Below are 56810 nucleotides of genomic sequence, written 5' to 3'. Positions count from 1 at the left end.
TGCAGCACGCTGGTCTTGACGCAGTAGTCGGTGGCGAGGCCTCCCACCAGCACTGTGCTGACGCCCCGTGCTTGCAGGAATTCGATAAGCCCGGTGCTGCGGCGCTCGGCCAGGTCGTGGAAGCAGGCGCCGTACGGATGCAGATCCGGCTCGACCCCCTTCCAGACGAAGAAGTCATAGTCGATGGGGGCGGGCAGGCCATCGAGCAGTTCGAAGCCTTGGGTGCCGGGCACGCAATGAGCCGGCCAGGTAAGATCGGCGTTGGGCAGATCCAGGGGTTGCAGCATGGCGGCGGGGCTTGTCACGACCCAGGCGGCGTTCGCGGGGTGGGCATCCTTGCTGCCGACTCGCAGGGTGGCGAGGGCGGCCTGCGCGTTGAGGGCCGCCACTATGTCAGCCCCGCCCGCGACGGGCAGTTCGTTCGGGCAGAGAGGGGTAAAGCCCTTCTGCGCATCTATATCCAGGCTGGCGATGGTTCCCATGGGTGGCTCCTGCACATAATATTCTTGTGATATTATCTACCAAACATTATTAGAAGGCGAGCAGGTCGACCAGGATGCCGAGAATGAGTCTGGATATGGTGGTGCTGCGGTTGAACGAGGAGCGGCTTGAACTGCTGCTCGAGACCCGGGATCGCCCCCCCTTTATCCACTGCTGGCAGTTGCCCGCCCTGCGCATCGACGAGACCCGGGACCGGGATCTGGATGCCGCACGCCATCGTCTGCTGGCGGAGTGGGGGCTGGGTCATTGCTACAGCGAACAGGTCTGTACCCTCGGCAATCTGGAGCGGGATCCCCGTGGCTGGTCCACCACCCTGGTCTATCTCTGTCTGGTGGAACCCAGAGCGGAGGCAGTACGAGGTCATTGGCACCCGCTCTCGGCCTTGTCTGGCCTCGACCTCGCCTTCGATCACGACCAACTGATCGCCAGAGGGCTGGAGCGGTTGCGCATCAAGAGCCGCTACAGCACCCTGCCGCTGCAACTGTTGGGGCCCGAATTCACCCTCTCCGAGGTGCAACGGGCCTTCGAGATCGTCCTGCAGACGCCGATGAACACGGCGGCGTTTCGCAAGCGGATCCATCGCGCCGACATCCTGGTGGATACCGGTCGCAAGCGCACCGGCAAGCAGCGTCCCGCCATCCTCTATCGGTTGGAAAACCCCTGCTGCGTGATGTTCGATCAGGTGATGAATGGAGCGGAAGCATGAGTACGAATCCCGTTCGTGTGCTGGTAAGCGCCTGCCTGCTGGGTCAGCCGGTGCGTTACGATGGTCAGAGCAAGGGGATCGTCAGCGACTGGCTGAATGAACTGGGCGCCGAGGGGCGGGTGCTGGCCTTCTGCCCCGAGGTGGCGGGCGGTCTGCCGACCCCGCGTCCACCCGCCGAGCGGCAGGGGGAGAGGGTCGTGACCGAGGGCGGGCTGGATGTGACGGCGGAGTTCGATCGGGGTGCCTTGCTGGCGCTCGAGCTCTGCCAGCGGCAGGGCATCCGCTTCGCCTTGCTGAAAGAGGGAAGCCCCTCCTGCGGCAGTGGTCGCATCTACAATGGCCGCTTCGAGGGGGTTTCCGTGGCGGGGGAGGGCAAGACCACGGCCCTGCTGCGCCGCCACGGCATTGCCGTGTTCAGCGAGGATCAGCTGCCCGAGCTGGCGTCGGTGCTCTCCTTGGCGGTCAACGCCACGGGCGCCTGAGCCTGCTGCCAGCCTTCCAGCACCTCGTCCTTCTCCTGCCAGCGCTGGTTCAGCCACGCCTGGAAGCCGCGCTTGAACTGCTTGTCGTTGAAGTAATCCCCTACCAGCTGCCCGTCCACCGGCAGCTCCTCGATGCGTACCCGGATGCGCTTCATCCGCCCCATCAAAAAGTCCTTGAACGGGGCCTCTGCGTTGTCCGGATAACTGATGGTGACGTTGATCAGACTGTCGAACTGCTCTCCCATGGCCGCCAGGGTGAAGGCCAGCCCCGCCGCCTTGGGTGGCATCAGGTGCTGGTAACGGGAACGGGTCGCCTCTCGTTTTTCCTCGGTGAAGCGGGTCCCCTCAACGAAGTTAATGACGGTGGTGGGGATGTGGCGAAACTTCTCGCAGGCGTGGCGGGTGGTCTCGATATCCTTGCCGCGAAGGTGCGGGTTGCGCAGCAGGAATTCCCGTGAGTAGCGGCGCATAAAGGGCATGTCCAGTCCCCAGCAGGCCAACCCCAGCAGCGGTATGTAGATGAGCTCGTGCTTCATGAAGAACTTGGGCACCGGCAGCCGATCACGGAACAGGTGACCCAGCACCACTATGTCGGTCCAGCTCATGTGGTTGCTGATGATGAGGTACCAGCCATCCTTGCGCAGTCGGGTGTCATCTTCCACCTGCCAGTCGATGCGGGTGGTGAGGCTTATCACCAGGGCGTTGCAAGCCAGCCACAGCCTCATGAAGCCATTGTTGAGCCGGCTGCAGGCGCGGCCAAAGGCCGGGATCGGCAGCAGCAGTTTGACCAGCGACACCAGCAGGATCAGGCTGGCACACAAGGCGGTGAACAAAATGGTCATGCTGGTGCTGATGAACAGCACCAGGGGACCCGGGAGCAGGCTTGGCATGGGTGTCGTTTACTGCGTCTTGTCCGCCAGCAGCTGACCCAGGGTCTGGTCCTTCTCACACCAGATCCCGTTCAGCCACTGTTGAAACTCTTGTTGGAACTCGGGGTCATTGAAGTAATCCCCCACCAGATTGCGTTCGATCGGCAGAAAGCGGACCCGAACCTTGATCTCCTTGACCCGACCGCACATGAAGTCCCAATAGCTGGGGATGCCACCCGGATAGGCGATGGTCACATCCACCAACTTGTGCAGTTGATCCCCCATGGCCGCCAGGGTGAAGGCGATGCCGCCAGCCCTCGGGTGCAGGAGATGGCGATAGGGCGCGCCCTGTTTGTCGTGCTTGTGGGCGGTGAAGCGGGTGCCCTCCACAAAGTTCATCACACTCACTGGAATGTGGCGGAACTTGGCACAGGCCTTCCGTGTGGTTTCTATGTCTTTTCCCTTCAAATAGGGTCGCTTTTCCAGAAGTTTACGGGAATAGCGCCGCATGAAGGGGAAGTCCAGCGCCCACCAGGCCAGACCGAGAAAAGGTACCCAAATCAGTTCTTTCTTGAGGAAAAACTTCAGGAAGGGGATTTTCTGATTAAAAATCCGCTGCAGTACCAGTATGTCGACCCAGGATTGATGGTTGGCAATCACCATATACCACTCATTCCGGCGCCCTTTGTCCACTCCGACCACCTCGAAAGGGGTTCTGATGATGGTTTTCTGGATCAGGTTGTTGAAACCTATCCAGCAGCTGGCGCAGCCGTCCAGCAGGACGTTGCAGAGGGTGCGCCAGCCCTTGAGGGGCAGCAACAGCTTGATGAGACCGAGCAGCAGGATGGGGACAAACCAGAACAGGGTGTTGAAAAAATAGAGCAGGGTCGAGAGGCAGCCGCGCAGCCGCTCTATCAGCTTGTTGTGCATGAATCGGATCCGTTTTCGTGTCTGTGGGTGGTAACCAAGTGGTCAGATCTGTGGCCATAATATCAGCCGATCCGGCGCTAGACCATGGATGCACCGCACTGACGCCGGGCTCTCCTCCCCATCATGTCGCGTTCACTGGCCGCTGCGCAGCCGTGACAACAGCCGATCCATGGCGCGATAACCGAGCGCCTCGATGAGATGCTCCTTGCCGATGGTCGGTTGCCCCGCCAGATCGGCGATGGTTCGCGACACCCGCAGGATACGGTGCCAGGCCCGGATGCTGAGCCCCAGCCTCTGGATGGCGTTCTCCAAAAATTCGGCATCTTGCGGTGATAAGCGGCAAATATCTTCTATTTCTCGACTATCAAGCAGGTTGTTGAGTTTGCCATTGCGGCTGAGCATGCGCTCCCGCGCGCCCAGCACCCGCTCACGGATCTGCCGGCTCGACTCCCCTCGCTCCGCCTTGCCTGTCAAGCTGCCCTTGGGCAGCAGCGGCACCTCCACCGTCAGATCGAAGCGATCGAGGAAGGGGCCCGAGAGCTTGCCGAGGTAGCGCAGTATCTGATCCGGGCTGGAGCGGGTCTGGCCGTCCCCGTAGTGGCCGCAGGGGCTGGGGTTCATGGCGGCCACCAGCTGGAAGCGGGCGGGGAAGTCCACCTGACGGGCGGCCCGGCTGATGGTGATGTGGCCCGTCTCCAGCGGTTCTCGCAGGGAGTCGAGCACCTTGCGTTCGAACTCGGGGAGCTCGTCGAGAAACAGCACTCCGTTGTGGGCCAGGGATATTTCCCCTGGCCTCGGGTGGCTGCCGCCCCCCACTAAAGCCACAGCTGAGGCACTGTGGTGGGGCGTGCGATAGGGCCTGTGATGCCAGTGACCGGCGCGGGGGGTGAGGCCGCCGATGGAGTGGATGGCGGCGGTCTGCTGCGCCTCCTGTTCGCTCAGCGGCGGCAGTATGCCGGGCAAGCGGCTCGCCAGCATGCTCTTGCCGGTACCGGGTGGACCTATGAACAGCAGGTTGTGGCTGCCGGCGGCGGCGATCTCCAGCGCCCGCTTGGCCTGGGACTGGCCGATCACATCCTGCAGATCCGGCACATCGGGCAGGGTGTCCGTGGTTTGGGGCTCCGGCAGGGGCAGCTCGTACTGGCCCGCCAGCCAGGCGGTGACGGCCAGCAGCTGGTGGGCGGTACGCACTTCTGCGTCCTGAATGAGGGAAGCCTCGGGGCCGTTCTCCCGAGGTACCAGCAGGGTACGCCCGGCGTCGCGGCAGGCGAGCACGGCGGGCAGCACGCCGAGCACGGGGCGGATCTCGCCGGTCAGGGCCAGCTCCCCTAAAAATTCGTGATCGAGCAGGTATTTTGCAGGTATCTGCTTGGAGGCGGCGAGAATGCCGATGGCGATGGCCAGATCGAAACGGCCCCCCTCCTTGGGCAGATCGGCAGGGGCCAGATTGACCGTGATGTGCTTGGAGGGGAACTCGAAGTTGCCGTTGAGCAGGGCGCTGCGCACCCTGTCCCGCGACTCCTTCACCGAGGTTTCCGGCAGGCCCACCATGTTGAAGGCGGGCAGTCCGTTGGATAAATGGACTTCCACCGTGACTTGCGGTGCCGCAATTCCCAGGCTGGCACGGCTATAAACCACAGCTAATGACATAAATCCCGTCCTTGGTTTGATGTATGTGCTGGTTAACCGTTTTTTTATTAGTTTTTTGTTCCAGAGAGCAGCTTGCAGATCAGTCAAAATCAGAGTCTTGTCAGGTAAAAAATGCTTGCTCAATAAAAATCACCGTGCTAGTTCTAATAGCCATTCGCGGTGCAAACCGCCCCCATTTCACAGGATTTCCGGTTGTAACTATGAACATGGCCTCCCGTTTCGTCAGCATTATTGTGGTCCTAGTGGTGATTATTATCTCACCGCTCGGGGCTCGTTTAGCTGCACGGAACAAGGGATAGACCCACCACCGGACAGAACGAAACAAGCGACCCCCGAGCCTCACGGCCCGGGGGTTTTTTTTCGACCCAAGGACAGGATTTTCACATGAACGGCGCGCAGTTTTTGGTACAGGCTCTCAAGAAACAGGGTGTGACCCAGGTGTTTGGTTACCCGGGCGGGGCCATCATGCCGGTCTATGACGCCCTGTATGATGGTGGCCTGGCCCATCAGCTCTGCCGTCACGAGCAGGGTGCTGCCATGGCAGCCGTGGGTTATGCCCGCGCTTCCGGCCAGGTGGGGGTCTGCATCGCCACCTCGGGCCCAGGAGCCACCAACCTGGTGACCGGGCTGGCGGAGGCGCTGCTCGATTCCGTGCCGCTGGTCGCCATCAGCGGCCAGGTCGCCTGCGCCGCCGTCGGCACCGATGCGTTTCAGGAGGTCGATGTACTCGGTATGTCCCTCTCCTGCACCAAGCACTCCTTCATGGTGACCGACCCCGCCGATCTGGGTCGGGTGCTGGCGGAAGCCTTCGCCATCGCCACCGAAGGGCGCCCAGGTCCTGTGCTCATCGACTTTCCCAAGGATGTGCAGCTCGCCGCCGTGCCAACCCAGAGCCCGCTGTTTGCGGTGGAGGAGCCAGAGCCCCTCAATCCGGCCGAGCTGACGCTGGCCCGCACCCTGCTGGCCGCTGCCGAGCGTCCCGTGCTCTACGTCGGGGGCGGAGTGGGCATGGCCAATGCGGAGCCGCAATTGCGGGACTTTGCCGCCGCCACCGGCATGCCGGCGGTCACCACCCTCAAGGGGATTGGCGCGCTCGACCCCGACAGTCCCGTCTACCTCGGCATGCTTGGCATGCACGGCACCAAGGCCGCGAACTACGCGGTACAGCAGTGTGATCTGCTGCTGGTGGTGGGCGCCCGTTTCGATGATCGGGTGACCGGCAAACTGGACGAGTTTGCCCCCCACGCCAAAGTCATCCATCTGGACGTGGACGCCGCCGAGTTCGGCAAGCGCCGCGCCGCCGAGGTGGGGATCACCACTGATCTCAAGCGGGTGTTGCCCGCCCTAACCATAGCGCTGGCGATCGATCCCTGGCGTGAGCACTGCGCCGCCATGGCCCGCGAATATGCGTTTCGCTACGACCATCCCGGCCAGCCCATCTATGCCCCGGCCCTGCTCAAGCAGCTCTCCGAGCGCTTGCCCGAGACCAGCGTGGTGGCCTGCGACGTGGGTCAGCACCAGATGTGGGTGGCCCAGCACATGCGCTTCACCAGTCCGCGCAATCACCTCTCCAGCGCCGGTCTCGGCACCATGGGCTTCGGCCTGCCCGCCGCCATCGGCGCCAAGATGTCGCGCCCGCAGGACGAAGTGGTGCTGGTGAGCGGTGACGGCTCCTTCATGATGAACGTGCAGGAGCTCGGCACCATACGCCGCGCCCAGCTCAAGGTGAAGATGGTGCTGATCGACAACCAGCGCCTCGGCATGGTGCGCCAGTGGCAGGAGCTGTTCTTCGACGGCCGCTACAGCGAGACCATTCTCTCCGACAACCCGGATTTTATCGCCCTGGCCGCCGCGTTCGGCATCCCGGGCGAGACCATCACATGCAAGGAGCAGATAGCCGGTGCACTCGACCGCCTGCTGGCAAGCGAGAGTGCCTACCTGCTGCATGTGGCCATTTCAGAGGAAGAAAACGTCTGGCCCCTGGTTCCGCCGGGAGTCGCCAACCACAAGATGATGGAGCAACGCCCATGAAGCAGCACAGCTTTCACCAACCCGGATTTGCGCAGCACACACTGCATATCCACGCCCAGCCGAGACCCGAAGTGATGGAGCGGGTGCTGCGGGTGGTGCGTCACCGTGGCTTCGCTCTCTGCGCTCTGAATATGGAGCAGGATTGCCAACAGCTGCGGATCACGGTTACTGTCGAGTCGGAGCGTCCCATCCAGCAGTTGTGGAGCCAGCTGGTCAAGCTGGTGGATGTCTCCCGGGTCGATGCACTGGAACAGCAACCCCGGATCAGCGCTTAAGGAGCCAAGCCAATGTCACAGTCTTCCCAATCCGCCACTCACCCCCAATACATCTGGTTCAACGGCAAACTGGTGCCCTGGCAGGATGCTCAGGTGCACGTCATGAGCCACGCCCTGCACTACGGCTCCTCGGTGTTCGAAGGGGTGCGCGCCTATGACACCCCCAAGGGCACCTGCATCTTCCGCCTGCAGGAGCACACTCGCCGCCTGTTCGACTCCGCGAAAATCTACTGGATGGACGTCCCCTACAGCGAGTCCGAAGTGAATGAAGCCTGCCGCACCGTGGTGCGCGAGAACGGCCTGAAAAGCGGCTACCTGCGTCCGCTGGCCTTTGTCGGCAACGTGGGGCTGGGGCTGCATCCACCGCAGGATGCCAAGGCCGACCTCATGGTCGCGGCCCTGCCCTGGGGAGCCTATCTGGGGGAAGAGGGGCTGAAAAACGGGGTGGATGTGTGCGTCACCTCCTGGAACCGGCTTGCCCCCAACACCATACCTACAGGCGCCAAGGCGGGCGGCAACTACCTGTCGTCCCAGCTGATCAGTCGCGAGGCCAAGCGCAACGGCTTCGCCGAGGGGCTGGCGCTGGACGTGAACGGTTATCTGAGCGAAGGGGCGGGGGAGAACCTGTTCCTGGTGAAGAACGGCGTGCTGTTCACCCCGCCCGCTACCGCCGCCATCCTGCCCGGCATCACCCGCGATACCATAATGACGCTTGCGCGTGACTTGGGGTATGAGGTGCGCGAGCAGGCGCTGCCGCGCGAGGCGCTCTACGTGGCGGACGAGATCTTCATGACGGGGACCGCCGCCGAGGTGACCCCGGTGCGCTCCGTCGATCGGATGAAGGTGGGTTCTGGCAGCCGTGGCCCTGTGACCGAGCAGCTGCAGAACGCCTTCTTCGGCCTGTTCAACGGCAAGACCGAGGACAAGTGGGGCTGGCTGACGCCGGTCAATGACTGATGAGAGAGGGGAGGCGTCACGCCTCCCCGAGTCGCTTCCGATGAAGGCTCCCTCGTGGTGCCTTCATCAGGATCGATTCCCGATCCGCGAATCATACATTCATGTTGAAAGACAATGCGCCCCAGGGGCATTCAGGGAGTAGAAACAATGCCGAAGTTGAGATCCGCCACCACCACCCACGGACGTAACATGGCCGGGGCCCGCGCCCTCTGGCGTGCCACCGGCATGACAGATCAGGATTTCGGCAAGCCCATCATTGCCGTGGTCAACTCCTTCACCCAGTTCGTGCCCGGTCACGTGCACCTCAAGGATCTGGGCCAGCTGGTGGCCCGGGAGATCGAGGCCGCCGGCGGCGTCGCCAAGGAGTTCAACACCATAGCGGTGGATGACGGCATCGCCATGGGCCACGGCGGCATGCTCTATTCCCTGCCGTCCCGGGAGCTGATCGCCGACTCGGTGGAGTACATGGTCAACGCCCACTGCGCCGACGCCATGGTCTGTATCTCCAACTGTGACAAGATCACCCCGGGGATGCTGATGGCCGCCCTGCGCATCAACATTCCGGTGATCTTCGTCTCCGGCGGTCCCATGGAGGCGGGCAAGACCAAGCTCTCCGATCAGATCATCAAGCTGGATCTGGTGGACGCCATGATCCAGGGCGCCGACCCCAAGGTTTCCGATGCCCAGAGCGATCAGATAGAGCGCAGCGCCTGCCCCACCTGCGGCTCCTGCTCCGGCATGTTCACCGCCAACTCCATGAACTGTCTGACCGAGGCGCTCGGCCTCTCCCAGCCGGGCAACGGCTCCATGCTGGCGACCCACGCCGATCGGGAGCAGCTGTTCAAGCTGGCAGGTCAGCGCATCGTCGCTTTGGCCAATCGCTACTACCAGCAGGATGACGAGAGCGCCCTGCCGCGCAACATCGCCACCAAGGCGGCGTTCGAGAACGCCATGGCCCTGGACATCGCCATGGGTGGCTCCACCAATACGGTGCTGCACCTGCTGGCGGCGGCCCAGGAGGCCGGGGTGGACTTCACCATGGCCGATATCGACCGCATGTCCCGCAAGGTGCCCCAGCTGTGCAAGGTGGCCCCGTCCACCCAGAAGTACCATATGGAAGACGTGCACCGCGCTGGCGGCGTGGTCGCCATCCTGGGTCAGCTGGAAAGAGCCGGCCTGGTGCACGGCGATACCCGCAACGTGCTTGGCACCTCCCTGAACGAGTTGCTGGAGGCCTATGACGTCAGCCGCTGTGACGACAAGGCGGTGCACGACTTCTACCGCGCCGGCCCCGCCGGTATTCGCACCACCAAGGCATTCAGCCAGGATTGCCGCTGGCCAGAGCTGGATCTGGACAGAGCAGAAGGCTGCATCCGCTCCCTGGACAACGCCTACAGCCTGGAAGGGGGGCTGGCGGTGCTCTCCGGCAACCTGGCCCTCAACGGTGCCATCGTCAAGACCGCCGGGGTGGATGACGAGAACCTCTGCTTCCGCGGCCCGGCCCGGGTGTTCGAGAGCCAGGACACTGCGGTCGCCGGCATCCTGGACGGCACAGTGAAAGCGGGTGAAGTTGTGGTGATCCGCTACGAAGGCCCCAAGGGCGGCCCCGGCATGCAGGAGATGCTCTACCCCACCACCTATCTCAAGTCCATGGGGCTCGGCAAGGCGTGCGCCCTGATCACCGACGGTCGCTTCTCCGGCGGCACCTCTGGCCTCTCCATCGGTCACGTCTCCCCCGAGGCGGCGTCCGGCGGCACCATAGGGCTGGTGGAGGATGGGGACATCATCAACATCGACATCCCGGCCCGCAGCATGGTGCTGGAAGTGGCTGACAGCGTGCTGGCCGCTCGCCGCGCCGCCGTCGAGGCCCGTGGCTGGAAGCCGCTCAATCGCCAGCGTCAGGTCTCCTACGCCCTGCGTGCCTACGCCATGCTCGCCACCAGTGCCGACAAGGGCGCGGTGCGCGATTTAAGCAAGCTGGAGGAGTAAGCCATGGTCTCTGCGGCGGATTATCTACGCAAGGTGCTGCTCTCACCCGTCTACGAGGCGGCGCGGGTGACGCCCTTGCAGACCCTTAAAAAATTATCCGAGCGACTCGGCAACCACGTGGCGCTCAAGCGGGAAGATCTGCAGCCGGTGCACTCCTTCAAGCTGCGGGGTGCCTATCACAAGATCGCCACCCTGAGCGCCGAGCAGAAGTCCCATGGCGTGGTGGCGGCCTCGGCCGGCAACCATGCCCAGGGTGTCGCGCTGTCGGCGGCCAAGCTCGGCATCAAGGCGATCATAGTGATGCCCAAGACCACGCCGGACATCAAGATCGACGCGGTGCGACGGCTGGGCGGCAACGTCATGCTGTTTGGCAACAGCTTCGACGAGGCCTACGGCGAGAGCCGCCGCCTCGCCGAACTGGAGGGCTACACCCTGATCCCGCCGTTCGACGATGTCGAGGTGATCGCGGGTCAGGGCACCATCGGCAAGGAGCTGCTGGAGCAGGATACCCACCTCACCCACGTCTTCGTACCTGTGGGTGGCGGCGGTCTGGCCGCCGGGGTGGCGGTCTACATCAAGCAACTGCTGCCGGATGTGAAGGTGATCGGGGTGGAGGCGGAAGGCTCAGCCTGCCTCAAGGCCGCCATGGAGGCTGGTGAGCCGGTCAACCTGGAGCGGGTCTCCCTGTTTGCCGACGGGGTGGCGGTCAAGCGCATCGGCGAGGAGACCTTCCGCCTCTGCAACCAGTATCTGGACGAGGTGGTGACCGTCTCCAACGACCAGATCTGTGCGGCGCTGAAAGACATCTTCGACGACTGCCGCGCCATCGCCGAGCCCTCCGGTGCCCTGTCCCTGGCTGGCCTCAAGGCCTATAGCGAACGGGAGCAGGTGAAGGGGGGGCGGATGGCTGCCATCCTGTCCGGCGCCAACGTCAACTTCCACAGCCTTCGCTACGTGTCGGAGCGCTGCGAGATCGGCGAGAAGCGTGAGGGCATGCTGGCGGTGACCATACCCGAGCGCAAGGGGGCCTTCCTCGACTTCTGTCGCCAGCTTGGGCCCCGCATGGTGACCGAGTTCAACTACCGCTACGCGGATGCGGTCCAGGCCTCCCTGTTCGTCTCGGTGCGCCTCACCGGCGGCGACGAGGAGCTCGGCCAGATCATCGACCAACTCGGTGGCAACGGTTACCCCGTGGTCAACATGACCGAGAGCGAGCTGGCCAAGAATCACGTGCGTTACATGATTGGCGGCCGTCCGGCGCGGCCCCTCGGCGAGCGGCTTTACAGCTTCAAGTTCCCGGAGCAGCCGGGTGCCCTGATGCGCTTCCTCGAGACCCTGGGCTGTCGCTGGAACATCAGCCTGTTCCACTACCGCAACCACGGCGCCGACTATGGCCGGGTGCTCTGCGCCTTCGAGCTGCCGGACGAAGACGTGGCCGCCTTCCACGACTACCTGCACGAGATTGGCTACGGCTGGAAAGAGGTGAGCGACGATCCCGCCTATCGCCTGTTCCTGGCGAGCCAGGGCAGTCAGTGACGGCGGCTTGACCATCCCGCCCCGAGATGAAAACGAAGAGCCTGGCTCTTCGTTTTTTTATGGGCGCTCCAGGGTGCGCATCTACCGATAATGTCGCCAATATCACACTCCTGAGTCCCTGGTCGTTTGAGGCTGGTTGCAGATGGGATAATCTGAGTATGGGGCTTGGGTTCGGGGCCCCGTCAGGGAAGAGAGGCGCATCCGCGTCATAACAATTCATTGCAGGGGCTCATCCATGAACAGATCTATGCTCGCCGTCCTGATCGGCGCGTTGATGGCAACGGGGACGGTGCAGGCCGCCGCCCAGGACAATACCTGGTATGTCGGTGGCAAGGCTGGCTGGTCCAATTTTTACGGGGTGGATTACGACGATCAGGTCAAGGATCTGCTCGATGCCTTTGATCCTGGCCAGGACCATAGCGACCTCGGTCTGGGGGCCTTCGCCGGCTATCAGGTAAACCGCAACGTGGCCGTCGAGCTCGGCTATGACTGGCTCGGCAAGTATCAGGTCGATCAGCGCTTCAGCAGTAACGGGGTCGAGGCAGGACTGGATGGGGAGGCCAAGGCCCAGATGATCCAGGCCACCATGAAGATCGGCTTCCCGGCGACCGAGGCCCTGGATATCTACGGTCGGCTGGGGGGCGCCTATGCCTGGACCGACAGCTCCATCAGTGCCTGGGCCAACGATGGCACCAGCAACCTCTCGGCATCGGGCGGGGGCAAGTATCACGGTGCCGCCTTTGTGGGGGCATTGGGCATCGAATATGCCATCGACAAGGATTGGGCTGCCCGCCTCGAATACCAGTACACCACGCCGCTCGGCAAGGACTCGCTGGATGAATCCGGCATAGAGCTGGACAACGGCCTGCTGTCTGTCGGCATGCTCTACCGCTTCGGCCAGATCGGCGACGAACCGGTGGTGCCCACACCGGCCCCCGAGCCCGCCCCGGCCCCTGTGCTGGTGGAGAAACAGTTCAGTCTGGATTCGGATGTGCTGTTCGAATTCAACAAGGCGACCCTGAAGCCCGAGGCCAGCCAGGCACTGGATAACCTGTTTGCCCAGATTCTGGCCGCCAATCCGAAGGATGGGGTGGCGACCGTGATCGGCCACACCGACCGCATCGGCTCCGATGCGTACAACCAGTCCCTGTCCGAGCAGCGTGCCCGCAGCGTGGCGGACTATCTCATCGCCAAGGGACTGTTTGCCGACAAGGTGCGCGCCGAGGGGCGTGGTGAATCTTCCCCGGTGACGGGGGGCAGTTGCCCGGATGGTGCCAAGGCGCAGATGATCGCCTGTCTGGCTCCGGATCGCCGGGTCGAGGTGCGGCTGACCGGGGTCTCCCAGGCCGCCGAATAAGCCGGAACAGTCATGAGATAAACACAACGAGGGGGCCTTGGCCCCCTCGTTGTGTTCTGGTTCCCCCCTCATCCCCAACCCTTCTGCCGCGAGGGTGAAGGGGGAAAGACCCTAGGTTTGATTAGCCGCAAGGTGGCGTAATCAGACGCGCGATAAGAAAAACGCGGCTGGCGGCTGGTGAGGGAGACGGTTTAATTCAACTCCGTGGGGTCGATGTCCAGGCTCCAGCGCACCCGCTTGGTCTCCGGCCAGCCGTCCAGCTCCTTCACCGCCCAATCCAACAGTTGTGCCAGGGGTGCCCGGTTCGGGCCCTGCACCAGCAGCTGCATGCGAAACTTGCCCGCCTTGCGCTCCATGAAGCCGCTGATGGGCCCCAGCACCTGGACCTGGGGATAACGGGCGCTGCGCAGTGTCTCGGCGAGGCGGGTGAGGAACAGCTGCACCTCGTCACGGCCGTTGGCCTCGGCCCGGAACAGTCCCTGGTAGCTGAATGGCGGCAGCCCCAGCAGACGGCGCTCCTTGAGCGCGGTGTCGGCGAAGTGGCCGTAACCGTTCTGGGTCAGATCCTGCAGCAGGGCGTGCTCGGGGTGATGGCTCTGCAACACCACCAGCCCGGGCTTGCTGGCGCGCCCGGCCCGGCCCGCCACCTGGGTGTAGAGCTGGGCCTGCTTCTCGGCGGCGCGAAAATCGGCGGAAAACAGGGCGCCATCCACATCCAGCAGACCCACCAGCGTCACATCCGGGAAGTGGTGGCCCTTGGCCAGCATCTGGGTACCGATCAGGATCTTGTACTTGCCCGCCTTGATGTCGCCGAGGTGGGTCTCCAGCTCCCCCTTGCGGCGGGTGTTGTCCCGATCGATGCGCACCACAGGGTATTGAGGGAAAACCGTGGTGAGCAGCTGTTCCAGCTGCTCGGTGCCCACCCCCGAGCCAATCAGCTCGTTGCAGCCGCATTCCGGGCAGTGGTGGGGCAAGGGGCGCACGCTGTCGCAGTGGTGGCAGTGCAGCCGTCGCCCGGCCTGATGCCAGGTGTACCAGGCATCGCAGCGCTCGCAGGCAGCGCTCCAGCCGCATTGGTGGCAGATGAGGGCGGGTGCATAGCCACGGCGGTTGAGAAACAGCATCACCTGATTGCCCGCCGCCAGGTGCTCCGCCATCAGCTGCTCCAGCTGGGGGGAGAGCCCGGCCTGCAGCCGCACGCTCTTGATGTCGAGGATCACTTGGCGGGCGGTCTGGGCGTTGCCGGCACGCCGCGTCAGGCTGAGGTGGTGATACTTGCCAGTTTTGGCATTGTGCAGGGTCTCAAGCGACGGGGTGGCGGAGCCGAGCAGTATGGGGATGCCGGCGCGATGGGCCCGCATCACCGCGAGATCCCGGGCGTGGTAGCGAAAACCGTCCTGCTGCTTGAAGGAGCCGTCGTGTTCCTCGTCGATGATGATGATGCCGAGGTTCTGAAACGGGGTGAACACTGCGGAGCGGGTGCCGATCAGGATGGCGGCGCCACCGTCGCGGCAGGCGAGCCAGGCATCGAGCCGCTCCCTGTCGTTCATGGCGGAGTTCATCGCCACCACCGGCACCTTGAAGCGGCGCCGGAAGCGGTTGATGGTCTGGGGGGTGAGGCCGATCTCCGGCACCATCACCAGGGCCTGCTTGCCCGCCTTGAGCAATGGCTCGAGGATGCTCAGGTAAACCTCGGTCTTGCCGGAGCCAGTGATGCCGTCCAGCAGAAAGGCACCAAACTTGTCGCTCTGGCTGGTGACGGCGGCCACCGCCAGCGCCTGCTCGCTGTTGAGGCGCAACCCCTCACCGGCGTCAAAATGGGTTACCCAGTCGCCGTCATGGCTCGGCTCCAGGCTGCGCTTCTCGAGCAGTCCCTTCTTCTCCAGGGCGGTGAGTACGGCGCTCTGGATCTCCTCCTGTTTGAGCGCAGACGGCGTCTGGGGCCCCTTGCGCAGCAGGGCGAGTGCCTGCTGCTGCTTGGCCGCCCGCTTGAGCTCGTTGAGATCGATAGCCATCCCGGCTTCTGTTACAAACCAGAACTCCAACTCCCGGTAGGCGGCGGGCTCTCCCTTGCGCACCAGCACCGGCAGGGCGTGGGGTAGCACTTCACCCAGCGGATGCTGGTAGTAGCTGGCGCTCCAGGCCATCAGCGCCAGAATATCCGGCCCCAGCACGGGGGAGCTATCAAGCACCCGCTTGATGGGCTTGAGCTTGTTGCGCGGCACCTGACTCTCGGTCGGGTGATCCACCACCAGGCCGACCAGGGTCTGGGGACCGAACGGGATCTCTACCCGGCAACCGGGGGCAGGCAAGGGCAAAGGGGAGAGATAGTCGAAGTGCCGGCGCAACGGCACCGGGACAGCGACACGAACCAGATCAAGCGTTTGCGATGAATCCACCAAAAGGTTGCCTATTTTTTCTGCGAAGCCACTTGCCTGAACTCAGGCATTTCCTATATTATTCGCAGCCTTTGAAACTGTGTTCAACAATCGTGTGGTGTCCGACAAGAGATCGGATGGCGACACGGCCTATAATCGAGGTTGTCCATGAAAGCTGGTATCCATCCTGACTACGTAGCCATCACCGCCAAGTGCTCTTGCGGTAACGTGATCAACACCTTCTCTACCCTGGGTAAAGATCTGAACCTGGACGTGTGCTCCGAGTGCCACCCGTTCTATACCGGCAAGCAGAAAGAAGTTTCTAGCGGCGGCCGCGTAGACAAGTTCAACAAGCGTTTCGGTGGTCTGACTGCCAAGAAGTAATCTTACTTCTGAAGAATTCTGAAAAAGGCGCCCATCGGGCGCCTTTTTTGCTTGTTGGCGTTCTGTATTGCCTCGCTTTGCCCTATGGTGGGTGCGAGTCCATGGGGGATGGCAAGGAGTGTCGGAATGCGGAACTGTCTGGTGATGGGTGCGGCGGGTTACATAGGTTCCTATCTGGTACCCCACCTGCAAGGGTTGGGCTACAGGGTGATCGCCGGTGCGCGCCGCCCCTGCCGCCTGCCGGAGGGGGTGGAGTTCCGTCTCGCCGACAGCCTCAAGCCCATCACCCTGCTGCCGGCCCTTGCCGGGGTGGACACCGTCTTCTATCTGGTGCACGCCATGGGGGCAGGCGCCGGTTTTCACCGGTTGGAGCAGCAGGGGGTGAAGAATTTCGCCGCCGCCGCCCGCGCCGCCGGGGTGCGCCGCATCATCTATCTGGGGGCCATACAGCCGATCCCCTGCAACAGCCGCCACCTCAACTCCCGTCGCCATTGCGGGGAGCTGTTTCGAGAGGCGGGTGTACCCACGGTGGAGCTGCGAGCCGGCATCATCATAGGCCCGGGCTCGGCGGCGTTCGAGGTGATGCGGGATCTGGTGTTCAACCTGCCGATGATGGTGACGCCGAAGTGGGTGCGCTCCCGCACGCCCCCCATCGCCCTCTCCAACCTGTTGCACTATCTGGGCGGACTGGTGGAGGCCGACGGGGTGGATGGCCGCATCTTCAATGCGGCGGGCCCCGAGCTGCTCAGCTACCAGCAGCAGTTGCAGAAGTTTGCCGCCCACATCGGCAAACGCTGCCCCATCATCCCCATCCCCTTCCTGAGCCCCCGACTCTCCGCCTGGTGGCTGCAGTTTGCCACCTCGGTGCCCCAACCCATTGCCAAGGCGTTGGTGGGTGGCCTCAAGCACGACATCCCGGCCGATGACGGTCCGCTGCGGGCCCTGCTGCCCCAGCACCTGCTCAGCTTCGACGAAGCGCTGACGGAGAGCCTGGCGCTGGAGCAGAAGCTCGGCGCCGAGCAGCAGGGCCAGAAGACGCCGCTCGGCCTGCGTTGGCGTCATCCCGAGTACGGTTTCTACGACCGTACCGCCAGCGGTGAGGCCGAGTGCCTCGCCTCTCCCGAGGTGGTGTGGCATGTGCTGCAGCAGCTGGGGGGCGAGCAGCGCTACTTCTACATGAACGAGCTGTGGGTGGTGCGCGAATGGATGGATCACCTGATAGGGGGCCCGGCGCTCACCCGGGGCCGCACCAATCCGGATCGTTTCGTGAAGGGGGACATGCTGGACTCCTGGCAGATCCTCGGGGTGGACGAGGGGCGCAGGCTGGATCTGCTGTTCAACATGAAGGCCCCCGGTGTCGGGCGGCTGGAGTTCAACATCCAGCCCCAGGAGTCCGGCCTGACCCGGCTGCGGGTGACCGCCCACTGGCACCCTCAGGGTGCCTGGGGGCTGGCCTACTGGCTCGCCATGCTGCCCTTCCACCTCTTCATCTTCCAGGGGATGACGGAGGCCATCGCCCGTCAGGCGGAGCAGAGGGCCGGTATACCCGTGATGGATTGAAACCATATCTATAACTAAATGGGTATTCATTGTCGGTGATACGTGCTGATGATTGGCTCATCGGTGGATAACGGCAATACTTTCTACTGTGAAAGCCCGATGGTTTTCTTTATGATCCCGAGCCCTCGCCTGTGGCGAGCCAATGCACCACCACATTCACTTCCGTATCGGGGTCCCCCATGTCCGATCTGCGTCATGATCTTCGTCAACAAGCGCTCGATTACCACGCCCAACCCATTCCCGGCAAGATAGCCATCGCCCTTACCAAACCCGCCGAGACCGCCCGCGATCTGGCGCTGGCCTACAGCCCGGGCGTCGCCTCGCCGGTGCGCGAGATCGCCGCCAATCCCGATGATGCCTACCGCTACACCGGCAAGGGCAACCTGGTGGCCGTCATCTCCAACGGCACCGCCATCCTCGGTCTTGGCAATCTGGGGCCGCTGGCCTCCAAGCCGGTGATGGAGGGCAAGGCCCTGCTGTTCAAGCGCTTCGCCGGCATCGACGCCATCGACATCGAGGTGAAACACGAGACCAGTGCGCAGTTCATCGACACTGTCGCGGCCATCGCCGATACCTTCGGTGGCATCAATCTGGAAGACATCAAGGCCCCCGAGTGCTTCGAGATCGAACAGGCGCTGATCGAGCGCTGCGACATCCCGGTGTTCCACGATGATCAGCACGGCACCGCCATCGTCACCGCCGCCGGTCTGCTCAACGCGCTGGAAGTGCAGGGCAAGCGCATCGAACAGAGCCGCATCGTCTGCATGGGCGCCGGGGCCGCCGCCACCGCCTGCATGGACCTGCTGATCAAGTGTGGCGCCGCGCCACACAACATCTTCATGCTGGACCGTCAGGGGGTGATCCACAGCGGTCGCACCGATCTCAACCAGTACAAGCAGCGCTTCGCCAACGAGACTCCGCTGCGTACCCTGATGGATGCCATCGACGGGGCGGACGTGTTTGTCGGCGTCTCGGGCCCGGACGTGCTGCCTGCCGAGGCGGTGGCGCTGATGGCCCCCAACCCGGTGATCTTCGCCTGCTCCAACCCGGATCCCGAGATCAAGCCGGCCCTGGCGCACTCGGTACGTAGCGATCTCATCATGGGCACGGGTCGCTCGGACTATCCGAACCAGATCAACAACGTCATCTGCTTCCCCTTCATCTTCCGCGGCGCCCTGGATGCGCGCGCCAGCCGCATCAACGACGCCATGAAGGTAGCGGCGGTGGAGGCCATTCGTGGCCTGGTCAAGGAGCCGGTCCCGGCCGAGGTGCTGACCGCCGCCGGGGTGAGTGAGCTCACCTTCGGCAAGGATTACGTCATTCCCAAGCCGATGGATGCCCGTCTGCTGCCCCGCGTGGCCCGCGCCGTGGCGCTGGCGGCGGTGGCCTCCGGCGTGGCGCGCATCGCACTGCCGGCAGATTACATGCAAGATTGAGCCGCCTGAGCACGACAAAAGGGGCCCCATGATGGGGCCCCTCTTCATTGGGAGCTTGTGCGCCTGTTACTTGGTCTTGGGGGCCACTTTCACGGCCGGTGCTGCATGGGTCGCCTTGTGATGCTTTTTCACCACCTTGGTCTGGGTCGCGTGGGGGGCGGCAGCCTTGGTCGGGGTGGCAGCCATGGTGAAGCCGGAGGTCAGGGCGAAGACAGCGGCCAGGCTCAGGGGGATCAGCTTTTTCATATTCCAGTTCCTCGTTCGGGTTGATGACATGGAGCGGCTCTCCATGACGTCATCCTAGGGCTGTTCGACCTGTGGTTCAGTGAGCGACTGGTGACGGTTTGTATCCAAATGTACGGGCAGTCTGAGGCAGAAGCGGGCACCGCTACTGCTCGGGAGCAGCTGTACCTCGCCGCCGTGGTGGCGGGCGATGCTGCGCACTATGGCGAGACCGAGCCCGGTGCCGCCGGTGCGTCGGTCGCGGCTCTGATCCAGCCGCACGAAGGGCTCGAAGATCTGGGGCGCCAGCGTGGGATCGATACCGGGGCCGTCGTCGGCCACCTCCAGCAGGTAGTGATCCTGCTGCCGACTCATGGCGAGGCTCACCCGGCTGGTGGCGTGGCGCAGGGCGTTGCCGATGAGGTTTTCCAGCGCTCTGTCCAGCAGGCGGATGTCGCCGCTCCAGGGCAAGGCCATGGCCGGGCGTACGAAATCGAGCCGGGTCTGTGGCCGCAGCGCCTGCCAGTCCGGGAGGCGGCTACCGGCCCAACTGGCCAGTTCCAGCTCGCTGCACTGCAGCGGCAGCTCAGGGCGATCCAGCCTGGCGTAGGTGAGCATCTCCTCGATGAGGGCGTCCAGGGCGCCGAGATCCCGCTCCAGCCCCTGCTGCTCCTCGGTGGTGGGAGGCTCGGCCAGCATGGCGAGCCGGTAGCGCAGCCGCACCAGGGGGGTGCGCAGCTCGTGTGCGATGGCGTCGGTCAGCTGCTTGCGGCTGGCCAGCATGGCCTGCAACTGCTCCGTCATCTGATCGAAGGTGCGGCCCACCCGGCCCAGGCTGCTGCCGGGGGGCAGGCCGGTGCGGCTGGAGAGATCCCCATCGCCGACCCGGCGGGCTGTCTGTTCGAGTTGCTGCAGGCCGCGCCAGTGGGGACGCAGCCAGAGCAGGATGGGGAGACCGAGGGAGAGGCCGATGAGCAGCAGCAGGCCCACATCCACCCAGTGCAGCTCGTGCAGGTAGGATAGGTAGGGCACGGGGCCGACGATCAGCACCTGATCGGTGCCGGGGATGCGCTGCAGGAAGGTGTCATCTTCCTCGACGATGACGATGTTGCCCGCCTCGAGAAAGGCCTGATCCTCCCTGGCCAGCGGCTGGTTGGCGAGGGCCCCGATCCGCAGCGGTAGGGTGAGCTGGCGGCTCTGCTCCGCCATGCGGGCGGGCCAGTGCGCCGGCGGCAGCCGGGCCAGCTCACCGGTGAGCAGGCCGAGGGAGCCTTGCATCATCCGCTCCAGATAGCGATCCCCCGCCCGCTCGGCACTGACCTGATAGACCAGACCGATGAGCAGGATGGCGAGGCAGAAGCAGCCGATCAGCAGCAGGTAGAACTGGATAAACAGGCGTCGCATGGAGGTTCTCCTCTTGCCTGGGTTGCGTCTTGGCGTTGTTTTGTTATCCCCTCATCCCCAACCCTTCTCCCGCAAGGGGAGCAGGGAGCAGAGAGCATCAAAGTCATTCGGTAACTGTTTATTCCCAGGCCTGGGGCACCAGCAGATAACCCTTCTGGCGCACCGTCTTGATCCGGGTCGGGTTGTTGCTGTCATCCCCAAGCCGGCGGCGCAGGCGGGAGATGGCCACGTCCATGCTGCGGTCCTGGCCGTCGTAATCGCGGCCCCGCAGGCTGCGAAACAGCGCCTCCCGTCCCAGGATCTGGCCGGCGTGGCAGGCCAGCTCCCACAAGAGATCGAAGTCGGCGGTAGAGAGGGGCACGCTGTCGCCATCGAGGCGCACGTCCCGACCCGGCCCGTCGATCCGCAGGCGGCCGAATTGCAGGCGCTGGGGCGGGGGGCTGGGAGCGAGTGGTTGGGATGCCCGCAGCCCCTGCTGGCGGAACTGGACCCGCAGCCGGGCCAGCAGCACGGGGGGCGGCGTGGTCTTGAGGATGTAGTCGTTGGCCCCCAGCTCCAGACTGAGGATCTGGTTCATGTCGCTGTCCAGCGAAGTGAGCATGACGATGGGACCGGCAAAACGCGGGCGCAGATCCCGGCACAGGGAGAGGCCGTCCTGTCCCGGCAGCATGATGTCGAGCAGCACCAGGTCGGGCTGCTCGACCTCCACCCTGGCGAGCGCCAGATCGCCCCGGCTCTCCAGCAGCACTTCTATGTCGTGGCGACCGAGCCAGCTGCTGATGAGCTGGCCTATGTCGGGATCATCTTCAACAAACAGAACGCGTGGCATGGTGGCGTGGCCCCGGCTATGGCGCGAATGCGCGTGTCGCCAGCATAACGGCTGCGCCAGCGCTCTGCACCGGGATAACTAATCAAACAGGGCCCGAGGCCCTGTTCTCATTCTGCCTGTCGAAGGGGATTGGCGTCCCTGCGGTATCAGCCTGCCTTGCGGCGTAGATAGACCCCGGCCTCCATATGGTGGGTCCAGGGGAACTGGTCGAACAGGGCGAAGCGGGCGATCTCGTGGGTCTCGCCGAGGACCGCCATGTTGGCCTGCAGGGTCTCCGGGTTGCAGGAGATGTAGAGGATGTTGTCGTACTCCTGCACCAGCTTGACCGTGGCGTCGTCGAGGCCGGCACGGGGCGGGTCGACGAAGATGGTGTTGCACTGGTAAGCGTCGAGATCGACCCCCTTGAGGCGGTTGAACTCCCGCTCGCCGCGCATCGCCATGGTGAACTCCTCCGCCGACATGCGCAGGATGATCAGGTTGTCGACCCCGTTGGCGGCGATGTTGTACTGGGCTGAATCCACGCTCGGCTTGGCGATCTCGGTGGCCAGCACCTTGCGGAAGTTCTGGGCCAGGGCGATGGAGAAGTTGCCGTTGCCGCAGTAGAGCTCCAGCAGGTCACCCTCGCTGCCTTTGGTCACGTCCAGCGTCCAGCCCAGCATCTGCTCGTTGATGGCGGCATTGGGCTGGGTGAAGCTGTTCTCCACCTGCTTGTAGACCAGCTCGCGCCCCTGCACGTTGAGCCGCTCGATGACGAACTCCTCCCCCAGGCAAATCTTCTGCTTGTGGGCGCGGCCAATCAGTTGCAGATCGAACCCCTGGGCCCGCAGGTCGGCCTGCAGGGCCTCGGCAGCCTGCTGCCACTCCGCCTCCAGCTTGCGGTGGTAGAGCAGGCTGACGCACAGCTGGCCGGACTGGGTGGAGAGGTAGTCTATCTGGAACAGCTTGCGGCGCAGTACGGGGTGCGGGCGCAGCCCTGCCAGCAGCACCGGCATCAGCCGGTTGATGAGCAGGCTGGCGGTGGGGAAGCTGTCGACCCGGATGATCTCCTTGGTGGCCTGGGCATACATGCAGTGGAAGAGGTCATCCCCCTCGTGCCAGATGCGGAACTCGGCGCGCATCCGGTAGTGCTCGGCGGGGGAGGCATGGACCTCAAGCGCGGGCGGATTGAAGTCGGCGAACAGCTGGGTGAGGCGATCGCGCTTCTCGTCGAGCTGGGCCTGGTAGTCGGCGGGGGTCCGCTGGGATTGGGTCATAGATACCTCAGATGCACACCGGCAGGGCCGGGCAGAAACCGGGGGAAGGCCGCAGCCAACCAAAGGGTGGGGATTTTAAAAGGCCGTCGCGGATTGTCCAAGTTTTTTGTGGTCAAGAAGTGGCCAGTCGGGCCGATAACCGATCCACCAGTATGGCGGGAGAGTGATGATGCAGATCGATGGCATGGGCGCAGCCCAACCCAAGGGAGTGGGCATTGCTCCCAAATCGCCTCAACAGGCAGAGTCGAAAACGGCGGGCAAGGGGGATGAGGTCTCCCTGAACAAGCCCCCGAAGTGGGCCCAGGTGCTGATCCAGCAGGCGCTGCAATTCGCGCTGGAGATCAACGGCCAGCACTATCAGGCCCCCAAGAGTCAGGAGTTCAAGCTGGATCCGCCAGAGGCGATCACCCCGGAGACCTTGTTCGATTACGAGACGGTGGCGGACAACGTGCTGCAGTTTGTCACCGGACGGCTGGGCGCGGCCCGTGCCGACGGCAAGTCGGATGAGGATCTGGCCAAGATGATGGAGCAGGCCCGCAAAGGCGTGGACATGGGCTTCGGTGACGCCAGAAAGCAGCTCGGGGACTGGGCGGACAACGAGGACATCAAGTCCGGCATGGATCAGAGCTACAAGCTGATCCAGGAGGGACTGGAGTCCTTCGAGCAAGAGTTCTTCGGCGAGGTCTCGACCACGGATCTCGGGGCGGCCAAGATGGCCAGCCGGCAGCAGGCCTTCCTCGAGATCGAGACCCGGGACGGGGACAAGGTGATGCTGCGCTTCAGCGATAGCTGGCAGTTCAAGTCCCGCAGCGACGGGAGCGGCAGCCAGTTCAGCCTCAAATCGAGCCAGAGCTTCGACTTCTCCCTGGAGGGGGATCTCGACAGTGGCGAGATGGAGGCCATCGGTACCCTGGTCAAGGGGCTGGACGAGCTGGCCGGCCAGTTCTTCGGGGGTGGGGAGGGCAAGACCCTGGCTGACAGGTTGAATGGTCTGCAACTGGATGACAGCCAGCTCGCCTCCTACTCCCTCAAACTCAAGCAGTCGGCCCGTCTGAGCCAGGCCTATCAGGGGGCTCACTCGCTGCAGGATAGCCTCAAGCCGCTGGCGGACTACCTGCCGAAGCTTAGCCAGTGGCAGCAGCAGGCCGATGCCCTGCTGTCGCCCGCCCAGCAGCAAGGCTTGACCCCAGCGGTACTGGCGGCGCGAGGCCAGAACGAGGCGGCCGAGGGGGCCGGCTTCATGGGCTTCAACCAGCGGATGCTGGAGGCCATGCGGCTGCTCGGCCAGCAGATGGCGACAGCCTGACGCAGGCCCGTCGCCCTCTGATGCGGTGTTTGCCAGCCCCTCGCGGGGCTGGCACACTGCCATTTTCCCTGACCAGATGCGGCCATGAACCCCAAGAAGCCAAGAGACAAGCGCGAGCTCTGCTACCCCTTCATTTTCGAGACCCAGTTCCAGTGTGACTACGAGATCGCCACCGACGAGCTCTGCTGTCAGGTGGGGGCCGTGCTCTCCCATCTGGTGCCGGATGAGGATACCCGGCCCGTGCTGGCGGATCTGGCGACCCTGCAACGACTCATCTACAACCTCAACGGCTCGGTGCGTGGCAGGCTCGGGATCTTCGAGGAAGATCTGGACTGGCTGAAGGGGCGTTACGATCACTACAACGAGGCGAGCTGCGGCCGGGTGACCGGCTTCGTGCTGCCCCAGGGGCCGCAGCCAATCCCCACCCTGCACCTGTGCCGCTGCGGCAGCAAGAAGGTGGTGCGCCTGCTGGTGCGCCTCGAAGAGAGCGGCGTGCGCTTCGACTCCATTCTCTATCGTTTCGCCAGCCTGCTGGCCAACTTCTTCTTCGTGCTGACCGTCTACCTCAAGCAGGCGTGGAATGTGCCGGAAGTCCCCTACGTCAGCATCAACTACTGAGGTTGCCGGGGTTTGCCGAAGCAACATGAAGAAAAACCGGAGCCTTGGGCTCCGGTTTTTGTTGTCAGCTCGACAGCAGCACCCTGGCCGAGTTGGCCGGTATGGTGAGCTGCACCTCCCCTTGCACCACCTCGAACTTGTCGCCGTTGAAGGCGTCGGTGAAGCGGCTGGCGGGGCTGGCGGTCTGCCACAGGGGCAGGCTGATGGTGCGCGGCTCCGTGGGGTGGCGGTTGCAGGCCACCACCACCTGATCGCTTTGCAGGGTGCGGGCAAACACATAGCTGTGAGGGCCGGCGTAGAGGGTCTGGATGTCCCCCCGGCGCAGGGCCGGGCGCTGCTTGCGGATCTGGATCAGGCGGCGGTAGTGATCGTGCAGCACGTGATCCCAGTCTGTGGTGTCCCAGGGGAAGCAGCGACGGCAGTCCGGATCGTTGCCGCCGGAGAGCCCCACCTCGTCGCCGTAGTAGATGGAGGGCACACCGATATAGGTGATGAGCAGGGTGGCGGCGAGCCGCATCCGCTGCTTGTCCTCCCCCAGCAGGCGCAGGAAGCGGGCGGTGTCGTGGCTGTCCAGCAGGTTGAACTGGGCCAGCTGGTTCTTGAAAGGGATATGAGCCCGGGCCAGCTTGAGCCAGCGGTCCAGCTCCTCGGCGCTGATCCGGATGGGATGATAGGCGATGTCCTGCCCCGCCAGGAAGGCGCGGATGGGGTGGGCGAAGCCGTAGTAGTTCATGGCGCCGTCCTCCTGATCCCCCTGCAGCCACTGGCTTGCCTCGAAGAAGTGTTCGCCGAGCACGTAGGCGTCAGGGTTCTCCTGCTTCACCGCGCCGCGAATGGCGCGCACATGGCCGCTGTTGCCCATGGCCGAGCCCCGTTCCCCCAGCATGTGGATGACGTCGAAGCGCCAGCCATCGATCTGGTAGGGGGCACGCATCCAATAGCGCAGAATGGCGTTGTCTGCCCGATACACGGCGTCTTGCACCTGCTCACTGGAGAAGTCCAGCTTGGGCAGGCTGCGAATGCCCTTCCAGCTGACGTAGTCCCCCTCGGTGTCGAAGGTGTAGAAGCTGCGCCAGGGGGAGTCAGGGTTGCTCTGGGCCCCCAGCGGCGGGCAGAACCAGGGGTGATCGGTGGAGGTGTGGTTGACCACGGCGTCCAGGATGATCTTCATGCCGCGCTGGTGCAGGTTGCGGGTCAGCTCGGCAAACTGGGCATTGGTGCCGAGGTGCGGGTCGACACTGTAGTAGTCCTGGGTGTCGTACTTGTGGTTGCTCGGCGAATCGAAGATGGGGTTGAGGTAAAGCGCCGTCACCCCCAGGGATTGCAGGTAGTGCAGCTTGGCGTCTATCCCCGCCAGATCCCCGCCGTAGAACTCGCAGGCGCCGTGGCCTTCCTCGTGGCGGCTGACCGGTTCCCCCCAGGCCTTGCTGATGACCGCCTTGCCGCGGTATTCGTACTCGTGATGCTTGACGCTCAGCGAGGGATCGCCGTTGCAGAAGCGGTCGGGGAAGATCTGGTAGAAGACCTGATCCTGTACCCAGGTCGGCGGCTGGTGATGGCTGTTGAAGCGGAAATGCTGCTCCCGCGGCGGCATGGCGGCGCTGACGCCCGCCCCGTGCAGCCACCACTGCTCCTCGTCTGTGAGGCACTTGAAGCAGTAGAGGTGGATCTCCTGCCCTCTGGCCAGCGGCAGCTCGACCTGCCAGACCTGCAGCCTGTCCCGGGTCGAGACCGGGCGCATGGCCACCAGGTACTCCTCGTTGTCCGGCTCGTGACGCAGCCACACCTCGCGGATGGGGGCGTCCAGCTCGCTGAACAGGGTGAGCAACAGGGTATCGGCACTCTCTTTGAACCAGGGTGCCACCTGGGGATGAAACAGGAAGGGATGGGTCATGGTATCTACTGCATCAGAGGGTGGCCAGAGGCTACTGGGTCAGGAGGTCGGCGAGGGCATTGCCCTGTTCGTGAAGTTGCTCCAGCTGATCCGCCAGGGTGGCGGGATCCAGCCCGAGCTGGTCGGCCAGCGGCTTGGGGAAGCGCGTTATGATGGTCTGGGCCGGTACTCCGGCGTGCCAGGCGAAGGAGACGAAGACGGCGAGCCGGATCAGCACCGCCTCCTTGCTGACGGGATCGTGGGAGAGGGGATCCAGCTGCTGGGCGATGGCATCGACGAAGGAGGCCGATAGGTTCCAGCGTTTCGCCAGCTCGGCGCCGAGCTGGGCATAGTCGTACCCCAGCATCTCCCGCTGGGCCTCGACCCGGCTGCTCCCCTTCTCGATGGCCAGGTTGATGAGCCCGGCCTCCTCCGGCAAGGTGCTCTGGATCAGTAGCTCGCCGATGTTGTGAATGAGGGCGCAGGTGAAGGCGCTCTCCGGATCCACCGCCTTGGTCTGCTGGGCCAGGGTGCGGGCTATGGTGGCGACCTGGAAGGTCTGGGTCCAGAAGCGGTGCTTGTCAAAGCCAGGGGGGGCCTTGAAGCTGCTGATGATGCCGGAGGCGACCACCACGGAGCGCAAGCGGTTGAAGCCGAGACGGATCACCGCCTGCTCGATGGAGGTCACCTCGTTGCCCCGGCGCAGGGCGGCGGAGTTGGCCATCCGCAGCACCTTGACGCTGATCACCTGGTCCATGGCGATCTTGGCCGCGATCTCGTCGATGCGGGCATTCTCATCGTTGAAACTCTGCATCAGCTCGTGCAGCAGTTGCGGGATTGTGGGCAGTTGTTTGATCTTGCCAAACAGGCGATCCATCGACATGGCTGAGGCAGCCTCCATTGCGAACATTGCCTCATATTGTGCCACAGCTGGGTCAGTTGTTCCTGTCGGTGAGTGGTTTTGTGAGCCCTAGTACACCCAGTCTCGCAGTTTGTATTCCAAACGGTGCTGTTTTCCGGTCAGGATCAGGGTCTGTGGCGTGCCGCTCAGGGTGGCACCCTCGGTCAGGGTGGTCAGCACCGCCTGCTCCACGGCATCGAGCGGCGCCAGACAGGCCATCTCGGTGTTGCCCAGGCTGGTGACCCAGAGTCTGTCATCCTCGAGGTGGCCCTGGCCGAAGTAGCGGTTGCAGCCGGCGATGCCATTGACGGTGAGGTGTTCCCCTATCTCTATGTCGGGGGGATTGATGCGGCTGCTGGGGATGGCCTGGCCATCCAGCTTGTCGAGCACCCAGTGGTGGTGCTGCAGATCTTGCGAGGCGAAGCGGGGAGTACTGCTGCAGGCGCTGAGCAGGAGCAGGGCGAGCAGCAGTAGCAGAAATCTGGGCATGAAAGGGGCTCCGGTGGGGGGGAGTGACAAGCATACCCGTGCCATGGCCCGGGAGGCAGGGCACGGGGGGGCCGGCCCGACCGCTTCTGTCGCCCTCAGGGAGAGGGGGGTGTCGGTAAATGGCAACACCTGCCCCGGCTGAGCCTGTTTACCCATGGCTCCCCTGACCGTCTCAGCCGGCGAACAACCGCTCGGCGTAACGGGCGAGCCCCGAGGCCACAGAACCGAAGTCATCCCCTCCCTCCAGAGGCACTGAGGGCAGCTTCTGACGAATGAAGGCCTTGATGAGGGGAGAGCGGGCGCTACCACCGGTGACGAAGATCCGGTCCGGTGCCACGCCGGCGGCGGCGATCGCCTCGTCCATCAGCTCGCCGACCTTCTCCAGCAGGGGGGCCGAGGCACTGGCCAGCTGAGGGCGGGTGAGTTCCGCCTCCAGCCCCTTCTCCAGCTCGTTCAGGGTCTGGTGATTGAGCTCGTGGTCGGACAGGGCGATCTTGCCCTGCTCGGCGCGCCACACCAGCTGGTGGCTCAGCTTGTGGACCCGCAGGCTGGCGAGCCGTGAGAGTTTGCTGCCGGGCTGGCTGTCGAGCTGCAGATCCTGCAGCTGGCGGGCGGTATCCAGGCTGTAGAAGCGACTCTGGGCGCTGACGTCGTTGATGGCGGCCGCGTCCCAGAACAGCGGATGGGGCAGTGGCTTGCCGGTCTTTAGGGTCTCGTGCATGCCGAGCAGCGGCATCATGCCCTCCACCGTCAGGCGGATGTCGAAGTCGTTGCCGCCGATGCGCTGGCCGCTGTGGCCGAGCAGATCGCCGCTGCGATCCAGCCGGTCGCGGTGGCTCGGGCCCATGCGCAGCATGGAGCAGTCGGTGGTGCCGCCGCCTATGTCCACCACCAGCACCACGGCATCCTCGGTGAGTCGCGCCTCGAACTCGAAGCCGGCGGCCACCGGCTCGTAGAGAAACTCCACCCGCTCGAAGCCGGCGAGGCGGGCCGCCTCACCCAGGATGGCGATGGCCTGGCGGTTGCTCTCCTCCCCGGCCAGCCCCTGGAAGTTGACCGGGCGACCGATCACCGCCTGGCGCACCGGGGCTCCGGTCTGCTGTTCCGCCTCGTGGCGGACGTGCAGCATCATTGCGCAGACGATGTCCTCGAACAGGGCTATCTGGGGCGCCTTGAGGCCGTAGGCCCCGAGGAAGGATTTCGGCGACTTGATGTAGTAACCGTCATCCGGCTCCTCCAGGTAGCGCTCCAGCGCCGCACCGCCGAAGCTGAGCTCGTCGATGAGTCCCTCTTCGCGCATCTGGCGGCGCACCGCCTGGGCCCGGGTCACCACGGGGCCCCGCAGCTTGAGGTACTCCGCCTGCTGCGTACTGGCCAGCCGTTCGGCCAGCAGGCCGGCGATGGCGTCCCGGTGTGGGGCGTGCAGGGTGGAGGGGAGGTAGTGGGAACCGGAGAGGGTCAGCAGCCTGGGGCTGCCCTGTTCCATCACGGCGACGGCACAGTTGGAGGTACCGTAATCAAATCCGATAAACATGGGTGCCAGACTCCAGAGCAAAAAAGGAGGACTGGCCTACCCGAAGGTGCCGGGTCTTACAACCCGACGCACAGTCGGAGGTACAGTGAGCATATCCGATGAACATGCTTGCCAGACTCCTGTACAAAAAAGGGCTGGTAGCCTACCCGAAGGCGCCGAGTCTCACAACCCGGCGCCATGGTTATTGCGGTCGAAGGGGACAACAGGGCGAGCGGGGTGCCTGTCTGCGCAGGAGACAGAGGGAGTGGCTCCCTCTGTTTTCATCGCTGCGGGGAGGGGTCACTCCACCTCGTTGTCGCTGCGGCCCTGGCTCTCGATGGCCTGGAGGTTGCCGAGGGTGGTGTCGGCGATGGCGTGCAGCGCCTCCCGGGTCAGGAAGGCCTGGTGACCGGTGAACAGCACGTTGTGGCAGGCGGAGAGGCGGCGGAAGACGTCATCGGTGATCACCTCGTTGGACTTGTCCTCGAAGAAGAGATCCTCCTCCTCCTCGTAGACGTCCAGCCCCAGGGCGCCGATGCGGGAGGTCTTGAGGGCCTCGATGGCGGCGTTGGAGTCGAGCAGGCCGCCCCGGCTGGTGTTGATGATCATCACCCCGTCCTTCATCTTGGCGAAGGCCTCCTTGTTCAGCAGGTGGTAGTTCTCCTTGAACAGGGGGCAGTGCAGGCTGATGACGTCGGACTGGCGCAGCAGGGTGTCGATGTCCACATACTCGGCCCCCAGATCGATGGCCGCCTGGTTCGGGTAGGGGTCGCTCACCAGCAGGCGCATGCCGAAGCCCTTGAGGATGCGCAGGGTGGCGATGCCGATCTTGCCGGTGCCTATGATGCCGGCGGTGCGGCCATGCATGTTGAAGCCGACCAGCCCCTCCAGGGAGAAGTTGGCGTCGCGGGTGCGCTGGTAGGCCTTATGGATGCGGCGGTTGAGGGTCATCATCAGGCCCACCGCGTGCTCGGCGACCGCCTCGGGGGAGTAGGCGGGCACCCGCACCACTTTCAGGCCCAGCTCCTTGGCGGCCACCAGATCCACGTTGTTGTAACCGGCGCAGCGCAGGGCGATGACCTTGGTGCCATTGGCGGCCAGCTCGGTCAGCACCTCCCGGTCGGCGTCATCGTTGACGAACAGGCAGACCACGGGGAAGTGATGGGCGAGGCGGGCTGTCTTGGCCTCCAGCCGCACGTCGAAGAACTCCAGCTCGAAGCCGTACTGGCTGTTGGCCTGATTGAAGTGTTCTTTGTCGTAGCTCTTGGTACTGAAAACGGCGACTCTCATGGGGCGCTCTCCGCAGATAATGATGTGGTTAAATTACAACAAATAGTGACCGTCATCACGGGATAAATGGTGGGGATTCAGCCCCACGGCATGATGGGAACGGCGCTCACTGCACTCTTGTACGAACCATCCACCAACTTGGTGCTGTAAGTCAGATAGACAAGGGCATTGCGCTTCTCGTCGTAAAAACGCACCACCTTCTGCTCCTTGAACACCAGGGAGGTGCTGACGTCGAACACCTCTTCCCCGGCTTTGAGTTTGGCGGGCAGGGTGATGGGGCCTGTCTGGTGGCACGACAGTGAGGCGTGGGAGGGATCTTCCGCCAGCCCGAGACCGCCCTTGACGCCCCCTGTCTTGGGGCGCGCCAGATAGCAGGCGACGCCGGCGATTTTCGGGTCGTCGAACGCCTCCACCAGGATCTTGTGATTGGGGCCGACCAGCTTGAAGGCGGTGCTCACCTCGCCGACGGGGTCGGCCTTATCGGCCAGCGCCGGACCGGCAAACAGCGCGCCCAGCAGCAGAGGCAGGGCGCGGGTGAGGGGGGAGTGGTGTGTCATGATTTCTCCTTTGGCTTCCCTCAGTAGGGGATGCCCAAACGACGATAGAGGCTGGCCAGCACCCAGGCGGGGCCTACCAGCAGAAATTGCAGGTCGGCGAGGAAGGAGGGGCGCTTCCCCTCTATCCGGTGGCCGACGAACTGGGCTACCCAGAGCAGCGCGAAGCCGTACAGGGCCGGCCACAGCAAGGGGCCTTGCCAGCTGTGGCAAATGATCAGCCCCAGCGCGGTCAACGCCGCCATTCCCACGAACAGGGCAAACGACAGCCGCAGGTAGAAGGCCAGTACCGGAATGGCAACCAGCGCCGCCCAGTTGAGGGACGGTGGCAGCGGGCCTGCCGGCAGACACCAGAGCAGGGCCAGGGTGCAGAGGTAGATACCGGGCACGGCCACCTTGTGGATGGCCACATTGACCGGGTGCTGGTGGCTCTGGCCGTAGTCGCTGAACCAGTCGTCGAGTCGTTTCATGGCACCTCCCTGGTGCTGCGGTTGAAACCGGCCCGCTCATTCCCTGCGAGCCTGTGGTCTGGGACTCACGCCCTTTGTCGCGGTGGCAAGTCCCAGCGCCAGTGCGCCGGAATCCCGGCGTTACTGCCCTTGCCTAGGGGGATAGTCCCAGCAAATAGGGCTCTGGAATCCCGGCGTTATTGTCCTTGTCTGGGGGGACAGTCCCAACAGATAGGGCTCTGGAATCCCGGCGTTATTGTCCTTGTCTGGGGGGATAGTCCCAATATTGGGCTGGAATGCTCCTGAGCAAGGGGGTCATGTCCGGGTTGGGCAGGGAGATGGTGACCCGCTGCTCCAGATTCGCGCTGGCCAGGGCCTCGCGGATCCTGGGATTCTCGTGGAAGAACTTCATGAAGCTGCCGTCGGCATAGGCCCGCTCCAGTCCTGTCTGGATCGCCTTGGCCAGCTTGGGAGACTCTGGGCTGACGAAGAAGAACTCGGCGAAGGGGTAGCGGATCAGCAGGTGCTGCTCTATGGCGAGATTGGGGTACTGGGCCGCCAGCTCACGGCGTTCCGCGAAGATCTCCACCAGACCGCGGGGAAAGAAGTCGAGCTTGTCGCCGTCGTTGATGAGACGGAACAGGTTGCTGTAGCGTCCCGCATAGGTCGCAATGCCCGCCTGCTCCAGGATCTTGTTGTCGGCCCAGCCAACCCCCTGGGCCGCCTTCAGCTGCCGGAGATCCGCCAGGGTATTGACCTGGTTGAACTTCTCCTGGGCATCGCCGTGGATGAACGACAGCCGCAGTCCTTCCAGACCACGGAACAGCGGAATGGGGACGGGGATCAGGGCGGATTCGAGGGTGCTGGAGGTACCCATCCAGAACACGTTGATGGTTTTGCCCTTGCGCAGCTCCTGCTGCAGGGTGAACTGATTGAGATTGAGGTCGACCCGCTTCAGTTTGTAGGGCTGTCCGGCACGGTCGAGTGCCAGCTCCAGCAGCTTGAGCTGGTATTCGCTGTCGAGGTCATTGATCGGTCGGCTGGGGACCTTGACGGTGAGCGTCTGCGCCTGTGCCAGCAGCGGCAGGCACAAACACAGCTTGATGAGCCATTTCACGCTCTGATCTCCTGTAGAGTCCGGGACTTGCCCGGAGTCTAACAGAAGTTGTCACGCTCTTGCTGTGAAGCCGCGAACAAGGCTCATGTGCGGCCCGGCATGCTCGTCTGTCTAGACGGACGCCGCTGCCTGTGCACGGCCTTGCCTGCAGCCCGGTGCAACAAGGTGGTGACGGTTCACTGGCGTATCAGGCGACGCGGCGGAACACGTGGGTGTCGTTGAATTCCTTGGTGCTCTGGCACTCGACGCAGAAGCGGGACTCAGGACGAGCCTGAAGCCGCTTGAGGGAGATCTCGTCACCGCAGGATTCGCAGTAGCCAAAGTCTCCTTCATTGATGCGTTTCAACGCCCCTTTCAACTTGCGCAGATGCAGCTTGTCGTGCTCGATGCGGTTCAGCTCCAGACGGCGGGCCTCCTCGATGCTGGCACGATCAATTTCATCGGCCATCTCGTTGGTATCGGTGGCGATGGCCTGGCTGGCTTGGGAGTTGAGACGCTCTTCGAGCTCGAGGATTTGTCGCTCGATCTGACCCTTGTAAAAGGCCAGTTGGTCTTCAGTCATGAAATCACACATAGGGTTTGCTACCAGTCAGTTTCCCAATTTTTCCCATTTATGGGGGCTGTCGGCCCGCAGACCAAGCCCCTGTAGTCCGATTTGCACCAAATCCATGCAGGAGAGTGCAAATCAGGGCGGGCCTTGTACCAAAAAAATGCAGGTATGCAAAGCGAATCGGATAAGGATTGTGCGCCCTTGCAAAGAAATGGGCCCGATTCGACAGGGTCTGACTGAGTATCGAGCAGGATCTGTCCATCCTTGGCATCGGGCTTGCAGTGGGCTGTTCATGACACAGGGTGTTTAGTATTTGGTGCCGCGCTGGTCATTATATCAGCCGTTGTTTATAGTTTTTTAAACACCACTGCTTGACAAAGGCCTTTATCGCGGGCTTTTATGGTGAGGTCGATTACATTTTCTTAACAAGGGTGTTCCTTATATTAGACACCCTTGCCAATGACAACCGTAGAGTCGGGGTTTAACATGGACAGTATCAAGGGCTGGATGGAGAGCAATCGCATCACGGAAGTGGAGTGCCTGTTCCCGGATTTCACCGGCAATGCCCGAGGCAAGATCATTCCAGCCAACAAGTTTCTGCGCGAAGGGGGCATGCGGCTGCCTGAGGTCATCTTCACCCAGACGGTGACCGGCGAGTACCCGGATGACGACAGCATGATCGACCCGCTGGAGCGGGACATGCAGCTCTATCCCGATCCCAACACCATTCGTTTCGTGCCCTGGGCACTGGAGCCCACGGCTCAGGTGATCCACGACTGTTTCGACATCAATGGCAAGCTGATCGACATAGCGCCGCGCTCCGTGCTGCGCCGGGTCTTGTCATTTTACGAGAAGCAGGGCTGGAAGCCGGTAGTGGCCCCCGAGCTCGAATTCTATCTGGTCAAGCGCAACGAAGACCCCGACTATCCGCTGGTGCCGCCGGTGGGCCGCAACGGCCGCCCCGAGACGGCTCGCCAGTCGTTCAGCATCGATGCGGTCAACGAATTCGATCCCATCTTCGAGGACATGTACGACTACTGCGAGGCCCAGGAGCTGGAGGTGGACACCCTGATCCACGAGTCCGGCGCCGCCCAGATGGAGATCAACTTCCTGCACGGTGACGCCATCGATCTCGCCGACCAGGTGTTCCTGTTCAAGCGCACCATGCGGGAGGCTGCCCACCGTCACGGCATCTATGCCACCTTCATGGCCAAGCCCATGAGCGATGAGCCTGGCTCCGCCATGCACATCCACCAGAGCCTGGAAGACGTCGAGGGACGGAACCTGTTTGGCACCAGCGAAGGGGGTAACTCCGCCCTGTTCATGCACTTCATCGCCGGCCTGCAGAAGTACACTCCGGCAGTGACCGCCCTGCTGGCGCCGAACGTCAACTCCTACCGCCGCCTCACCTTCGGTGAGAGCGCGCCGCGCAACGTGCAGTGGGGCGTGGAAAACCGCACCTGCGGCCTGCGGGTGCCCTTCTCGGAGCCGAGCGCGCGCCGGGTCGAGAACCGCTTCGCCGGGGCCGACGCCAACCCCTATCTGGCACTGGCCGCCACCCTGGCCTGCGGTTACCTCGGCATGCTGGAGAAGTTGGAGCCCATGCAGGAGATGAAGGCAAGTGCTTATGACCTGCCCTACAGCCTGCCCCGTTCCCTGGAAGAGTCGCTCAGCCATCTGGAGCAGTGCGAGCCCATCAAGGACATGCTGGGGGAGCGCTTCATCCGCGCCTTCGTCGCGGTCAAGCGCAAGGAGTACGAGACCTACTTCGGGGTGATCAGCCGCTGGGAACGGGAATTCCTGCTGCTGAACGTCTGACCCGTCTCGGGAGGGGTGCAGGTCCCTCCCGTCACTCTCAAAGCAAGATGGCACTGGCTCGTAAGGGGCAGCCGATGGCGCCCGCTCGCGGCCGCACCGTGCCCGTGGGCCAGCCCATGGATGCCTGCACGAAGATCGCTTACATCGAAGGAACCGAGGAGCAAGCAACGCAGCATTCCGCCCGTGAGTAGCAGTGACCGGGAGAGTGCCAGCCACCCTCGACATTGACGAATAAACATCGCTTACATCGAAGGAACCGAGGAGCAAGCAATGAAGCAGACCACCCGCGAGTGGCAGCAACTGGATGCCAGCCACCACCTGCATCCCTTCACCGACTTTCAGGCCCTGAACAAGAAGGGCAGCCGCATCATCACCAAGGCCGAGGGGGTCTATCTGGAAGACTCCGACGGGCGCCGCATCCTGGACGGGATGGCGGGCCTGTGGTGCGTCAACCTGGGCTATGGCCGCCAGGAGCTGGTGGATGCCGCCACCAGACAGATGCAGCAACTGCCCTATTACAACCTCTTCTTCCAGACCAGCCATCCCCCTGCCGCCGAACTGGCGACCCTGCTGGCCGAGATCACGCCGCCCCATCTCAACCATGTCTTCTTCACCGGCTCCGGCTCCGAGTGCAACGACACCGTGCTGCGGATGGTGCGTCACTACTGGGCCAGCAAGGGGCAGCCGGACAAGCAGGTGATCATCAGTCGCCACAACGCCTACCACGGCTCCACGGTGGCGGGCGCCAGTCTGGGGGGCATGAAGGGCATGCACGCCCAGGGTGGTCTGCCCATTCCCGGCATAGTCCACATCGATCAGCCCTATCACTTCGGCGAGGGGGAGGGCATGAGTGCCCACGAGTTCGGCCTGGCCCGTGCCCGTCAGCTGGAAGAGAAGATCCTGGCGCAGGGGGTGGACAAGGTGGCTGCCTTCATCGGCGAGCCTATCCAGGGGGCTGGCGGCGTCATCATTCCGCCCGACAGCTACTGGCCCGAGATCCAGCGCATCTGTGACCAGTACGGCATCCTGCTCATCGCCGACGAGGTGATCTGCGGTTTTGGACGCACCGGCCACTGGTTTGCCAGCGAAGGGTTCGGCATCAAGCCTGATCTCATGTGTCTGGCCAAGGGCATCACCTCTGGCTACCTGCCGATGGGGGCCGTGATGGTGGGCGACAGGGTCGCCAGGGTGCTGGTGGAAGAGGGGGGCGAGTTCAACCACGGCTTCACCTACTCCGGTCATCCGGTGGCCTGCGCCGTGGCCATCGCCAATATCCAGCTTATGCAAAGTGAGAGCATAGTTAAGCGCGTCCATGATAGTATCGGCCCCTATTTGCAGCGCCGCTGGAGCGAGCTTGCCGATCATCCGCTGGTGGGAGAAACCCGGGGTAAAGGCCTGGTCGCCGCGTTGGAAATAGTGCAGGACAAACAGACGAAACGCCGTTTCCCGGCCGAACTGCACGCCGGGATGACGTGTCGGGAGTTCTGTTTTAACAATGGCTTGGTGATGAGGGCTGTCGGCGATACCATGATCATATCGCCCCCCTTGGTGATCACCGAGGAACAGGTGGATGAATTGGTCAAACTGGCCAGGCTCAGTCTGGATCTGACGGCAGCAAAGCTGCGGGAATAGGCTGCAACCGGGCAGATTGGCTTACGCATACAATTTGCTTAGGAGACAAGGACTATGTCTTTTAAAAAGGGAATGATGGCTGCTTCCGTGGCGCTGGTCATGATGAGTACCGGGGCGATGGCCGACGAGAAGGTGCTGCACGTCTATAACTGGAGCGATTACATCGGCCCGACCACGCTGGAAGACTTCCAGAAAGAGACGGGTATCAAGGTGGTGTATGACGTGTTTGACAGCAACGAGGTGCTGGAAGCCAAGTTGCTGGCAGGCAGTTCGGGTTATGACATCGTGGTTCCGTCGAACCCCTTCCTGGCCAAGCAGATCAAGGCTGGCGTCTTCCAGAAGCTGGACAAGTCCAAACTCTCCAACTGGAAAAACCTGGATACCTCGTTGCTCAAGGCGCTCGAACCGAGTGACCCGGGCAACCTGTACTCCATCCCTTACCTGTGGGGCACCATTGGCTACGCCTACAACGTCGAGAAGGTGAAGGCCGTGCTGGGTGCCGATGCGCCTGTGGACTCCTGGGATCTGGTGTTCAAGCCGGAGAACATGGCCAAGTTGAAGGAGTGCGGTGTCTCCTTCCTCGACTCGCCGACCGAAATGCTGCCAGCTGCCCTGCAATACCTGGGTTTCAAGCCGGATAGCCAGAAGCCGGACGAGTTGAAGAAGGCCGAGGAGCTGTTCCTCTCCATCCGCCCCTATACCGCCTATTTCCACTCCTCCAAGTACATTTCGGATCTGGCCAACGGCAACCTGTGCGTGGCGGTCGGTTACTCCGGTGACTTGCAGCAGTCCAAGTCCCGGGCGATCGAGGCCAAAAACGGTGTCAATCTGACCTATGTGATCCCGAAAGAGGGGGCCGGCAGCTTCTTCGACATGCTGGCTATTCCGGCCGATGCGAAGAACGTGGAATCGGCCCATGTGTTCCTGAACTATCTGATGCAGCCCGAGGTGATCGCCAAGATCTCCGACGCGGTCAGTTACCCGAGCGGGAACAAGGCTTCCGTGCCGCTGGTGTCCGAAGCGATCCGCAACGATCCGGGTATCTACCCGAGCGAGGCGACGCTGGCGAAGATCTACACCTTCCCGGATCTGCCGGCCAAGGTGCAGCGTCTGATGACCCGCAGCTGGACCAAGATCAAGTCAGGCAAGTAAGTGACGAGTACCCCTCCCGGTCCGCAGTTCGGCCGGGAGGGTGGTGACCACCCGACAGGTTGGACGGTGCGTATGGATGCGCAACTGGCAACATCACACAAATGAGGACTGATAAGTGCACATGACCAAGATGGCAACGCTGGCCCTGACCCTGGGGTTTGCAAATCTGACCCAGGCAGCCCCTGTGGTTCATTTTTACAACTGGTCCGATTATATCGGCGAGACCACCCTCAGTGACTTTCAGCAGAAGACCGGGATCAAGACCGTCTACGACGTGTTTGACTCCAACGAGACGCTGGAGGGCAAGCTGCTGACCGGACGAACCGGTTACGATCTGGTTGTGCCTTCCAACAATTTCCTGGCCAAGCAGATCCAGGCGGGGGCCTTCCAGAAGCTGGATCCCGCCCTGCTGCCCAACCTGAGCAACCTGGATCCCCTGCTGCTCAAGCAGCTCGACAAGGTGGATCCGGGCCATCAGTACGCCGTGCCCTATCTGTGGGGCACCAACGGCATCGGCTACAACGTCGAGAAGGTGAAGGCCGTGCTGGGGGTCGACAAGATTGACTCCTGGGCCACCATCTTCGAGCCGGAAAACATGAAGAAGCTCTCCCACTGCGGGGTGGCCTTCCTCGACTCGGCGGACGAGATGATCCCGGCTGCCCTGAACTACCTCGGCCTCAATCCCAACAGCCACGATCCTGCGGATCTCAAGCGCGCCGAAGAGCAACTGCTCAAGGTGCGCCCCTATGTGACCTACTTCCACTCCTCCAAGTACATAGGCGATCTCGCCAATGGCGACATCTGTGTGGCGGCGGGGTTCTCCGGTGACATACTGCAGGCGGCGGCCCGGGCCGACGAGGCGGGCAAGGGGATCAAGATTGCCTACAGCATCCCCAAGGAGGGGGGCAATCTGTGGTTCGACATGATGGCTATCCCCTCCGATGCCACCAACGTCAAAGAGGCGCACGCCCTGATCAACTATATTCTCGAGCCGCAGGTCATCGCCAAGGTGAGCGACTACGTGGGCTACGCGAACCCGAACATCAAGGCGGGAGAGTTCATGGACAAGGCCGTGCGCGATGACGAGTCTGTCTATCCCCCCCAGGCGGTGCTGGAGCGTCTGTATGTGCAGGAAGCACATCCCCGCTCGGTGCAGCGCCTGATCACCCGGAGTTGGACCAAGATCAAGTCCGGAACCTAACCTTGGCGCCCATCCCGGGGCGCCAGATTGTATTGATGGATCGGCCCCGGCCGGTATCACCTTTGGGAGTTTGGTAATGGCGATAGCCTCCAGTGCCTACAAGAAAGCCCTCGAGGGCAGCCAGCAGCGTAAAGAAGTGCTGGTCAAAATAGACAGGGTAAGCAAGCAGTTCGACGAAACGCTGGCGGTCGACAACGTGTCTCTCAACATCCACAAGGGCGAGATCTTCGCCCTGCTGGGTGGGTCCGGCTCCGGCAAGTCCACCTTGCTGCGGATGCTGGCCGGGTTCGAGCGCCCCACCGAAGGGCGGCTGTTCCTGGATGGGGTCGACATTACCGACATGCCGCCCTATGAACGTCCCATCAACATGATGTTCCAGTCCTACGCCCTGTTTCCCCACATGACGGTGGCGCAGAACATCGCCTTCGGCCTCAAGCAGGATGGCCTGCCCAAGGCAGAGGTCGACGCCCGGGTGGAAGAGATGCTCAAGCTGGTGCAGATGACCCAGTATGCCCGTCGCAAGCCGCATCAGCTCTCCGGTGGTCAACGCCAGCGGGTCGCCCTGGCCCGCTCTCTGGCCAAGCGCCCCAAGTTGCTGCTGCTGGATGAGCCCATGGGGGCGCTGGACAAGAAGCTGCGTTCCAAGATGCAGCTGGAGCTGGTGGAGATCATCGAGCGAGTCGGCGTAACCTGCGTCATGGTGACCCACGATCAGGAAGAGGCCATGACCATGGCCGAACGGATCGCCATCATGCACCTCGGCTGCATCGAGCAGATCGGCAGCCCGATGGACATCTACGAAACCCCGGCCAGCCGGCTGGTGTGCGAGTTCATCGGCAACGTCAACCTGTTTGACGGCCTGCTGGTAGAAGATGAGCAGGACCACGCCACCATCGCCTGCGCGGACCTGGAGCAGCCCATCTACGTGGGCCATGGCATCAGCTCCCGTGCCGAGAACAAGAAGGTGACCTACGCCCTGCGGCCGGAAAAATTGCTGATGAGCCTGCACAAGCCGGAGGAGATCGAGCATCCGGACTTCAACTGGACCAAGGGTGAGGTCTATGACATTGCCTATCTGGGCGGCCACTCGGTTTATCACATCCAGCTGCCCTCGGGCAAAATCGTTCAGGCTTTCATCGCCAATGCCGAACGCCACGGCAAGCGGCCAACCTGGGATGACCAGGTGTTCCTCTATTGGGAAGATGACAGCGGCGTGGTGCTGCAATCATGAAGGCATTGAGACGACTCAAGCAGATGGGGGGACGCCAGCTGGTGATCGGCATCCCCTTCTTCTGGCTCTTCCTGTTCTTCCTGCTGCCCTTCGTCATCGTGGTGAAGATCAGCTTCGCCGAAGCGGATGTGGCGATCCCGCCCTACACCGACGTGGTGACCTGGGCAGATAGTCAGCTCACCATCTTGCTCCACATGGGCAACTACCTGCTGCTGCAGGAGGATGAGCTCTATATCGCGGCCTATCTGGGTTCCCTCAAGATGGCCTTCATCAGCACGCTTCTGTGCCTGCTGATCGGTTATCCCATGGCCTACTCCATCGCACGGGCCAACAAGGAGACCCAGACCGTTCTGCTGTTGCTCATCATGATGCCGACCTGGACCGCGATCCTGATCCGGGTCTACGCCTGGATGGGCATCCTCAGCAACAACGGCCTGCTCAACAGCTTCTTGCTGGGGATTGGGGTAATAGACGAGCCCTTGCAGATCCTCAACACCAACCTGGCGGTCTACATCGGCATCGTTTACTCCTACCTGCCGTTCATGGTGCTGCCGCTCTATGCCAATCTGGTCAAACATGACCAAAGCCTGCTGGAGGCGGCCTCCGATCTCGGCGCCCGCAACCTGACCCGGTTCTGGCAGATCACGGTGCCACTCTCCAAGAACGGCATCATCGCCGGCTGCATGCTGGTCTTCATTCCCGTGGTGGGCGAGTTCGTCATCCCCGAGATGCTGGGCGGCCCTGAGACCCTGATGATCGGCAAGGTACTGTGGCAGGAGTTCTTCAACAACCGCGACTGGCCGGTGGCGTCCGCCCTGGCGGTGGTGATGCTGGCGGTGCTGATCATTCCGATCATCCTGTTCAACCGCAACCAGGCCAAAGAGCTGGAGGGGAAAGTATGAGGCGCTTTGGTTTTGCCAAGCTGATGCTCTGGCTGGGGCTGCTGTTCATCTACCTGCCCATGATCATCATGGTCATCTACTCCTTCAATGCCTCCAAGCTGGTGACGGTGTGGGGGGGCTGGTCCCTGAAGTGGTATTTCGGTCTGCTCGACAACAAACAGTTGATTGGCTCCGTGTTCCGCTCCCTGGAGATTGCCTTCTACACCGCCATCGCCGCGGTGGCGCTGGGGACTGTGGCCGCCTTCGTGCTGACCCGGATCCCCCACTTCCGGGGCCGCACCCTGTTTGGCGGCATGGTGACGGCACCCCTGGTGATGCCAGAGGTGATCACGGGTCTGTCGCTGCTGCTGCTGTTCGTGGCCATGGCCCAGCTGGTGGGCTGGCCCGCCGAGCGGGGCATGCTGACCATCTGGATTGCCCACACCACCTTCTGTACCGCCTATGTGGCGATCGTGGTGTCGGCCAGGCTGCGGGAACTGGATCTCTCCATCGAGGAGGCGGCCATGGATCTTGGCGCCAAGCCGTGGAAGGTGTTCTTCCTGATCACCATCCCGATGATAGCCCCGTCACTGGCGGCGGGGGGCATGATGTCGTTCGCCCTGTCGCTGGATGATCTGGTGCTGGCGAGCTTCGTCTCCGGCCCAGGTTCCACTACCCTGCCGATGGAGGTGTTCTCGGCGGTGCGCCTCGGGGTGAAACCCGAGATCAACGCGGTGGCGAGCCTGATCCTGCTGTCGGTGTCGCTGTTCACCTTCGGCAGCTGGTACCTGATGGCGAGGGCGGAGAAACGCCGCCGTGCCGAGATTGCCATGACCACCCAGATGCAGGCCGTCGCCTGACCCCGGGGCTGTTGAGGCGGTCACGCGGCTTGCGCTGACGGCTCAACAGCCCCTAAGATCCGCATTCTCTCATCCGTCAGGAGCATGGAATGCGGATCTCCCTCTTTATCGGCCAGAGCGCCGAGATGAATGCCGAACTCGCCCCCGGACTCGTCAGTGCCATCGACAAGCATGAGGCAGGCCATCCCCTGTGGTGCAGCTTCTCGGGCCTGGAAGGCGATGAGCAGAGCGACAAACGCCATCACGGCGGCCCGGACCGCGCCCTGCACTACTATCCCGCGGATCACTACCCCTGGTGGAAGACTTGGCAAACCGCGCTGGGCCTGCCTGCCCCCCGAGCCTCCTGGCTGCCGGCGGCCTTTGGCGAAAACCTCTCCGGCCTCGGATTGACCGAGGCGCAGGCCTGTATCGGTGATGTCTATCGCCTCGGCGCCGCCCTGGTCCAGATCAGCCAGCCGAGATCCCCCTGCTTCAAGCTCAATCAACGTTTTGGCTACTCGCACCTCTCTCAGGTGATGCAACTCACCGGTCGCTGCGGCTGGTTGCTGCGAGTGCTGGAGGAGGGGCGAGTGGATCCGGTGGATGAGCTGCTGCTGATGGACAGGCCCTATCCAGAGCTGACGGTGAAGCGCACCGCCGACATCCTGTTCAATCAGGCCCGCCACGAAGGGGACCTGCAACTGCTGCTGGAGAAACCGGCGCTCTCTCCCAATTGGCGGCAGCATGCGGCACACTGGCTGGAGCACGGGGTCGTTGCCGATTGGCGTCGGCGTCTGCTGGGACCAGCCGAGTTTCAGCTGCCGCCAAAGGCGTAACCGAGTACTGGGATGAGTCCGGTGCCCCTGATCGCCATGAAACGCTGGATTATTGAGCGTAAAGCCCTTTTTTTACGGCAGATGCAAAAAAAGGCTTGTGTCATGTCGGGGCTTTCGGTAAATTCTCGCCCCGCAGACATCGGTGTGTAGCGCAGCTTGGTAGCGCACTTCGTTCGGGACGAAGGGGTCGGAGGTTCGAATCCTCTCACACCGACCACATTGGAAAAGGCCGCTCATCGAGCGGCCTTTTCGCTTTTGGAATGCCCAGGGCCATGAGGCATCTCCCCTGCATCTCCTCGTCATTGTCCTTCCTTGTCTGGTCCATCATCCCTCATGCAAAGGCATGCTTCCCGGGACGGTCACGCCCATCCGGTTCACTCCCCCTGTTGTGGCTCCTCGACTCGACGCGCACATGGCGCGTCGCACTGACGGTCTGCTGGACACGATGTCGAGCCTTCACACCGTCGCGACGACACAGATTGGCTTGGAGGCAGGCGTCGCAGCAGGGCGATGGCACGTCAGGTATCGCCACCACGAGTATCAATCGCGATACAGCATCTCCCATGCTCGTTTGGTTCAATTATCAAAGGCTTGTGACCAATCTCGACGGGTAGCGCGGTACCGTGTGTTTCACTGCTGTGACATGCCTGATGGCAAGCATCCGTAACTCATTGTTTTTAAACACCATGTCCACTGGCATACGACTTGCTCTATCGCTCTCGTCATGACGACCGGCGGTCGTAGGTGCTCGTGTCGAACGACACTTCCCGGCCACACAAGGACAACGTCAAGGAGACATCGACATGTTCGTCAGCAAACGATGGAAGACGACGCTGGGGGCCGTGCTCGCGCTCGGGCTGCTCGGCACGGCGCCGGTACAGGCCGCCGACCCCGTTGGGGTGCAGACTACCTTGGAGGGATGTCGCAAAGATGCGAATTTCACCTTCCCTGATGGCGGCCCCTTTATCTGCCCCGACGCGGACTACACCACTGGCAACCTGGGCAAGACGTGGAACGAACTCGACCTCGTTCCTTATCGCATCACGCTGCAGGCCGGTAATTCCGCCCCTGCCAGCCAGATGTACACCCTTGGTGTGGTACTGGACAACGAGGATGCAGGCAAACCCGGATATGACATTATTTCGGCCCCAGTACTGAATGTGGGCAAATCGAGTGCGTCCTGTGCGGCAGCACAGTCGACGCCGCAAACCCCCAAGAACCCCGGCATCGGCGGCACAGACATTTCCATTTACCGACTGATCACGGTCACACAGGCGAAAAATACCACCTGTGTCTATGACTATTACGGCCGGTTGGCCCTGGGATCGCACCTGTTCCCGGGTTCATCGCTGCACGCCAATCTCCTGGCCGAAGATCTCGGCACCGGAGGGGCTGGTGCACGCGACGTCTCCATCCCGGTGAAGGAGATCGAGCCGCAGGAGATTTCCAAGACGATGACGGCCCACCAGGGCGCGGAGCAGACCTGGAATATCTCCAAGGGGACCGAAGACTCGCTGGACTTTGGCAACGTCTGCCGCAGTGATGCGCCGACGTCCCTTCCCGTCCAGATCACGGTCACCTGGACCAAGGCGGAAGTCATCGGTGGCAAGGTTGCGGTCAACATAGTGTTGAATGCGAAGAATCCAGCCGCGCGTACGATCACCGTCGAGTTGACCGACAAGCTGTACAAGGGTTCGGACAACACCGGTACCCTGCTCGATACCTATAACGAGGGTCCATTTGACCTCGCTGCCGGTTTCAATGGCATGGTTGCCGAATTCACGGTCGAATTCGACGCAGCGACGGCGGGCAAGGTTGGCGACTGGCTGCACAACGAGGTATCAGGGACCTATACGGACAAGGCAACTGGCATCCCGGTCCCGGGCACCACGACGGCGGTCGCGAACGCCCAGATCCAGCAGGGTGAGGTCACCAATGCTTCGACGACCATCAAGGACGTGGAGGAGATCGACGGCATGGGTCTGATGTATGCGGTCGGAGTCCCGTCATTCGGCGACTTCCTGGATGGCTACATTGCGGACACGCAGACGGACGGCGAGGTAGGGTGGCAGACGACTGGCCAGACAGACAGTGGTTCCATCACCTTTGACAAGATGGTTTATCTCGACGATCCCAAACGCGTCACGACGGGCATGTTGAGAGACACCGCCTACCTGACCGCCTCGGACGGATTTGCTGCCAGCACCAACGAACTGCAGATCCCGATCGCCTCATCGGTCATGGCCAAGCTCATGATTGAGAAGAGCATCCCCAACTTCCTGGATGCGGGTGAAAAACTCGAGGTGACATTCCACATTACCCGAGCCAATGATGGATCGTTCAGCAAGACCAAGGTTATTACCTTCACGGGGGGAGGCGCGACGACGCAATCCGTCACGGCGTGGGGCCTGGTTCCCGACACCTATTATGTCGAAGAGGTGAGCAGCGTGTTCTTCGCCGCAGGCAGTGACACTGGCGTCCCTGTCGGTCTGGCTGACCCGCGCGACCCAGCCGAGTATCCGAACCCCAGGACGGTGGATCTCCAGCTCGAAGACGGCATCGCGACCCATTGTTCGGCAACTGTCGACTTCCAGAATGTGCCAACAACCGAACCGGCCAAGGCGCAGGTGCAGAAGACCACTGAGCCGGTACTCGAAAACTCGGATGACGACTACTACTGGACCTTCAAGTTGTATGGTCCGGATGGCGGGCTGTTGAGTATGCAAGATGTCGGTGCGGGTGCAGGCCCTTCGATGTTCCAGACCGCTGGCATCGATCTGCTCCTCACTAGCGAGGGTACCTATACCGTGGTCGAGACGGCCAAGGCGGGTTGGGATCTGGTTTCGGCCAACCCGGATTCGCCGATTCAGGACAAGGTCTGCGACTTCGTGGTCGACTACCCGGAGGATGCAGGCAAGGTCTTCTCCTGTTCGTTCCTGAACCGTGAACGCGGCAAGGCACAAGTCCTCAAGACCATGAATGGCCTCCCCGACTTGGGCAGCTACTCGTTTACCTTCGTGCTGCGGCAGGGGGCTACCACCTTCTCCGTCGGCGAGACCCTGGAGTCGATGTCGGCCAATGCCGGGAACGGCGGCACCCTGGTGTTTACGCAGGAGCTCATCCCAGGCCAGACCTATCAGATCTGCGAGATCATGCTGCCGGGGTGGCTCAGCAGCTTCGGAACCTTTGTTCCGAATGCGTTCATGCCACCGGATGGCGTAGTCATCAACCCGAATATCGACAACAGTATTCTCTGTGGCGACTTCGAGGTGGGGCCGGGTGAAACGAAGGTGTTCAATATCGACAACACACCGCCCCCAGGTGGCCGTGCATTGACCATCGGTTTCTGGCGGAACTGGGCGTCCTGCGCCAAATCCAATGGCAAACAGGAACCCGTGCTTGATCAGACGCTGGCCTCCTTTGCCGGTGGCGGGGTCTATATCGGCAACCTGTTCGTGGATACCTGCCAGGAGGCCGTGCGTATCCTGAGCAAGCAGGATGTCGGGAGCGGCAAGCAGAAGTCGAGTGATCCGGCGTTCAACATGGCAGCGCAACTGCTGGCTGCGAAGCTGAACGTGCAAGCCGGGGCGGGTCAGTGTCCGAATGCCGTCACAGCGATGGTTGCAGGCCAAGCCATTCTTGATGGACCGCCGCCCAGCTACGCGGTGAACTTCACCGGGATGGGGGATTATCCGAAGAAGGGCCAATTCGCGGCCGAGGCAAACAACCTCGCCACGACACTGGACCAGTACAACAACAACTATCTGTGCACTGGACCGTAACGGTGTAGCATCGTTGCGTTCAACCGAGGGGCCCGACACAAGCGGGCCCCTCTTCTTTGTGTCTGCGATCCTCGGCGAAGGTTACTTGCGGCTGGCAGCACGACAGGTGGTGACCGTACTGCTCGCGCCAGAGGCGGTGCAAAGCACGATGCAGTACGACGCGATGACATAGTGAAGCAGGAACATGGTGTTGGCATGTCAAACGTTGTGGGGCTGACTACCTGTGCTTCCCACTGCTTCCCACTGCTTCCTCTGCCGTCGCGACATACGGCATGGCACCAAGGCGCCAGCCATTGCAATCGGCTGCCTGGCCTGGCCTGGCCTGAGCTGGCAGGCAAATTTAATGTTCACCTCATCGGGGTGCACCTATGGTGCGATGTGCCTTGCGACCAGGTTATCTCCCGATCGCCAGTTCATCGGCCCTCAGATCATCGAGGCCCTGCGCGACCAAGACCTCAAAGATCCGCCTTGCCGTGGCTCACAATGCTGCTCTGTGTTGGTGAGTCGCATGGGGTTCAATGGGTTGTCTTTCGCATTGGGCTATTTGCCTTGGCCGTGATAGGCAGACGGATGGTGGTATGCAGAGGAGGTTGCCCGGTGTGGAATGCCGCCCATTAAAAGGGCCACCGCTCGGTGGCCCTACAGGTGGAGTCTGATCCTGACTCCGGCACTCTAGATTGTGGCAATCTCGTTGTGGGTCTTGTCGATGGTGCCCTCCTTGCGCCCGGGGCGCATGATCAGATATGCCAGTGTTGATGCCGCAATGCCTTGAAGCCGTGCTGAGTTTGCAGAGCCGCATGCTTGGGGTACTCACTAATGAAATGTGCTATTCCCTCCATCAGTTGTGAACGCAGCGAAGACACGGGCTCATGCCAGGCCTGCAGGCAGAGATGGCCGGGGATCAACTGCTCTCGATACGCTTCCAGCAGTTGCTCTGGCCAGGGTTCGATACCGGGATCATGACGCAGTAGATAGTGGGCGGCGGGTTCACGGGCATAGATGAACTGAACTTGGGCCAGGTCGCGTTGGCTTAGCGTTTGGCTGCCGATGTGGCAAGTCAGATATTTCCCCGTCTTCAGATTCAGGAAGTGACCGCGTTGCCGACAGGCAATGATGCGATACCAAGGCAGGGGTGAACAGAGAGAATACCCCTCCAGCTCCTGTTCCAACCAGTGATGGCACTCGGGTGTCTGCACTTCTTCGCGCATAGACTCGAGCTGTGTCAACAAGGCTCTGGATGGTTTGGTAGCCAGCATCGCGCTCATCGTCTGCAATCCTCCCTCTGCATACAATCCCGACTTTCAGTATGGACCCTGGCCGGTGGAGGGGGTAACAATTCTAATGATTAAAATCAGCTTAGATGCGCACTTTTTATGCAATAAAGGCCATTAGCCGACCAGGTAGGTGCCGGTGCCAAAGGCGATGTGGGTCCCTTCTTCGTTGTGCAGTTCCATACGGGCGACGGCGACCTTGCTACCGGCGCGGATGATGTGGGCGGTGGCGATGAACTCGTTGCCGCGGCCGGGTCGCAGATAGTCGATTCGCAGGTCTATGGTGCCGAGGCGGGAGAAGCGTTCCTTGAGGTGGCTGGGGGAGAAATCCTCCAGCTCGTCGATGCAGGAAGCGGCGACTATCATGCCACCGGCCACATCCAGCAGGCTGGCGGTGACGCCGCCGTGCAAGATGTTATGGAAGGGGTTGCCGATCAGCTTGTCATCCATCTTGATGCGCAGCTCCACTTTCTCGAAGTCATAGTGGGTCACCTGCATGCCGATGAGCTTGTTGAACGGCATCTTCTCGGCGAACAGATTGGCAATGCCACTGAGCGCCATCTTCTTCAACATCTGTTTCATTCTCTGATACCGATCCCTGTCATCAAAGCCGAGTAAAAACTCCAGCCAGTCTGCAACACTTCCTTAACAGTCGCAATGGCAGGTTTATTGTGGGCGGCGGCTGCTTTAGAATGGCGACCCCAAAGGAGAGCCCATGACCGCCATTGCCGACACCTTGCCCGATACCCCCCTTGCCCTGCTGCAGGCGGTCTTCGGCTACCAGCAATTTCGGCCGGGCCAGCTCGAGATCATCGAGCAGATAGTGGCGGGGCGTGATGCCCTGGTGCTCAAGCCCACCGGTGGCGGCAAGTCCCTCTGTTACCAGATCCCGGCGCTGCTCCGCCCCGGGCTCGGAGTGGTGGTCTCGCCCCTCATTTCGCTGATGAAGGATCAGGTGGACAGCCTGCGGGCCAACGGCGTGGCGGCGGTCTATATCAACTCCGCCCTGAGCCGGGAGGAGATGGTCCAGAACTTTGCCGCCATGCGCCGTGGCGAGATCAAGCTGGTCTATGTCTCCCCCGAACGGCTGCTTCAGCACGAGTTTCTGGATCGACTGGCAGAGTTGCCCCTCGGGCTGTTCGCTATCGACGAGGCCCACTGCGTCTCCCAGTGGGGCCACGATTTTCGCCCCGAATACGCGGCGCTGGGACGGCTCAAGCAGTGGTTCCCCCAAGTGCCTGTGGTGGCGCTCACCGCCACTGCCGACGAGGCGACCCGCAGCGACATGCTGCATCGGTTGGAACTCAACGATCCCTTCATTCACACCGCCAGCTTCGACAGGCCCAACATCCGTTACAGCCTGGTGGAGAAGTTCAAGGGGGCCGAGCAACTGCTGCGCTACGTGCAGAGCCAGAAGGGCAACTGCGGCATCGTCTATTGCTCCAGCCGCAACCGGGTGGAGGAAGTCGCAGAGCGGCTCTCCCGCCATGGCTGCAAGGCATCGCCCTATCATGCGGGCCTGCCGCTGGATCAGCGGCTGTGCACCCAGGATGCCTTCCTCAAGGACGATGTCGAGATAGTGGTGGCGACGGTGGCGTTCGGCATGGGGATCGACAAGCCGAACGTGCGCTTCGTGGTGCACTACGACATTCCGAAGAACATCGAATCCTACTATCAGGAGACCGGCCGGGCCGGCCGTGACGGCACCCCGGCTGAGGCGCTGCTGCTATATGATCCCGCCGACATTGGCCGGGTGCGGCGCCTGCTCGACAACATAGAGAATCCCCAGCAGTTGCAGGTGGAGCAGTACAAGCTCAACGTGATGGCGGCCTTCGCCGAGGCGCAGACCTGCCGCCGTCAGGTGTTGCTCAACTACTTCGGCGAGTACAACGACAAGCCGTGTGGCAACTGCGACATCTGCCTGGATCCCCCCAAGAGTTATGACGGCACCGAGGATGCCCAGAAGGCGCTCTCCTGCGTCTGGCGGGTGGGTCAGGCCTTCGGGGTAGGTTATGTGGTGGAGGTGCTCAGGGGCTCGCTCAACCAACGCATCAAGGATCACGGTCACGACAAGCTGTCGACCTACGGCATCGGCAAGGATCAGAGCCACGAATACTGGATGAGCGTGATCCGCCAGCTGATCCACAAGGGGCTGCTGACCCAGAACATCACCCGCAACCTGGTGCTGCAGCTGACCGAGGCGGCCCGCCCCGTGCTGCGCGGTGAGACGACGCTGGCCCTGGCGGTGCCACGCTTGCAGCCCATCTCCAGCCGCAAGGAGAAGCGCAGCGGCCTGCTCGACAACGCCAACTATGACAAGCGGCTGTTCAAGGAGCTGCGCGGTCTGCGCAAGCAGATCGCCGAGGATGAAGAGGTGCCGCCCTACGTGGTGTTCAACGACGCTACCCTGGTGGAGATGGCCCAGCTGATGCCGATGACCGAGGACGAGATGCTGGCCATCAACGGTGTCGGTCACCGCAAGCTGGAGCGCTTCGGAGAGGCCTTTATGGATCTTATCATCGACTACTGCCGCCGCTAGGGTCGATTAACGAAGCGTGATCGACCGCATCGGGGATAGGGCGCCGCCAGGCTACTTCAGGCTGGCATAATAGGCCGCCAGATTCTCCATATCCGCCTCGGTCAGCATCGCCATGAAGGGTGCCATCAATGGCTCTGTGCGGCTACCCTCCTTGAAGGCTTTCATCTGTTTCAGCAGATAGGCAGCGTTCTGTCCGGCCAGATGGGGATAGATGGGGAGACTCGCCTTGCCATCCACCCCATGACAGGCGACGCAGACAGTCGCCTTGGCCTTGCCCGTTTCGATGTCGGCGGCCTTGACCTGATGTCCCCAGGCCAGTGCCAGCAGGGGCAGGGCATATATCCATTTTTGCATTGTTTTCTCCGTGAAATGAAATAGCGCGATCGCCTGTTAGCCTGAGCGGGCAGACGGCGGTATAAAGAGTGACACGAGCATACGCAGGGACGAACCACACCACCATGAAGCTGATCAACACTTTCGCCACCGAACTGCCCTGGGCCTGCGAGCCCGTGGCTCCTCAGCCTCTGCGTGCACCCAGGCTGCTGCACCTCAATCAGGGGCTGCTGCGGGAACTGGGGCTGGACGGGATCGGTGAGGCAGACTGGCTCGCCTGCTGCGGGTTGGGGCAGCCGTTGCCGGGTATGCAGCCGGTGGCCCAGGTCTATGCGGGGCACCAGTTCGGTGGCTACAGCCCGCGCCTGGGGGATGGCCGCGCCCTGCTGCTGGGGGAGCAGCTGGCGCCGGATGGTCAGCGCTGGGATCTGCACCTGAAGGGGGCGGGCAAGACGCCGTTTTCCCGCTTCGGCGACGGCCGTGCCGTGCTGCGCTCCAGCATCCGCGAATACCTCGCCTCAGAGGCGCTCCATGCCCTTGGCATTCCGACCACCCGGGCCCTGGTGCTGGTGGGCAGTGACGAACCCGTCTACCGGGAGCAGGTCGAGAGCGGGGCGACAGTGCTGCGCACAGCGCCCAGCCACCTGCGCTTCGGCCACTTCGAGTACTTCGCCTGGAGCGGCCAGGGGGAGAAGATTCCGGCTCTCATCGATTATCTGCTGCGTCACCACTTCCCCGAACTAGAAAGCGGTGCCGAGCTGTTCGCCGAGGTGGTGCGGCGCACCGCGCGCCTCATCGCCAAGTGGCAGGCGGCGGGCTTCTGTCACGGGGTGATGAACACAGACAATATGTCCCTGCTCGGGCTGACCCTGGATTACGGCCCCTACGGTTTCATCGATGCCTATGTGCCGGATTTTGTCTGCAACCACTCGGATCCGGGTGGCCGCTACGCCCTGGATCAGCAGCCGGCGGTGGGTTACTGGAACCTGCAGAAGCTGGCCCAGGCGCTGGCGGGACAGGTGGACGGCGACGCCCTGGCGGCGGCCCTGGCCCAGTACGAGCATCAGCTGATGTTGCACTACTCCGAACTGATGCGCGCCCGGCTTGGCCTGGAGAACTGGGAGGATGAAGACCCGGCCCTGTTCCGTCAGCTGTTCCAGTTGCTGGCGGCGCATCGGGTGGACTATCACCTCTTCCTGCGTCGCCTGGGTGAGCTGACCACCCAGGGGGAGTGGCACGCCAGCCTGCTGGCGCTGTTGCCGGACCGGGCCGCCTGGCAGGAGTGGCTCGAAACCTATCGGGCCCGGCTGGTCCGTGAAGGGAGCCAGGATGCGGGGCGCAAGGTGCGGATGGATGCCGTCAATCCCAAGTACGTGCTGCGCAATGCCCTGGCCCAGCAGGTGATAGACGCCGCCGAGACGGGGAACATGGCGCCGTTCGAGCGGTTGTTTGCCGCCCTGCAGCGCCCCTATGACGAGCAGCCGGAATACGAGGATCTGGCGACCCCGGTGCCCCAGTGGTATTGCGGTGGCGAGCTCTCTTGCAGCAGTTGAGGGACAACAGATGAACTGGCGTGTCACGCAGACGGATCGGGAGGTCGGGGTGGTGTTGCTGGCCTGTTCAGGCCTTGACTGGGACAACTTCCCGGCTCTTGCCGAAGAGCTGGTCGAGGGGTGGGAGCTTATACCGCTCGAGCGGGAGTGGGGCGCTGATCGCCACAGCTGGCTGCTGGAGTTCGAAGGCAGCCGGTTGCGGCTGGAGTATGAGCAGCACAGCGGCTGCTGGCTGGAGGCGGCGCACCCGGACGACAGGGAGGTGGTGCTTTGGCTAGGCCGTCAGCACTCAGCTGCCTCATCGCATAAGGATTGAACTATCCGCGTCGGGGCGTATAATCTCGCCCCTCAATTATCGCTATGGTGGCGGTATGGGTTCCCTAACCCCATTAACCAAAAAGGTCACAACATGAATCTGACCCCTGCTCAGCACCAGACGGCGCTGGTGCGTCTCTCGTTGTTCCACATCCTGATCATCGCCAGCAGCAACTACCTGGTGCAGCTGCCGATCACCATCTTCGGCTTCCACACCACCTGGGGTGCCTTCAGCTTCCCGTTCATCTTCCTGGCCACCGATCTGACGGTGCGGATCTTCGGTGCCGGACTGGCCCGCAAGATCATCCAGACCGTGATGCTGCCGGCCCTGGCCGTTTCCTATGTGCTCTCCGTGCTGTTCTTCGAAGGCAGTTATCAGGGCATGGGCAACCTGGCGGAGTTCAACCTCTTCGTGGCGCGCATCGCCCTGGCCAGCTTTATGGCCTATCTGGTGGGCCAGTTCATGGACGTGGTGGTGTTCAACCGCCTGAGACTGCTCAGGGCCTGGTGGATGGCACCGGCGGCCTCGACCCTGTTTGGCAACCTGGTGGATACCATCGCCTTCTTCAGCATCGCCTTCTGGCGCAGCACGGATCCCTTCATGGCCGAGCACTGGGTCGAGATCGCGACCGTGGATTACGTATTCAAGCTGCTGATAAGCCTGGGATTGTTTGTACCACTCTACGGCGTGCTGCTGCGCTACCTCAGCCGCAAGCTGGTGGGGGAGGCCGGCCTGGCCGGTCTGCAAACGGCCACACGACAAGCCTGACGAGAATGACCACCCGCGCGGTGGTCATTTTTTTGCACTTTTTATAAATAAGGCTTGCACAGTTAAATGAGAATGATTATTGTTACCTTGTTTTCCGGGAAAGACTTCATTCGTTCCAACGTGATGGACTTCTTGTGAAGGCACGACATTGCTCACATTGCTTCCAGTTAAGGGGCCAGTTGTTTACTGGCCCTCTTTTTTTGTCTGTTTTTCAGCAAGTTGCAGCCATAAAAAATGGGAGCCTAGGCTCCCATCTTCAGTCTGTGTCTGCTTATTCGATATCGAGCGCATCGGGTGAGAGGATCACCCCTGTGGTGTCGGCGTAGAGGTGATCGTCCGGCAGGAAGGTGACACCGCCGAAGTTGACCGGCAGATCCGTCTCTCCCACATCCTTGTGGTCGGCACCGACCGGGATGGCGGCCAGGGCCTGGATGCCGATGTCGAGATCTTCCAGGATGTCGACCTCGCGCACGCAGCCATAGCAGACGATGCCTTCCCACTCGTTTTCCGCCGCCGTGGTGGCGATCTCACTGTCGATCAGGGCCCGGCGCATGGAGCCGCCGCCGTCGATCAGCAGCACGCGGCCGACGCCGTTCTCTTTAACGACTTCACGGATGAGGCCGTTCGATTCGAAGCATTTGACCGTGGTGATGACGCCGCCGAAAGAGGCGCGGCCGCCGAAGGAGCAGAGCATGGGTTCGAGTACATCCACCATGTCCTGATAGATGTCGCACAGTTCTGAAGTGTTGTATTCCATTGTGTCAGATCCACCGCTGGAAACAGGTGGATTCAGTATAAGGAGTGGGGTTGGCATTTCAACGACTATTCCTTGCCCAGAGGCGGGAATCCCCGTTTTTATCGCGGCAGCAACTCCCGAATTCCTGTGCGGGACAAGGGCCTGCCATCCGGGGCTACCGGGGTCTGAGGCCACCAGGGCCGGGCACCCTGGTGGCTGCCATCAGGGGTTAGAGCAGGAACAGGGTCGCCAGACCCAGGAAGATGAAGAAGCCGCCGGTGTCGGTGATGGCGGTGATCATCACGCTGGCCCCCACCGCTGGATCCCGCCCCAGCCGACTCATGGTCATGGGGATGATGACCCCCATCAGGGCCGCCACCAGCAGGTTCAGCACCATGGCGAGCGTCATCACGGCGCCCAGGGCCGCATCCTGATAGAGGAAGTAGGTCGCGACCCCCATGGTGCCGCCCCACACTAGGCCGTTGATCAGCGCCACTCCCAGCTCCCGCCACAGCAGGAAGGAGACGTTGCCCGGCTGGATGTGCTGCAGCGCCAAGGCCCGCACTATCATGGTGATGGTCTGGTTGCCTGTGTTGCCGCCTATCCCCGCGACGATGGGCATCAGGGCCGCCAGCGCCACCAGTTGCGAGATGCTGTGCTCGAACAGGCCTATGACCCGGGAGGCCACGAAAGCGGTGCAGAGGTTCAGCGCCAGCCAGGCCCAGCGGGTCTTGACCGCCTTGGCGACAGGGGCGAACACGTCTTCTTCCTCGCTGATCCCCCCCATGCGACGCAGATCTGTGTCGCTCTCCTCATAGACCAGGTCCACCACTTCGGCGACGGTGAGCCGCCCCATCAGCTTGCCCTTGCCATCCACCACGGCGGCAGAGACGAGATCGTCCCGTTCGAAGGTACGAGCGGCGGCTTCATCGTTGTCTTCCGGGTCGAAGGTAACGGGATCCCGCTCCATGACGTTGGCGACCAGGGTATCCGGTTTGTGCAGCAGCAAAGTGGTGAGGGGCAGCTCCCCCTGCAGCCGGTTGCGCCGGTCGGTGACGAACAGCTTGTCGGTGTTGGCGGGGATCTTGCCGAGCTGGCGCAGGTAGCGCTGCACCGTCGCCAGGCTTACCTCGGCGCGCACCGTGATCAGCTCGAAATCCATCATGGCGCCGACCGTGTGCTTGCCGTAGCGGATCACCTCCCGCACCCGGTCGCGCTGGTCGGGGGCCATGGAGGTGAGCAGCCGACCCATCAGGTTGCGAGGCAGGTATTGGCCTAGGTAGATCTGATCGTCGATGTCGAGGCTGCGCAGGGCCTGCAGCAGCGCCTTGTCACTCATGCCGCTGATCAGGCTGTCCCACACCGTCTCCGACGCCTCGACCAGGATCTGGCCATGGCGCTCCGGGTCCACCTGTTGCCAGAGCACGTGGCGCTCGTCCGGGGGCAGGGACTCCAGGGCATCGGCGACGTCGGCGGCCGGCAGGCTGTTGACCAGGCGCGTCAGCTCGCTGGTCTGATCTCGCAGTGCGGCGTCCTGCACCCCTTGAGGATCGAGCAGGCTGTCGGTGAGGGCATCGTCGGCCAGCAGCAGGGTGAGGATGCGGGCTCTGTCGTGTTCACGCTGTTTGGCGCTGTTCTTGGGGGGGAGAGACATGCAACAAGATTCCTGAATTCGGTTGGCCGGATGGCCTTGCTCCATAGGATACCAAATTCAAAACAAGAGGTTATGACAGTCAGCACAGTAAAACAGACGCTGCCCCAGGGCGGCGTCGTCAAACAGGGGCGCGGGAGGACTCCATCAGGCGGATGCCACCGCCGCCAGAGGGGCATTGTTCTGACCGAACCAGGCGAGCTGGTCGGCCAGTGTCACCACAGACCCCACCATGATAAGGGCTGGGCTCTCGACCCCGGCCGCCAGCTCGGGTAACTGGTCGAGGGTGCCGCGAATGACCCGCTGGCTTGGCTGGGTGCCGCGCTCGATCAGCGCCACCGGGGTGTCGCCCCCCTTGCCGTGGGTCAGCAGTTGCTCGCGGATCACGGCGCAAGACGAAAGCCCCATATAGAACACCAGGGTCTGTTTGTCTCTGGCCAGCAGCGGCCAGTCGAGATCCCGGGCGCCCCCTTTGCCGTGGGCGGTGACGAAGCGCACGCTCTGGGCGTGGTCGCGGTGGGTGAGCGGAATGCCAGCGTAGGCGGCACAGCCGCTGGCCGCAGTGATCCCCGGCACCACCTGAAAGCCGATGCCGCTGCCGACCAGCGTCTCCAGCTCCTCGCCGCCACGGCCGAAGATAAAGGGGTCGCCCCCCTTCAGCCGCACCACCCGCTGCCCCTTCTTCGCCTCCTCCAGCAAGAGCTGGTTGATCCCCTCCTGCGGCACGCAGTGATTGCCCGCCTGCTTGCCGACGAAGATACGTTTGGCATCCCGGCGCACCAGCGCCATCACCTCGTCCGAGACCAGCCGGTCATAGACCACCACGTCCGCCTGCTGCATCTGGCGCAGGGCGTGCAGGGTG

The 56810-nt window shown here is 62.6% G+C and carries 50 protein-coding genes and 1 tRNA gene (2 of these 51 cut by a window edge); 27 read left to right on the top strand and 24 right to left on the bottom strand.

Annotated elements, in window-relative coordinates; translation table 11 throughout:
• Window positions 1–482, bottom strand: partial view of a nicotinamidase gene (locus tag KI797_RS20100; protein ID WP_226170780.1) — the 5' portion only. Its footprint begins 154 nt before the window's first position; 482 of the gene's 636 nt are visible here — the first part of the coding sequence; its start codon is at window positions 480–482; its stop codon lies off the left edge, out of view.
• A 74-nt stretch (window positions 483–556) separates the two neighbouring features.
• Here KI797_RS20100 and KI797_RS20095 point away from each other — a divergent pair, with 74 nt between their 5' ends.
• Window positions 557–1207, top strand: a complete 651-nt coding sequence (locus KI797_RS20095) for an NUDIX hydrolase (RefSeq protein WP_226170779.1) — start codon at window positions 557–559, stop codon at window positions 1205–1207.
• Window positions 1204–1689, top strand: coding sequence for a DUF523 domain-containing protein (locus KI797_RS20090; RefSeq protein WP_226170778.1), 486 nt, complete (start codon window positions 1204–1206; stop codon window positions 1687–1689). The genes KI797_RS20095 and KI797_RS20090 overlap by 4 nt, the downstream gene beginning before the upstream one ends.
• On the opposite strand, the gene KI797_RS20085 is transcribed toward KI797_RS20090, so the two are convergent.
• The 3 genes from KI797_RS20085 to KI797_RS20075 form a co-directional block, all read right to left on the bottom strand.
• Window positions 1632–2579: an acyltransferase gene (locus KI797_RS20085; RefSeq protein WP_226170777.1), complete on the bottom strand. Its 948-nt coding sequence runs from the start codon at window positions 2577–2579 to the stop codon at window positions 1632–1634. The two genes, KI797_RS20090 and KI797_RS20085, sit on opposite strands and share 58 nt — an antisense overlap.
• A 9-nt stretch (window positions 2580–2588) precedes the next feature.
• Window positions 2589–3488: an acyltransferase gene (locus KI797_RS20080; protein ID WP_226170776.1), complete on the bottom strand. Its 900-nt coding sequence runs from the start codon at window positions 3486–3488 to the stop codon at window positions 2589–2591.
• 132 nt (window positions 3489–3620) lie between these two features.
• The gene (locus tag KI797_RS20075; RefSeq protein WP_226170775.1) at window positions 3621–5138 is read right to left on the bottom strand and encodes a YifB family Mg chelatase-like AAA ATPase; all 1518 of its coding nucleotides are present in this window, start codon (window positions 5136–5138) and stop codon (window positions 3621–3623) included.
• A 384-nt stretch (window positions 5139–5522) separates the two neighbouring features.
• On the opposite strand from KI797_RS20075, the gene ilvG reads away from it, so the two are divergent.
• From ilvG to ompA, 6 genes are all read left to right on the top strand, one after another.
• The gene (gene ilvG, locus KI797_RS20070; protein WP_226170773.1) at window positions 5523–7169 is read left to right on the top strand and encodes an acetolactate synthase 2 catalytic subunit; all 1647 of its coding nucleotides are present in this window, start codon (window positions 5523–5525) and stop codon (window positions 7167–7169) included.
• On the top strand, window positions 7166–7444 hold the full coding sequence (gene ilvM / locus KI797_RS20065) for an acetolactate synthase 2 small subunit (RefSeq protein ID WP_043128746.1): 279 nt from the start codon (window positions 7166–7168) through the stop codon (window positions 7442–7444). Before ilvG ends, ilvM begins: the two co-directional genes overlap by 4 nt.
• 12 nt (window positions 7445–7456) lie before the next feature.
• On the top strand, window positions 7457–8401 hold the full coding sequence (locus KI797_RS20060) for a branched-chain amino acid transaminase (protein ID WP_226170771.1): 945 nt from the start codon (window positions 7457–7459) through the stop codon (window positions 8399–8401).
• Window positions 8402–8548: 147 nt separating this feature from the next.
• Window positions 8549–10390, top strand: a complete 1842-nt coding sequence (ilvD, locus tag KI797_RS20055) for a dihydroxy-acid dehydratase (protein ID WP_226170769.1) — start codon at window positions 8549–8551, stop codon at window positions 10388–10390.
• A 3-nt stretch (window positions 10391–10393) separates the two neighbouring features.
• On the top strand, window positions 10394–11926 hold the full coding sequence (ilvA, locus tag KI797_RS20050) for a threonine ammonia-lyase, biosynthetic (RefSeq protein ID WP_226170766.1): 1533 nt from the start codon (window positions 10394–10396) through the stop codon (window positions 11924–11926).
• Window positions 11927–12161: 235 nt separating this feature from the next.
• Window positions 12162–13283: a porin OmpA gene (gene ompA / locus KI797_RS20045; RefSeq protein ID WP_226170763.1), complete on the top strand. Its 1122-nt coding sequence runs from the start codon at window positions 12162–12164 to the stop codon at window positions 13281–13283.
• Window positions 13284–13474: 191 nt separating this feature from the next.
• Here the strand turns inward: ompA and priA are convergent, their stop codons facing one another.
• Window positions 13475–15682 (bottom strand): primosomal protein N', encoded by a 2208-nt coding sequence (gene priA, locus KI797_RS20040; RefSeq protein WP_226170760.1) that lies wholly within the window; start codon window positions 15680–15682, stop codon window positions 13475–13477.
• Between the two features lie 147 nt (window positions 15683–15829).
• On the opposite strand from priA, the gene rpmE reads away from it, so the two are divergent.
• The 3 genes from rpmE (at window position 15830) to KI797_RS20025 (ending at window position 19041) form a co-directional block, all read left to right on the top strand.
• On the top strand, window positions 15830–16045 hold the full coding sequence (rpmE, locus tag KI797_RS20035) for a 50S ribosomal protein L31 (RefSeq protein WP_041206593.1): 216 nt from the start codon (window positions 15830–15832) through the stop codon (window positions 16043–16045).
• Between the two features lie 126 nt (window positions 16046–16171).
• On the top strand, window positions 16172–17605 hold the full coding sequence (locus KI797_RS20030) for a DUF2867 domain-containing protein (protein WP_226170757.1): 1434 nt from the start codon (window positions 16172–16174) through the stop codon (window positions 17603–17605).
• Window positions 17606–17784: 179 nt separating this feature from the next.
• Window positions 17785–19041 carry a malic enzyme-like NAD(P)-binding protein gene (locus tag KI797_RS20025; RefSeq protein ID WP_226170756.1) on the top strand — a complete coding sequence of 419 codons (1257 nt, stop codon included), beginning with the start codon at window positions 17785–17787 and terminating at the stop codon, window positions 19039–19041.
• Between the two features lie 66 nt (window positions 19042–19107).
• On the opposite strand, the gene KI797_RS20020 is transcribed toward KI797_RS20025, so the two are convergent.
• The 4 genes from KI797_RS20020 to trmA form a co-directional block, all read right to left on the bottom strand.
• Window positions 19108–19287, bottom strand: coding sequence for a hypothetical protein (locus KI797_RS20020; RefSeq protein WP_042649209.1), 180 nt, complete (start codon window positions 19285–19287; stop codon window positions 19108–19110).
• A 54-nt stretch (window positions 19288–19341) separates the two neighbouring features.
• Complete coding sequence (rstB, locus tag KI797_RS20015) at window positions 19342–20667, bottom strand: two-component system sensor histidine kinase RstB (RefSeq protein WP_226170754.1); 1326 nt, start codon at window positions 20665–20667, stop codon at window positions 19342–19344.
• Between the two features lie 118 nt (window positions 20668–20785).
• Window positions 20786–21496: a two-component system response regulator RstA gene (gene rstA, locus KI797_RS20010; protein WP_042649207.1), complete on the bottom strand. Its 711-nt coding sequence runs from the start codon at window positions 21494–21496 to the stop codon at window positions 20786–20788.
• A gap of 146 nt (window positions 21497–21642) precedes the next feature.
• Window positions 21643–22749, bottom strand: coding sequence for a tRNA (uridine(54)-C5)-methyltransferase TrmA (gene trmA / locus KI797_RS20005; protein ID WP_161507723.1), 1107 nt, complete (start codon window positions 22747–22749; stop codon window positions 21643–21645).
• A 169-nt stretch (window positions 22750–22918) separates the two neighbouring features.
• On the opposite strand from trmA, the gene KI797_RS20000 reads away from it, so the two are divergent.
• Together KI797_RS20000 and KI797_RS19995 are read left to right on the top strand one after the other, a co-directional pair.
• On the top strand, window positions 22919–24055 hold the full coding sequence (locus KI797_RS20000; RefSeq protein ID WP_161507880.1) for a DUF5610 domain-containing protein: 1137 nt from the start codon (window positions 22919–22921) through the stop codon (window positions 24053–24055).
• 84 nt (window positions 24056–24139) lie between these two features.
• Window positions 24140–24673, top strand: coding sequence for an ATP--cob(I)alamin adenosyltransferase (locus KI797_RS19995; protein WP_161507722.1), 534 nt, complete (start codon window positions 24140–24142; stop codon window positions 24671–24673).
• Window positions 24674–24737: 64 nt separating this feature from the next.
• Here KI797_RS19995 and malZ read toward each other — a convergent pair whose 3' ends face one another.
• The 9 genes from malZ to KI797_RS19950 all read right to left on the bottom strand — a co-directional run bounded on the left by malZ (window position 24738) and on the right by KI797_RS19950 (window position 33433).
• Window positions 24738–26567 carry a maltodextrin glucosidase gene (malZ, locus tag KI797_RS19990; protein ID WP_161507721.1) on the bottom strand — a complete coding sequence of 610 codons (1830 nt, stop codon included), beginning with the start codon at window positions 26565–26567 and terminating at the stop codon, window positions 24738–24740.
• 31 nt (window positions 26568–26598) lie between these two features.
• Window positions 26599–27447, bottom strand: a complete 849-nt coding sequence (locus tag KI797_RS19985) for an HDOD domain-containing protein (RefSeq protein WP_161507720.1) — start codon at window positions 27445–27447, stop codon at window positions 26599–26601.
• A gap of 69 nt (window positions 27448–27516) precedes the next feature.
• Entirely contained in the window at window positions 27517–27936 is a 420-nt protein-coding gene (locus tag KI797_RS19980) for an META domain-containing protein (protein WP_005325473.1), read from the bottom strand.
• A gap of 172 nt (window positions 27937–28108) precedes the next feature.
• On the bottom strand, window positions 28109–29470 hold the full coding sequence (gene yegD, locus KI797_RS19975; protein WP_161507719.1) for a molecular chaperone: 1362 nt from the start codon (window positions 29468–29470) through the stop codon (window positions 28109–28111).
• A gap of 279 nt (window positions 29471–29749) precedes the next feature.
• A complete protein-coding gene (locus tag KI797_RS19970) occupies window positions 29750–30739 on the bottom strand; it encodes a 2-hydroxyacid dehydrogenase (RefSeq protein WP_005325476.1) in 990 nt (329 codons plus the stop codon).
• A gap of 77 nt (window positions 30740–30816) precedes the next feature.
• The gene (locus KI797_RS19965; RefSeq protein WP_161507718.1) at window positions 30817–31296 is read right to left on the bottom strand and encodes a CreA family protein; all 480 of its coding nucleotides are present in this window, start codon (window positions 31294–31296) and stop codon (window positions 30817–30819) included.
• 20 nt (window positions 31297–31316) lie between these two features.
• Window positions 31317–31763, bottom strand: coding sequence for an Mpo1 family 2-hydroxy fatty acid dioxygenase (locus tag KI797_RS19960; RefSeq protein ID WP_161507717.1), 447 nt, complete (start codon window positions 31761–31763; stop codon window positions 31317–31319).
• Window positions 31764–31995: 232 nt separating this feature from the next.
• The gene (locus tag KI797_RS19955) at window positions 31996–32859 is read right to left on the bottom strand and encodes a hypothetical protein (protein WP_161507716.1); all 864 of its coding nucleotides are present in this window, start codon (window positions 32857–32859) and stop codon (window positions 31996–31998) included.
• 187 nt (window positions 32860–33046) lie between these two features.
• A complete protein-coding gene (locus tag KI797_RS19950) occupies window positions 33047–33433 on the bottom strand; it encodes a TraR/DksA family transcriptional regulator (protein ID WP_005328486.1) in 387 nt (128 codons plus the stop codon).
• Window positions 33434–33895: 462 nt separating this feature from the next.
• Here KI797_RS19950 and KI797_RS19945 point away from each other — a divergent pair, with 462 nt between their 5' ends.
• From KI797_RS19945 to KI797_RS19900, 10 genes are all read left to right on the top strand, one after another.
• Entirely contained in the window at window positions 33896–35227 is a 1332-nt protein-coding gene (locus KI797_RS19945; RefSeq protein WP_161507715.1) for a glutamine synthetase family protein, read from the top strand.
• Window positions 35228–35497: 270 nt separating this feature from the next.
• Complete coding sequence (locus KI797_RS19940; RefSeq protein ID WP_226170752.1) at window positions 35498–36859, top strand: aspartate aminotransferase family protein; 1362 nt, start codon at window positions 35498–35500, stop codon at window positions 36857–36859.
• A 54-nt stretch (window positions 36860–36913) separates the two neighbouring features.
• The gene (locus tag KI797_RS19935) at window positions 36914–38011 is read left to right on the top strand and encodes an extracellular solute-binding protein (RefSeq protein ID WP_041206590.1); all 1098 of its coding nucleotides are present in this window, start codon (window positions 36914–36916) and stop codon (window positions 38009–38011) included.
• 121 nt (window positions 38012–38132) lie between these two features.
• Window positions 38133–39212, top strand: a complete 1080-nt coding sequence (locus KI797_RS19930; RefSeq protein WP_041206589.1) for a polyamine ABC transporter substrate-binding protein — start codon at window positions 38133–38135, stop codon at window positions 39210–39212.
• A gap of 76 nt (window positions 39213–39288) precedes the next feature.
• Window positions 39289–40443, top strand: coding sequence for a polyamine ABC transporter ATP-binding protein (gene potA, locus KI797_RS19925; RefSeq protein ID WP_005328474.1), 1155 nt, complete (start codon window positions 39289–39291; stop codon window positions 40441–40443).
• Window positions 40440–41345, top strand: coding sequence for an ABC transporter permease subunit (locus KI797_RS19920; RefSeq protein WP_043128697.1), 906 nt, complete (start codon window positions 40440–40442; stop codon window positions 41343–41345). Before potA ends, KI797_RS19920 begins: the two co-directional genes overlap by 4 nt.
• A complete protein-coding gene (locus tag KI797_RS19915) occupies window positions 41342–42184 on the top strand; it encodes an ABC transporter permease subunit (protein ID WP_025328719.1) in 843 nt (280 codons plus the stop codon). The genes KI797_RS19920 and KI797_RS19915 overlap by 4 nt, the downstream gene beginning before the upstream one ends.
• 89 nt (window positions 42185–42273) lie before the next feature.
• Window positions 42274–42999, top strand: coding sequence for an MOSC domain-containing protein (locus KI797_RS19910; RefSeq protein WP_226170750.1), 726 nt, complete (start codon window positions 42274–42276; stop codon window positions 42997–42999).
• A 140-nt stretch (window positions 43000–43139) separates the two neighbouring features.
• A tRNA-Pro gene (locus KI797_RS19905) sits at window positions 43140–43216 on the top strand.
• A gap of 586 nt (window positions 43217–43802) precedes the next feature.
• Window positions 43803–46781, top strand: a complete 2979-nt coding sequence (locus KI797_RS19900) for a hypothetical protein (RefSeq protein ID WP_161507713.1) — start codon at window positions 43803–43805, stop codon at window positions 46779–46781.
• Between the two features lie 737 nt (window positions 46782–47518).
• Here KI797_RS19900 and KI797_RS19895 read toward each other — a convergent pair.
• Together KI797_RS19895 and KI797_RS19890 are read right to left on the bottom strand one after the other, a co-directional pair.
• Entirely contained in the window at window positions 47519–48046 is a 528-nt protein-coding gene (locus KI797_RS19895) for a hypothetical protein (protein WP_043128692.1), read from the bottom strand.
• Window positions 48047–48169: 123 nt separating this feature from the next.
• Complete coding sequence (locus tag KI797_RS19890) at window positions 48170–48634, bottom strand: thioesterase family protein (protein WP_226170748.1); 465 nt, start codon at window positions 48632–48634, stop codon at window positions 48170–48172.
• Between the two features lie 133 nt (window positions 48635–48767).
• Here KI797_RS19890 and recQ point away from each other — a divergent pair, with 133 nt between their 5' ends.
• Window positions 48768–50591, top strand: coding sequence for an ATP-dependent DNA helicase RecQ (recQ, locus tag KI797_RS19885; protein WP_226170746.1), 1824 nt, complete (start codon window positions 48768–48770; stop codon window positions 50589–50591).
• Window positions 50592–50642: 51 nt separating this feature from the next.
• On the opposite strand, the gene KI797_RS19880 is transcribed toward recQ, so the two are convergent.
• Window positions 50643–50945 carry a c-type cytochrome gene (locus tag KI797_RS19880; RefSeq protein WP_226170743.1) on the bottom strand — a complete coding sequence of 101 codons (303 nt, stop codon included), beginning with the start codon at window positions 50943–50945 and terminating at the stop codon, window positions 50643–50645.
• A gap of 104 nt (window positions 50946–51049) precedes the next feature.
• Between KI797_RS19880 and KI797_RS19875 the strand changes: the two genes are divergently transcribed.
• From KI797_RS19875 to KI797_RS19865, 3 genes are all read left to right on the top strand, one after another.
• Window positions 51050–52477, top strand: a complete 1428-nt coding sequence (locus KI797_RS19875) for a protein adenylyltransferase SelO (RefSeq protein ID WP_161507710.1) — start codon at window positions 51050–51052, stop codon at window positions 52475–52477.
• Window positions 52478–52487: 10 nt separating this feature from the next.
• Window positions 52488–52793, top strand: a complete 306-nt coding sequence (locus KI797_RS19870) for a DUF3630 family protein (RefSeq protein ID WP_161507709.1) — start codon at window positions 52488–52490, stop codon at window positions 52791–52793.
• Between the two features lie 93 nt (window positions 52794–52886).
• A complete protein-coding gene (locus KI797_RS19865; protein ID WP_161507708.1) occupies window positions 52887–53561 on the top strand; it encodes a 7-cyano-7-deazaguanine/7-aminomethyl-7-deazaguanine transporter in 675 nt (224 codons plus the stop codon).
• A gap of 271 nt (window positions 53562–53832) precedes the next feature.
• Here the strand turns inward: KI797_RS19865 and rraA are convergent, their stop codons facing one another.
• The 3 genes from rraA to cysG form a co-directional block, all read right to left on the bottom strand.
• On the bottom strand, window positions 53833–54318 hold the full coding sequence (gene rraA / locus KI797_RS19860; protein ID WP_005328442.1) for a ribonuclease E activity regulator RraA: 486 nt from the start codon (window positions 54316–54318) through the stop codon (window positions 53833–53835).
• Window positions 54319–54526: 208 nt separating this feature from the next.
• Entirely contained in the window at window positions 54527–55951 is a 1425-nt protein-coding gene (mgtE, locus tag KI797_RS19855; protein WP_161507707.1) for a magnesium transporter, read from the bottom strand.
• Between the two features lie 144 nt (window positions 55952–56095).
• On the bottom strand, window positions 56096–56810 hold the 3' portion of the coding sequence (gene cysG / locus KI797_RS19850; RefSeq protein WP_161507706.1) for a siroheme synthase CysG. 692 nt of this gene lie beyond the right edge of the window; the window shows 715 of its 1407 coding nt (coding positions 693–1407); its start codon lies beyond the right edge, outside the window; its stop codon occupies window positions 56096–56098.

Origin of the sequence: Aeromonas media, assembly GCF_020423125.1 — a bacterium.
Lineage (GTDB): Bacteria > Pseudomonadota > Gammaproteobacteria > Enterobacterales > Aeromonadaceae > Aeromonas > Aeromonas media.
The sequence above is the reverse complement of the archived record's forward strand: the minus strand, read 5'-3'. Positions and strand labels throughout refer to the sequence as shown.

Coding starts and splice junctions, on each gene's coding strand:
- ilvG (WP_226170773.1), top strand. CDS start 5,523: ATGAACGGCGCGCAGTTTTTGGTACAGGCTCTCAAGAAACAGGGTGTG.
- KI797_RS20085 (WP_226170777.1), bottom strand. CDS start 2,579: ATGCCAAGCCTGCTCCCGGGTCCCCTGGTGCTGTTCATCAGCACCAGC.
- KI797_RS19960 (WP_161507717.1), bottom strand. CDS start 31,763: ATGAAACGACTCGACGACTGGTTCAGCGACTACGGCCAGAGCCACCAG.
- KI797_RS19935 (WP_041206590.1), top strand. CDS start 36,914: ATGTCTTTTAAAAAGGGAATGATGGCTGCTTCCGTGGCGCTGGTCATG.
- trmA (WP_161507723.1), bottom strand. CDS start 22,749: ATGACCCAATCCCAGCGGACCCCCGCCGACTACCAGGCCCAGCTCGAC.
- KI797_RS20080 (WP_226170776.1), bottom strand. CDS start 3,488: ATGCACAACAAGCTGATAGAGCGGCTGCGCGGCTGCCTCTCGACCCTG.
- malZ (WP_161507721.1), bottom strand. CDS start 26,567: ATGACCCATCCCTTCCTGTTTCATCCCCAGGTGGCACCCTGGTTCAAA.
- ilvD (WP_226170769.1), top strand. CDS start 8,549: ATGCCGAAGTTGAGATCCGCCACCACCACCCACGGACGTAACATGGCC.
- KI797_RS19995 (WP_161507722.1), top strand. CDS start 24,140: ATGAACCCCAAGAAGCCAAGAGACAAGCGCGAGCTCTGCTACCCCTTC.
- KI797_RS19875 (WP_161507710.1), top strand. CDS start 51,050: ATGAAGCTGATCAACACTTTCGCCACCGAACTGCCCTGGGCCTGCGAG.
- rpmE (WP_041206593.1), top strand. CDS start 15,830: ATGAAAGCTGGTATCCATCCTGACTACGTAGCCATCACCGCCAAGTGC.
- ilvA (WP_226170766.1), top strand. CDS start 10,394: ATGGTCTCTGCGGCGGATTATCTACGCAAGGTGCTGCTCTCACCCGTC.
- mgtE (WP_161507707.1), bottom strand. CDS start 55,951: ATGTCTCTCCCCCCCAAGAACAGCGCCAAACAGCGTGAACACGACAGA.
- rstA (WP_042649207.1), bottom strand. CDS start 21,496: ATGCCACGCGTTCTGTTTGTTGAAGATGATCCCGACATAGGCCAGCTC.
- ilvM (WP_043128746.1), top strand. CDS start 7,166: ATGAAGCAGCACAGCTTTCACCAACCCGGATTTGCGCAGCACACACTG.
- KI797_RS19900 (WP_161507713.1), top strand. CDS start 43,803: ATGTTCGTCAGCAAACGATGGAAGACGACGCTGGGGGCCGTGCTCGCG.
- KI797_RS19895 (WP_043128692.1), bottom strand. CDS start 48,046: ATGAGCGCGATGCTGGCTACCAAACCATCCAGAGCCTTGTTGACACAG.
- recQ (WP_226170746.1), top strand. CDS start 48,768: ATGACCGCCATTGCCGACACCTTGCCCGATACCCCCCTTGCCCTGCTG.
- KI797_RS19950 (WP_005328486.1), bottom strand. CDS start 33,433: ATGTGTGATTTCATGACTGAAGACCAACTGGCCTTTTACAAGGGTCAG.
- KI797_RS19870 (WP_161507709.1), top strand. CDS start 52,488: ATGAACTGGCGTGTCACGCAGACGGATCGGGAGGTCGGGGTGGTGTTG.
- KI797_RS20075 (WP_226170775.1), bottom strand. CDS start 5,138: ATGTCATTAGCTGTGGTTTATAGCCGTGCCAGCCTGGGAATTGCGGCA.
- KI797_RS19910 (WP_226170750.1), top strand. CDS start 42,274: ATGCGGATCTCCCTCTTTATCGGCCAGAGCGCCGAGATGAATGCCGAA.
- KI797_RS19915 (WP_025328719.1), top strand. CDS start 41,342: ATGAGGCGCTTTGGTTTTGCCAAGCTGATGCTCTGGCTGGGGCTGCTG.
- KI797_RS20060 (WP_226170771.1), top strand. CDS start 7,457: ATGTCACAGTCTTCCCAATCCGCCACTCACCCCCAATACATCTGGTTC.
- rstB (WP_226170754.1), bottom strand. CDS start 20,667: ATGCGACGCCTGTTTATCCAGTTCTACCTGCTGCTGATCGGCTGCTTC.
- KI797_RS19920 (WP_043128697.1), top strand. CDS start 40,440: ATGAAGGCATTGAGACGACTCAAGCAGATGGGGGGACGCCAGCTGGTG.
- KI797_RS19980 (WP_005325473.1), bottom strand. CDS start 27,936: ATGCCCAGATTTCTGCTACTGCTGCTCGCCCTGCTCCTGCTCAGCGCC.
- KI797_RS20025 (WP_226170756.1), top strand. CDS start 17,785: ATGTCCGATCTGCGTCATGATCTTCGTCAACAAGCGCTCGATTACCAC.
- potA (WP_005328474.1), top strand. CDS start 39,289: ATGGCGATAGCCTCCAGTGCCTACAAGAAAGCCCTCGAGGGCAGCCAG.
- KI797_RS20090 (WP_226170778.1), top strand. CDS start 1,204: ATGAGTACGAATCCCGTTCGTGTGCTGGTAAGCGCCTGCCTGCTGGGT.
- KI797_RS19865 (WP_161507708.1), top strand. CDS start 52,887: ATGAATCTGACCCCTGCTCAGCACCAGACGGCGCTGGTGCGTCTCTCG.
- KI797_RS19945 (WP_161507715.1), top strand. CDS start 33,896: ATGGACAGTATCAAGGGCTGGATGGAGAGCAATCGCATCACGGAAGTG.
- KI797_RS20095 (WP_226170779.1), top strand. CDS start 557: ATGCCGAGAATGAGTCTGGATATGGTGGTGCTGCGGTTGAACGAGGAG.
- yegD (WP_161507719.1), bottom strand. CDS start 29,470: ATGTTTATCGGATTTGATTACGGTACCTCCAACTGTGCCGTCGCCGTG.
- KI797_RS19985 (WP_161507720.1), bottom strand. CDS start 27,447: ATGGAGGCTGCCTCAGCCATGTCGATGGATCGCCTGTTTGGCAAGATC.
- KI797_RS19965 (WP_161507718.1), bottom strand. CDS start 31,296: ATGACACACCACTCCCCCCTCACCCGCGCCCTGCCTCTGCTGCTGGGC.
- ompA (WP_226170763.1), top strand. CDS start 12,162: ATGAACAGATCTATGCTCGCCGTCCTGATCGGCGCGTTGATGGCAACG.
- rraA (WP_005328442.1), bottom strand. CDS start 54,318: ATGGAATACAACACTTCAGAACTGTGCGACATCTATCAGGACATGGTG.
- KI797_RS19880 (WP_226170743.1), bottom strand. CDS start 50,945: ATGCAAAAATGGATATATGCCCTGCCCCTGCTGGCACTGGCCTGGGGA.
- KI797_RS19940 (WP_226170752.1), top strand. CDS start 35,498: ATGAAGCAGACCACCCGCGAGTGGCAGCAACTGGATGCCAGCCACCAC.
- KI797_RS20020 (WP_042649209.1), bottom strand. CDS start 19,287: ATGAAAAAGCTGATCCCCCTGAGCCTGGCCGCTGTCTTCGCCCTGACC.
- KI797_RS19890 (WP_226170748.1), bottom strand. CDS start 48,634: ATGAAACAGATGTTGAAGAAGATGGCGCTCAGTGGCATTGCCAATCTG.
- KI797_RS19970 (WP_005325476.1), bottom strand. CDS start 30,739: ATGAGAGTCGCCGTTTTCAGTACCAAGAGCTACGACAAAGAACACTTC.
- KI797_RS20000 (WP_161507880.1), top strand. CDS start 22,919: ATGCAGATCGATGGCATGGGCGCAGCCCAACCCAAGGGAGTGGGCATT.
- KI797_RS20030 (WP_226170757.1), top strand. CDS start 16,172: ATGCGGAACTGTCTGGTGATGGGTGCGGCGGGTTACATAGGTTCCTAT.
- KI797_RS19930 (WP_041206589.1), top strand. CDS start 38,133: ATGACCAAGATGGCAACGCTGGCCCTGACCCTGGGGTTTGCAAATCTG.